Genomic DNA, 56900 nt, shown 5'->3' with positions numbered 1-56900 from the left:
CGAGGGCGACGAGCACCTCGCGGGTGGTACCGGTGGCGGTGAGGACCTGTCCGCTGGCCGGGTCGCCGAGCGCCTTCTTCAGCTCGGCGACCCGGATGCGGCCGTCGGCCACGACGACGTCGTCGGGCTGTACCTCGCCGGTGACGTCGAGGCCGAGGTCCTCCTGCCAGTCCTCGACCGCCTCCCTGGTGGCCCAGGTGAACTCGTCGTCCACGTCGAAGCCGGTGTAGCCGAGCTTGTCCAGGTTGCGTTCGAGCAGCTCGACGTCCTTGCCCTCGACGCCGTCCCGCAGGGTCCGGTAGAGGGGCATGGTGCCGTACAGGAGGGGGCGGCGGTCGGCGTCCGCGCTGTAGACGGCGTGGCCCCTGGTGATGGTGGAGCCTTCGGCGGGCAGCCAGGTGATCGTGCCCTGGGACTTGCCGGTGACCGCGACGGCCGACCCGTAGCCGAGGGTGCCGTCCACGGTCTTGGTCTCAGTGAGCGTCGTGCGGGTCACCTTGGCGGTGGCGGGGGGTGTCCGGCCGGCGACGGCCGTACCGGTGCCGTCGCCGCCGAAGCCGATGGCGGCGGCCGCGACGGCGGCGGCGAGCAGCGCGGCGCCGCCCGCCCAGGCCAGGACCCGGACCGGGCTGCGCCGTCGTGGGGGCAGGGCGCGGGGGGCGAGCCGGGTCTCCTCGACCTTCGTCACTTGGCCGCTCCCATCTTGGGGAACTTGTCGCGGCAGACCTCGAACGCCTTCTGGAACTTGGGGCTGTCGCGCTTGATGCCGCCCGCGGCGCCGTCACCGCCGAAGGTGCCGTCGGGGTTGGGGTCGGGCATGTTCACGCCGTTCTCCCGCATGCACTTGGCGAACTGGCGGAGCTGCTCGATGTCCTCGGGCTTGAGCTCCCCGCGGTCCTTGAACGGCGCGAGCTCGCGGCAGGCCTTGACGGCGTCCTGGACCTTGCCCTTGTCGGCCTGCTGGACGAGCGCGTTCAGGCCGCCGCCGCCGTTCGGGTCGGGATCCTCCACGGGCACGCCGTGCTCGCGCATGCACTTGGCCCACCGCCTGCCCTGCTCCTGCGGGTCGGTGGTGCCGGTGGGCGTGGCGCCGGCGGTGGGCTGGGCCGAGCCGGTGGCGATGGAGGCGACTCCGGTGCCGGCCGGCTCGCCGCCGCATCCGGCCGTCAGCGCGGCGGCCAGGAGCATGGTGGTGATGAGTGTCCGTGTCATGCCCCGAATGTGCCGAGCGCGGTTCAATGCGAGCTGGGAGCCGCCTCATAGCCAGGTAGAAGTACGCGGAAGGCGGCGCCCCGTCCCGGCCCGGTGTCCAGCTCGACCCGGCCGCCGTGGGCGCGGACGATGGCGGAGACGATGGCCAGGCCGAGCCCGGCCCCGCCGTCGGCCCTGGATCTGCCCTGGCTGACGCGGTAGAGGCGGTCGAACAGGCGCGGCACGTGCTCGGGCGGCACGCCGGGACCGGTGTCGGCCACCTCCAGGACGGCCGAGCTGCCCGACCTGCCCACCCTGACGGTGACGTCGGCGTCGGGCGGCGTGTGGCAGAGCGCGTTGCCGACGAGGTTCGCGGCCACCTGGCGCAGGCGGGCCTCGTCGCCCACGACGGAGACGGGCACGAGCCTGCCGCCGTATCCCGCCAGCCTGACCTGCCGGCCGGGCACGCGTACGCGGGCGTCGCGGATCGTGTCGGCGGCCACCTCCAGCAGGTCCACGGAGCCGCGGTCGAGCGGGCGCTCCTCGTCGAGCTGGGCGAGGGTGAGCAGGTCGTTGACGAGCACGCCCATCCTGGCGGCCTCGTCCTCGATCCTGCGCATGGCCTCGTCGGTGTCGCCGCCGCCCCTGCGGTGCAGCTCGGCGAAGCCGCGTACGGAAGTGAGCGGGGTGCGCAGTTCGTGGGAGGCGTCGGCGAGGAAGCGCCGCATGCGGGCCTCGGACTCGGTCCTGGCGGCGATCTCGGACTGGAGGCGGTCGAGCATGACGTTCATGGCCGTGGCCAGGCGGCCCGGCTCGGTGTGCGGGTCGTGGGCGTGGACGCGGCGGGCGAAGTCGCCGCGGGCGATGTGCCCGGCCGTGCTCTCCATCCTGGTCAGGGGCCGCAGCCCGAGGCGTACGACGGCGTCGGCGGCCAGGCCGAGCAGGAGCAGCACGAACGCGCTGACCGCGACGGCGATGGCGATGGCCGAGGTCTCGGTCTGCTCCACCTCGGCCAGTGACTGGGCGAACACCCACGTGCCGCCGTTGGGCAGCGCCGCGGCCCGGACCCGCCACGCGGGGCCGCTGGTGCCGGGCACGGTGTAGTTGACGCCGATCTCGATCTCGTCCTCGTCGATGACGGGGCCGGGCTGGGAGCCGTCCTTGGAGCTGCGGAACTGCAGCGTGCCGTCGGCGCCGAAGATCATGATCTGCTGGACCGCGGAGACGCGCTTGGCCAGGATCTCGCTGAGGTCGTTCGCCACGGTCGGCATCTTCGTGAGCGCCTGGAAGGTCTTCACGTTGGCGGTCTTGATGATCTGGTTGAGCTGCTTGTCCACGCGGCCCATCATGTTGTCGCGCAGCAGCGCGATGCCGACGAGGTTGGACAGCACGAGCCCGAGCGTGGCCAGCCCGAGCACGGCCATCACCAGGCGGGTGCGCAGGGTCCAGTTGGCGGGCCTCACCGCGGGATCCTCAGGGTGTAGCCGACGCCGCGCACAGTGTGGATGAGCTGCGGCTCGTACTTGTCGATCTTCTTGCGCAGGTAGTAGACGTACGACTCGACGATGCTGGAGTCGCCGTCGAAGTCGTAGCGCCAGACGCTGTCGAGGATCTGCGCCTTGCTCACCACCCGGCCGGCGTTGGCCAGCAGGTATTCGAGGAGGTTGAACTCGGTGGGCGACAGGTCCACCGGCACCCCGGCCCGGCGTACCTCGTGGGCCTGCGGGTCCAGCTCCAGGTCGGCGTAGCGCAGGACGTCGTCCTGGCGCTCGGTGCGGCTGCGGCGCAGGATGGCGCGGATGCGCAGGACGACCTCCTCCAGGCTGAACGGCTTGGCCACGTAGTCGTCGGCGCCCAGCGTGAGGCCCTGCACGCGGTCCTCGACGCGGTCTCGGGCGGTCAGGAACAGCACGGGGATGCGCTCGCCGAGCCGCCGGGCGACCTCGAACCCGTCGAAGTCCTCCAGCATCACGTCGAGCACCACGATGTCGGGCTTGAACTCCCTGGCGGCCGTCACCGCCTCCGCGCCCGTCTCCGCGGTCCTGACCTCGAAGGAAACCAGTCGCAGCGTCTGGGAGAGCAGGGCGCGGATGTTCGGCTCGTCGTCCACGACGAGCACCCTGGCCGGTCGGTCCATACCCAAAGGTCTACCCGAGCCAGTTCAATGCCAGCTCAAAGCGTCATTTCAGGTGGAACACCGGCCCGCGGGCGCGGAACGGCAGCCAGGCGCCCTGCGGGATGAGGAAGGCGTGCTCCCGGCGGATCCGCAGCACGTCGCACATGCCGTCGGTGATCAGCAGGATGGGGCCGTCGGGCGGGAAGTCGTCGGCGCGTTCGAGCAGGTGGACGCCCGGCTGGAGGATCGTGCCGCCGCGGCCGCGCACCCTGACCTTGCCGGCGATCTCCTCGACCGGGAGGTAGCCGGCGTCGTAGGCCATCGCGTCGCAGAAGACCACGCGGGCGCGGGGCACGTCGCGGGCGGAGGCGTAGGAGGCGATGGCGCCGAGGGCCTTGCCGAGCAGCCGCACGTCCATCGAGCCGGAGGTGTCCAGCACCACCCCGAACGTGGGCCTGCGCACGACCTCCTCCGGCCGCATCCAGCCGGGCCTCGGGATGCCGGGGCTGGAGGCCTGCCTGCGGGAGGCGCGGGCGTAGGAGCGCCGCTTCTCCTCGGGCTGGAAGTGCTCGTCGAACCAGCGCGCGAGCTGGGCGTCCCAGGGCAGCGGGGGCTGGTCGAGCGCGCGGATCTCCTGTTCGAGCCCGGCGGGCAGCAGCCCGCGCCCGCTCGACTGGTGGTAGGCCAGGCCGGTGCACAGGGCGTTGCGGTAGTAGTCGTCGAGGTCGACGTAGCCGCCGGCGCGGCGCGGCGGGCGGTCCAGCACGTCGCCGAGGCCGCGGCCGCGCAACGTCGCCAGCTTCCTGACCCGCCGCAGGTCGGAGGCGATGCGGTCGTAGACCGCCTCGGCGGACAGGCCGGCGAGCGACTGGTCGAACAGCAGCCCTTCGGGCATCTCGCCGACGCCCATCTCGACCAGCCAGCCGTTGATCACGTAGTCGCAGGCGACGTTCCACAGGTACGGGTCGCGCATGCCCACCCGCTCGCCGTGCCGCAGCGCGGCGTGCAGCATCTCGTGGGCCAGCACGAAGCGCCATTCGTGCTCGGAGTGCTGGGCGAGCGGGTTGACGTAGATCTCGCCGGCCACGGCGCTGACCGCGGCGATCGAGATGTCCCAGCCCCGGGCCAGCTCCGCGTCCGAAACGATCTTCATGCCCGCGGCCAGCGCCCCGAGCAGCGGGTACGACGACGCGAACCAGCGCAGCGCCACGTCCCACGGCCCCTTGACGTGCCCCTCGACGGGGGTGCGCGGCTCGCCCGCCCGGTCGAGCGCGGCGGTGGCCGCCTCGGCGATGCCGATCGCGAACGAGCGCTGGAAGTCGAGGATCTCGGCCAGCTTCGCGGAGCCGATGCGGAAGTCGGGCTCACCGACCGGCTTGAACCGTTCGGGCACGCTGAGCCGGCGCCACTGCTCGGACAGCGTCACCTCGTCGTTCTCCGGCAGCTCGGCGGGCAGCGGGGCGGGGCAGCGGCCGATCTTGAGCGTGCGCAGGAACCGCTCCACCGCCACGCAGCAGGCGGCGTGGTAGGCGGGGTGCGGGCGGTCACCGTCGATGTCCTTGGGCGCGCAGGCCCGCGGGTCGGCGTGGCCGAAGCCCAGGTGGAGCAGGAGGTGGGCGAAGACCCACGACCACTCCTCGGCGGGGGCACGGCGCCTGGTGTGGAAGCGGACGTAGCCGTCCTCGGTGACGATCGCCCACGTGTCGTTCGGCAGCTCGCCGTCGTCGGCCTCCTGGAGGGAGCTGGAGAACACCTCGAACAGCGGCAACCGGATGACCGCGTTCCAGCCGTTCATGGCCTCGGCCCGCCAGGGATCGACCTTGGCCTTCTTGCGGCTCATGACCGGCTCATGACCGGGCCGCCATCAGCCGCGGCACGTCCCTGCCCACCTCCACCAGGAACCAGGTGGGCAGGACGGGCGCGCCGTCGGCGCCGTTGGCGATGACGAGCTGGGCGCATTCGAGGGAGATCTCGGCCAGCTCGACCAGCAGCGTCTTGGCCCGGAAGCCCAGGTCACGACCCCGGCCGGAGGCGCCGCGCTTGTCGGCGGGCAGCTCCTTGACCAGGCGGGCGCGGAACGCCTCGGCCAGGAAGTAGAGCAGGTCGCGCTCCTCGGGCCGCCGCGGCCAGGGGGCCTCGCCCTTCAGCACGGCCTCCAGGTCGTACGCGTGCCGCACGGTCTTGACGTAGGCGCGGAAGGCGGAGGCGTGCGCGGTGGAGAGCGTGCCGAACGCGAGCATCGCGAGGGTCTCGTCGGCCACGTCGTCGCCGTAGGAGGTGAGCACGTCCGACAGCATGTGCCAGGCCCTGGGCGAGGAGAACGGCTCCTCGGTCTTCGGCGGCGGGCTCCACAGGTGGTCGGGCCGCTGCACCAGGTAGTCGATGATCCACGGGTGGATGCCGTTGCCGGCCGCCCACTTCAGCCAGTCGTCGGAGGAGGCGCGCAGGTGGACGTGGACCAGCCGGTTGATCAGCGCGGAGGCCATCGGCCGGGCCAGCGCGTTGTCGGTGGCCCGGTTGCCCGCGCCGATCACCACGGAGCCGGCGGGCAGCTCGTACGTGCCGATCCGGCGGTCGAGGATCAGCGAGTAGAACGCCTTCTGCACCTCGGGGGCGGAGGCGTTGAGCTCGTCGAGGAACAGGCAGTAGGGCTCGGTCCTGGCGATCGACTCGGGCGGGGCGAACCGGCTGCGCCCGTTGACCAGCTCGGGCACGCCGATCAGGTCTTCGGGGGCGAGCTGGGTGCCGAGCAGCGTCACGCATTCGAGCCCCAGCGAGGCGGCGAACTCGCGGACGAGCGAGCTCTTGCCGATGCCGGGCGCGCCCCACAGGAACACGGGCCGGACCACGGCGACGTGCAGCAGCAGCTCGGGGAGCTGTGCGGGGGTGACCGTGACCGTTGCCTGCATCCGTTCAAGAGTGCTTGATCGGGTGTCGGATCCGCATCAGGTTTAATGCTTTGCCCGCCCGGACGAGCGCGACCTACAGTGGCCCGCATGTCATGCATGTTCACGTGCCAGGTTTTCATCCGCATCCGCCGCAGCCGGGCTCTGGCCCGTCAGCGGACGCGATGACCTGAGGCTGAGCGTCCGCAGGCGCGCCCAGGGCCCTTCGAGACCGATCAATCTCGAGGACCCGGAAGGGCAGTGCTGTGGCGCAGAATTTCGCGCACGGAAACTATTCACACACCCAGAAGAAGGCCAGGAACAGCGGCGGCGGCCGGACGCCCGTGGATCGGGCGCGGCGTGAGCTGTCGCAGAATTTCCTGGTCGACCGGCATGCCGTCGCACTGGTGGTCAAGGCCGCCGCTCCCGAGGGGCTCGTGCTGGAGCCCGGCGCGGGAGAGGGCGCGCTCACCCTGGCGCTGGCCGAGGCCGGCGCGACGGTCGTCGGCTACGAGATCGACCCCCGGCTGGCCGGGCGGCTGGCCTCGCGCACGCGCGACGATCCCCGCATCGACGTCGTCAGGGGCGACTTCACGGCCGCGCGGGCGCCGCGCGAGCCGTTCGCGGTCGTGGGGAACATCCCCTACTCGGTCACGTCGAAGATCGTGGACTGGTGCCTGCGGGCGCCGGCCCTGACCTCGGCGACGCTGCTCACGCAGCGGGAGTACGCCCGCAAGCGCTCCGGCGACTACGGCCGGTGGAGCCTGGTCACGGTGGAGTCGTGGCCGTGGTTCGGCTGGCGGCTGGGCGACACGATCGGCCGGGAGAGCTTCCGTCCCGTGCCGTCCGTCGACTCGGCGATCCTGCGCCTGGAGCGCCGGCCGGCGCCGCTCGTGCCCGACCGCCGCTCCTACCAGGAGCTGGTCGAGCTGGGCTTCGGCGGGGTGGGCGGGTCGGTGCGGGCGTCGCTGAAGGCCCGTTACGACGGCGTGGACGCCGCGCTGGCGGCGGCGGGCGTGGCCCGCGACACCGTCGTGGGCCACGTGCACCCGGACCAGTGGGTCACGTTGTGGGGGCGCCTATGCCGGTGACTTGACCCTGGTCGGCGCCGACAGGCCGCCGGTGCGGGCCAGGGGCGGGGCCGTCGCGATGCGGCGGCCCCACGGCATGGCCAGCGCGAGGATCGGCAGCAGCACGATCGACGCCCGCGACCAGTACGAATGTTGCAACCACCACGTGTTGACGTCGAACTGCGTCATGTAGAGGTAGCCGTAGCCCGCCCAGAAGGAGGCGGCCAGGATGGCCGGCCAGGCGAACCGGGTGGGCCGGGCGACCAGGAACGGCATGAACCACAGCAGGTATTGGGCGCCGAGCCGGGGCGTCATGACCATGAAGACGAGCAGGATCGCCGTGGTCATGTCGATCGGGTCGGCGCGCCGCCAGTAGAGGATGACGGCGATGACGCTGACGTAGATGAGGTTGGTGCCGAACGAGGCCAGGTCGGGACGCAGGGCCCAGTCGCCGCCGGTGAACCACGGAGTCCAGCCGTATTCGCCGACGATGGGCCGGATGTCCTGGATGGTGTGGATGACCGCGGGGATCTGGTCGAGCGAGGTGCCCGCGAAGATCGGCAGCGTCACCAGGAAGAAGATCGGCACCAGCCCGGTGGTGAACAGCGCGGCCACCCGGGAGCGCAGGTTGGGCAGGAGCAGCAGCATGCCGGGGATCAGCCAGATCGGCCAGCTCTTCGCGCACAGCGCCAGGCCCATGAGCAGCCCCGTCAGCGCGCCGCGCCTGAGGTCGGCCGAGTCGCCGGGGCCGGGCAGCAGGGCCCGGTGCAGCATGCCGCCACGGCCGATCACGCGCGGGATGGAGGCGCGCACGCCGTAGGCCGCGACGCCCCTGCGGAATTTGCCCACCACGTCGGTGACCAGACCGGGCCGGTCGGGGTCGCCGGGGCCGCGCGCCACCACGAACGCGGCCACGCCGAACACCAGCGCGACGGGCTCCACCTGACCATGGACGCAGGCGATGAGCACGGCGAGCGGGTTGAGCGCGTACTGCAGGGCGCGCAGCGACGCCTTGGGGCCGCCGGCCAGCTTGGCCACCAGCGGGATGAGCACGATGTCGGCGACCACGGTCACCAGGCGCCCCGCGTATTCCCACGGGATGCCGAGCCACAGCAGGATGCCGTAGACGTAGGGGATGGTCGGCAGGAAGTGCCAGCCGCCCTCGCTGGCCAGCACGGGGTCCTCACCCCGCAGGATGGCCTCGCCCGCGGGCTTGAAGCTCTCGACGAAGTCGACGGGCTGCCACGTGTCGATCGCCGACGTGTACATGATCAGCACGCGTACGGCGACACCCACGAGGATGGCGACGATCAGAGGAGGTCGCCAATCGCGCCATTGAGCGACGAGAGCGAGCACGACACCGGCGACGAGGACGATCCCCGTGAGAACTGCGTAATCCATGGCGGCCTCTAGCCTGCCGCAACATCGAGGCGGCTGCCACCTGGGCTTCCAATTCTTATCCCCGACATGCCGACACGTATCCCGATACGACATCACCGTCTGTGTTGAACTTTTTCCATGGGGGGATCGCAGGTCAACCAGGCACTGGTCAGGCTCTACTTCGAGGTGAGAGATGGGTTGCGCGACCCGGTCGCGGCCTGGGCGAAACTCACAGGGAACTCACAGCAATATCGCCTCGCCCGGGGCGAGCGCCGGGTGCCGCTGGACGACGGGACGGCGGCGGAGCTGGCGGCGGCGGCCATCGTGCACACCGCCACCCAGCACGGGGCCGAGCGGGTGGCGGCGCTGGCCACCTCGCCGCTGGCGCGGGTGGTCGGCGGGCTCGGGGGCGCGGTGCTGACCGAGCATCCGTGCGCGCCCGAGCAGGTGCTGGGGCCCTGCTTCGCCGGTCCGGGGGCCGACGACTGGGCGCGGGCGGCGTACGTGCTGCTGTGGGGGGAGAACAACCGGCTCGTCCGCACGGCGGACACGCCCTGGGTGATCGCCGGGCGGTACAAGGGGCAGAAGGTGGTCGCGATCGGCACGCATCCGACGCGGCTGTCGGACGAGACGCTGGTGGTCCGGCCGGGCACGGACGGCGCGCTGGCCATGGCCATGGGGCACGTGCTGCTCAAGGAGTTCTTCCTGGACCGCACGCCGTTCGACGGGCATGCCATGGAGCGCACGGACCTGCCCTTCCTGGTGCGGCTGCGGCCGCGCGAGGCGGCGTACGTGCCCGGCGGGCTGGTGGACGGGGCGTGCGGGCGGCTCAGCGTGTACGGCGGGGAGTCGGTGGAGGTGCTCCTGCCGCGCTTCGACGACGGCACCGGGGTGCTGCGGCGCGGCGTGCCCGTGCTGCGCGACGGCGACGAGCTGCTGACGACCGTGTTCGACCTGCTGCTGGCCGTCTACGGGGTGGCGCGGCCCGGGCTGCCGGGGGTCTGGCCGTCGGGATACGAGGACCGGGGCGAGCCGTACACGCCCGCCTGGCAGGAGGCGTACACGGGGGTGGCCGCGTCGCGGGCGCTGAAGACGGCGCGGGAGCTGGGGGTGACCGCCGAGAAGACCGGCGGGCGGTGCGTGATCGTGCCGGGGCGGCTGGAGACCCCGCACGCCGACACCGCCTACCGGGCGATGCTGGCCCTGCTGGTGCTGACCGGGTGCGGCGGCGGGTGGGCGCAGGCGGGCGGGGCGGGGATCCCGCTGGTGCCGTACCTGTGCCTGCACGCCTGCGGCGAGGACCGTTCGGACGTGGGCGCGCTGAGCTGGGCCCTGGCGGACGGACTGTTCGCGCGCAGGTCGACGCGCTCGGTGCTGCTGGAGGCGGTGCGCGACGGCTGGCCGATGGCGCCGCCGCCGCGCGTGCTGGCCCTGCCGCGCCCGATCTACCCGCTGCCGCCCGACGTGGACCTGCTCATCGGGCCCGACGAGCACTGTGACCTGTCGCCGCCCGACCCCGACCTGGTGGCGGACGCCGTGAACCGGCTGGCCGGGGGCACCGGCCCGGCCGAGCCGGACGGCGCCCGCCAGGCCGGGCGGATGCGGCTGCTGGTGGACCACGCCTGGATGCACGAGTACGGCGAGGCGCTGCCCACCTACCGGCCGCCGGGACTGGGCCTGCCGGTCAAGCCCACCCAGCTCGTCCGGTTCAGCTGAGCCCGTTGAGGTAGGCCCGGTGGCTCCGGGAGAACTCGTGCCCGTTGTACCTGTCCCAGTTGATCGACCAGGTCATCAGGCCGCGCAGGTTCGGGTAGACCCCGCGCGGCCGGTACGTCCCGCAGTTGGTCCCCTTGGCCAGGCAGTCGAACGCCTTCTGCACCTCCGCGACGGTCGTGAACCCGTTGCCCGCGTTGGGCGAGGCGGGCAGCCCGATGGCCACCTGGTCCTGGCGCAGCGGCGGGAACACGTTCCCCGCGTTGCCCATGATCGGGAAGCCGGCCAGCAGCATGTCCGTCATGGCCACGTGGAAGTCGTGCCCGCCCATCGTGTGGTACTGGTCGTCGAGGCCCTTGATCGGCCCCGAGTTGTAGTCCTGCACGTGGAGCAGGGTCAGGTCGTCGCGCATGGCGTGGATGACGGGCAGGTAGGAGGCGCTCCTGCTGTCGGCCGCGCCGTTCGGCCCCGGGCCGTAGAACTGGTAGCCGAGCTGGACGAAGAACGTCTCGGGGGCCATGGTCAGCGTGAACCTGGCCCCGTAGCGGCTCTTGAGCGACTTGAGCGCCGAGATGAGGTTGACGACGACCGGGGTGGTGGGGGCGGCCAGGTTCGTGTCGCCGGGGTCGAGGTGGAGGGAGTGGCCCTCGAAGTCGATGTCGAGGCCGTCCAGGCCGTACCGGTCGATGATCGCGGCGACCGACTCGACGAACTTGTCGCGCGCCGCCGCGGTCGTGAGCTGCACCTGGCCGTTCTGGCCGCCGATCGAGATCAGCACCTTCTTGCCCTGTGCCTGCTTGGCGCGGATGGCGGCGACGAAGTCCGCCTCGGGCTCGACGTTGGGGCACTCGGCGGCCGGGCACTGGCGGAACCGGATGTCGCCCGAGGTGACCGAGGTGGGCTCGCCGAAGGCGAGGTTGATGACGTCCCACTCGTTGGGCACCTCGCTCATCCGGACATATCCAGAGCCGTTGGCGAACGACGCGTGCAGGTAGCCCACCAGCACCCGCTTCGGCAGCCCGCCTCCCCCGCCGCCGCTCGTCGTGGTGCCGCTCGCCTCGGGGCCGTAGGCCGAGCAGTTGCCCGCGGCGTCACAGGCGCGGACCCGGAAGCGGTACGTGGTGGCCGCCGTCAGGCCGGTGGCCTGGTGACTCGTGCCCGTGACGGCCACCGGGGCGCCGCCGTCACGCGAGACCTCGTAGCGGGTGACGCCGACGTCGTCGGTCGCGGCCGACCAGGTCAGGGCCAGCGAGGAGGAGGTGGCGCCGCCGGCGGACAGGTTGCCGGGCACGGTCGGGGCCTGGGTGTCGGGGGTGCCGCCGGGGCCGTCGAGCACCACGTCGTCGGCCAGGTAGGCGCCCTGGCCGTACCAGCCGTTGAGGTGGATCGTCACGGAGGTGGTGGCGGCGCCGGTGGTGAACGACGTCCTGAGCTGGGTCCATGACGCGCCCGGGGAGCCCCAGGTCTGCGGGTCGGTGCCGCCGGTGCCGGTCGCGCCGAGGAAGACGTAACCGCCCTGCACCCAGGCGGAGAGCTGGTAGGTCGTGCTCGGCCTGACCGTGACGACCTGCCGGCAGCGGGCGAGGTCGCTGCCCTGCGGGGTCGCCTGGAGCGCCCGCGTGCCCCCGTGCACCGGGGACGACACGGCCTGCGCCCCGGAGGGGCACGTCCAGCCGCTCAGGCCGGATTCGAAGCCGGAATTGGCCAGGAGGTTCGCGGCCGAGGCCGGGGTGGCATGCAGGGCGATCAGCGCGGCGGCGAGCAGGACCGCTCGGATTCTCATGGGGGGCGTTCCTCACTGCGGCCCGCCCTCCCGGAGGGCGGGCCGCTGGGCGGGTCAGAATCCGGCGGTGATGCGGGTGAACTCCCAGTCGGCCTGGGCGATGCCGCTGCAGTTCGAGGTCACGCCGCCGCCGGGGCAGGGGCGGTCACGGTTGACGGCCCAGTAGGCCAGCCTGGTCAGCCCCCTGGAGTTCGCCCAGTCGCGGATCTGGGTCCAGGTGGCCGGCGTGGTCAGCTCCTGCTGGTCGGACAGGCCGTTCATGCCCGAGATGCCCATGTGCGCGTACGCCTGGGCGTCTGTCCAGCCGTACGCGCTCTTCAGCGCGTTCTTCAGGCCCTCGGAGGCGTTGACGGTGTCCTGGTAGATGTTGGCGCTGCCGAAGTCGAACGGCATGATCGTGAAGTTGTCGATCGGCACGGCCAGCGCCCTCGCCTGGTTGATCAGCCGGATGCCGTGGCTGTTCGGGCCGGTCCTGGAGGTGCCGAAGGTGACGACGATCTTGACGTTCGGGTTGTTCTGCTTGACGATCTTGAGCCCGTTCAGGATGCGGTCCTGGACGGTGTAGTTCTCGAACTCGTCGGTGTTCTCGATGTCGAAGTCCACGACGGCCGGGCCGACGGCGTTGATGACCTGCTGCACCGCGCCCGCGAACGCCTGCGGCGTGGCGCAGTTGGGGCCGAGCTTGTTGCCGGACCAGCCGCCGAAGGAGATCTGGACGCTGCCGCCCTTCGACTTGATCGTGTTGATCGCCTGCTGGTCGGCGCCGCCGGTCAGCGGGCGGTTGCCGTCCCAGGCCGGGGTGCAGCCGCCGCTGGACAGGATGAACGCCATCGTGAACGACCGCACGCCGGTCGCGTCCATGACCGTGCCCGGGTTCGGCGGGTTGCCCCAGCCCATGTAGAGGTAGGGGGCGCCGGGCATCTTGGTGGGGTTGCCGCAGCCGGTCGTGGTGGCGGTGGCGTCCCGGCCGGCCGACTCGCCCGCCGAGTTGTACGCCCGCACCGTGTACGTGTGCGTCGTGCACGCGCCGAGCCCCGAGATGGTGGCGCTGGTGCCGGTCACCTGGGCCCGCTGCGTCGCGCCCTCGTACACGCGGTAGCCGGTCACCGTGCCGCTGGAGGCGCCCCAGCTCAGCGCGATGCTGGAGTTCGTGACCGAGGTGGTCACCGCGCCCGGCTGGCCGGGCGCGCCGGTACCGCCCGAGGTGGTGGCGGTGACGGAGTTGCTGACGCCGGACAGGTTCCCGGCGGCGTCGCGGGCCCGGACCGTGTAGGTGTAGCTGGTGCTCGCGGCGCGGCCGGTGTCGGTGTAGGTCGTGCCGGTCACGGTGGTCACCAGGGTGCCGCCGCGGTAGACGTTGTAGCCGGTGACGCCCACGTTGTCGGTGGAGGCGTTCCAGGCCAGGGAGACGCTGCTGGAGGTGACGCCGGTCGAGCGGAGATTGCCGGGCACGGACGGCGCCGCGGTGTCGGTGCCGCCGCCCGAGCCGGCCTTCCAGAGCGCGGGCACGTTGGGCGGCTCCCAGCCGGGCTGGGAGGTGTGCGCCTGCAGGCACACGTAGTCGACGCCGTTGTAGGTGACGACCGCGCCGGTGGCGTACGCGGTCCACGGGGCCCAGGCGGCGGCCAGTTGCTGCACCGCTCCGTACGCCGCGGGCGCGCCGGTCGCGAGCCCGGCGCCGGTCAGCGCGAGGACCAGGCCGGTCGCCAAGGCGGTGAGTCTGCTGCGAAGTCTCATGGCATTCCCTGGAGGTGGGGCTTGACGGTCTTGGAGAACGACCAGTTGTTGCTCGCGTCCCAGTTGATGGACCAGGTCATCGCGCCCCTGATGTCCGGGTAGGCGCGCGGTGGCACGAAGGTCCCGCAGCCGGTGCGCTTGGCCAGGCAGTCGAGTGCCTGGTTGACGAGGGAGGGGGCGACGATGCCGCCGCCGGCGGCGCCCGGTCCGGCCGGCAGGCCCAGGGCCACCTGGTCGGAACGCAGGCCGTTCTCCAGCTGGATGCAGGCCAGCGCGGTCATGAAGTTGACCGAGCCCTGCGCGTACGCCTGGGCCTGGTCGCAGCCGAGCATGGAGCCGGAGTTGTAGAACTGCGTGTGGACGACCGTGAGGATGTCCTTGATGGACAGGGCGAGCTTGAAATACTCCATCCCGGTCGACTGCATGTCGATGGTCTGCGGGGCCATGGTGATGATCAGCCCGGAGCCGGCCTTGGCCCGCAGCGACCGCAGCGCCTGGGCCATGTAGGTGGCGTTGAGGCCGTTCTCCAGGTCGATGTCCACGCCGTCGAAGCCGTAGCTCTGCATCAGCGCGTACACCGAGTCGGCGAACCTCGTCGCCGCGGCGGCGCTCGCGACCTGCACCCGGCCGGCCTCGCCGCCGACGGACAGGATCACCTTCTTGCCGCGCTGGTGCAGGGCCTGCACGTCGGCCCTGAACTGGGCGTCGGTGTAGCCGCCCACGGCCGTGGCCAGGCCCGGGTCGACCGCGAAGACGACCTCGCCCGCGGTGGCCGTGGCCTCGCCGAACGCGATCGCGACCAGGTCGTACTCGTTCGGCACCGCCGACAGCTTGAGCTCCACGGCGGGGTTGACGAAGTTGTGCCAGTAGCCGGTGAGGAAGTGCCGGGGCAGCGTCCCTCCCCCGCCGGTGCACCCGGAGGTGGTGGCGGTGACGTCCTGGCCCGGGGACTCGCCCTGGGCGTTGTACGCCTTGACGGTGTAGGTGTGCGTCTCGCAGGTGCCGAGCCCGGAGATCGTGGCCGTGGTGGCCGTGACCGCGGCCTTGACAGCACTGCCTTCGTAGACGCGGTAGCCGGTCACCGTGCCGCTGGAGGCGCCCCAGCTCAGCGCGATGCTCGAGTTGGTGACGGACGCGGTCGCGGTGCCGGGCCGCCCGGGGACGCCGGGGTTCGTGCCGCCCCCGCAGGAGGCGCCGTTCAGGGTGCAGCCGGTGATTCCTGGGAAGTTGCCGGGGCTGCCGTTGAAGCCGAAGCTCGCGCTGGCGCCGGGTGCCAGCGGGGAGGCCCAGCTCGGCGGGGTGAACGTGTAGTGCTGCCCGTTCCGCGCCATGACGGCGTCCCAGGCGGAGGGGATGGTGAAGCCGGTGGGGACGTCGAACTGGACGTTCCAGCCGGACATGGCGGTGGTGGTGCCGTTGGTGACGGTGACCTTGCCCTCGAAGCCGGAGCCCCAGTCGGCGACCTTGACGAAGGTCGCGGTGGCGGTGGCGGCGTGGGCGGGCAGGGCCTGGAGGCTGAGTACGACGGTCGCGAGCGCCAGGAGGATCGCGCGTAATCTCACGGGTTCGTCCTTCGGGGGGTGTTGCGTGCCGTACGGCTTGCACCGGGGGGTGAGAGCGCAAGCCGTACGGCACGGCCCGCGGAGGTGAAACACGGGCCTTGGGGGGTGTCGGCGCGGGTTAACCTTGCAGAGGCTGTCAGGCTTTGTCCGATTGAAGATTACTTTTAGGAAAGTTTCCTAAGAGTTGTCGCGATCGTAGCTTTGACACCGGATGCTTACAAGACCCAAAACACGACTCCGCCGCACAGGATCGGAATCCCGTGCGGCGGAGCGGCGGCGCCGGTCTACGGTTGCTGGGTGATCCGGACGTCGTCCACGCCCGCCTCCACCAGGGAGGCCCCCGAGGCGTCGGCCGTGTCGACGAGGATGCGGACGGTCTGGCCCGCGAACGCGTTCAGGCTCGCCGTGGCCGTGGCCCAGGCGCCGTTGCGGTTCGAGGCCGCGCCGGCCTGGTTGAGCACCGTGGTGGTCGTGCTGCCGACCACGCGGACGCGGAAGTAGTCGGCGCTGGAGGCGTTCGAGCCGTGCGCCAGATACCAGGAGAAGGACAGGTTCAGCGCGCCCGTCGTGGGGAGCGTGATCGGTGGCGACTGGATCGAGGTGACGCCGCCGTCGACGTCGTACGCGCCCGCCGACGAGCCCGCCAGCCGGCCCGTGACCAGGTCGTTCGTGCCGCTGACCGCGGTGCCGAGCTGCTTGGCGCCGCTGGAGGTGGTGGCCTCGGGGTCACCGCGCTCCCACTGGCCGAGGGTGGCGGTGTCGGTGCCGCCCGGGTTGACCGTCCAGCCCGTGGCCGTCTCGAACGTGTCGGAGTAGACGGTCACCGGCGGGTTGCCGGTCCCGCAGTACTGGGCCTCCTTGCCGATGATGCGGTAGACGCAGTCCGAGTACTCGAGGAAGCGCAGCACCGCCTCCCTGTTGCGGGTGGTCTGCGGGCCGATCTGCTCGTCCGGCGGGTAGAAGCCGGGGCTGGAGCCGGTCGGGTACATCTCGAACGTGAAGCTGAAGATCTTGTAGACGCCCCACATCCAGTCGTCGATGGTCCCGTCGGTGATGTAGAGGTCGCTGGCCTGCTCGGGGGTGTAGCCGTTGGTCGAGGCCATGTTCTGGCCGAGGGTGGCGTGCGCGTCGCGGTCGTCCTGGGTCAGGCCGGGCGCGGTGTCGTTGAAGGTGTAGCCGTAGGGCCACAGGATCAGCTCGCTGTAGGTGTGCCAGTCGATGTGCGACCTGATCTGCTGGACCCCGCCGACCACGCGGCTGCGTACCCAGTTGGCGGCCGCCCTGACCTCGGGGGCCGACTCCGCGCTCGCGCCGCGGTAGGTCTCGCTGGACGTCGTGCCGGAGGAGCCGCCGCAGCAGCCCCAGTTGTAGGCCCAGTTGCGGTTCATGTCGGTGCCGACGGCCGAGGAGCCGGAGTTCGGCTGGCGGTTCTTGCGCCAGGAGCGGTAGGAGCCGGTGGCGATGTCGTATTCGCCGCCGTCCGGGTTCATGTCCGGCATGATCCAGATCTCTCTGGTGTTCACCAGATTGGTGATCCGGGAGTCGGTGCCGTAGTTGTCGGCGAGCAGGTGCATGATGTACAGCGCCATCTCGACTGTGAGGTGCTCGCGGGCGTGCTGGTGCGCGGTGAACAGGACCTCGGGCTCGTTCTCGTCCGTGCCCACGTTGTCGCTGATCTTGATCAGGCGTAACTGCCTGCCCTCGTACGACGTGCCGTACGTCGTCTGGCTGACGATGTTCGGCCGGGCCGCGACCAGGGCGTTGATGTTGGCGGTCATCTCGGCGTAGTTGTGATATCCCGAGTCCGCCGGCGGGAAGTCAAACGCGTCGACGGACGGGGGTGTCGGGCGCGGCACCTCCGACACCCGGTAGCCGAGCCGCTTGATCGCGGACACCTCGGCCTCCGTGGCCGTAACCAGGACCGAGTCCGTGGCCACCTCCTCGATGGCGGCTCCGGTCGCCGCCACCGCACTGCGCTGCTGCGCGTCCGCCGGGCCCGCCACGCGATACTGCTTGTTCGGTGGCGGTTCCGCGAAGGCGCCCGCCCCGGTCATGCCGGTCAGGCTGATCAGGCTGAGGGCTGCCAGCAGGATGACAAAACGGCGTTTCACGTCGTCCTCCCCAGGCGCTCGGGCTCGGGTTGTCAACCGGCGCCTGAACGAAGAGTGATGACGTTGGTTGCCCTAGGAAAGGCCCAAATTTCCGGACATGGTGACAAGGGCTTCCCGGAGGGGTTTCCGGATCAGGTCGGGCACTTCGGCACCCTCGGCCGCGTAACCGACGGGGAACAGGATGTAGGGCCGCTCGTTGGGCGGGCGCCGGCAGATCTCGCTCAGGAAGGCCATCGGGTTCGGCGTGTGGGTGAGCGTGCACAGGCCCATCACGTGCAGCGCCGTGATGAACAGGCCGCAGGCGATGCCGACGCTCTCGTTGACGTAGTAGTGCCGGACCTTCCCGCCGCCGGGGGTCGGGCCGTACTTCTCGGCGAAGCACACCACCAGCCACGGCGCCACCTCCAGGTAGCCCTTGTCCGAGGTGGTCCCGATCGGCTCCAGCGCCGAGCGCCACTCGGGCGGCAGCCGGCCGCCCTCGTAGTTCTGCCGCTCCTCCGCCTCGGCCGCCTCGCGCACGCGCCGCTTCGTCTGCGGGTCGCCGATCGCCACGAACTTCCACGGCTGCTGGTGCGCCCCCGACGGCGCGGTGTTGGCGGCGCGCACGGCCAGCTCGACGCACCGGTACGGCACCGGCTCGGGGCTGAACGCCCGCACGCTGCGCCGCCGGTCCACCAGCCGGTGGAACTCCTCGCCGCGCCTGACCATCTCCTCTGGCTCGTAGCGCTCCGGCGTGTAGCGAACGTGGGGATACTGGTGCTCCATAAGATCCGAAGTCTCGGCACGGGTGGCGAATCTGACAACAGCTTCCTTCGCGTGCTGCCTATTCGACAGTCGAAGCGGACTTCTGGAGACGGATATGCCAGCACGCCGGCGTGGCCTCGACGATCTCGACCTCCGCGTCCTCCGCCTGGTCGCCGAGCGCCCGCGCAGCGGCCTGCTGGAGTTCGCCCGGTTGCTGGGGGTGGCGCGCGGGACCGTACAGGCCCGGCTGGACCGCATGACCGCTGACGGCGTGATCACCGGCTTCGGCCCGGACCTGTCCCCCGCCGCCCTCGGCCACCCCGTGCAGGCGTTCACCACGCTGGAGGTCGAGCAGGCGGCCCGCGAGCACATCTCCAGGACCCTGGAGTCCATCCCCGAGCTGCTGGAGGCGTACATCGTGACGGGGCCCGGCGACGTGTGGTGCCGGATCGCGGGGCGCGACCACGAGCACATCCAGCAGGTCATCGACGCCATGCTGACGATCCCGGGGGTGCGGCGCAGCACGACCGTCATCACGCTGTCGACCGTGGTGCCGCACCGGGTGCTCCCGCTGGCCGCCAGGGAAGCGACCGGCGGCCGGTCAGACCTGGACCAGCGTGATGATCCCCGCAGCCACCAGGGCCGCCGCCCACATGCGGTCCACGTTGAACCAGGCGCGCCGGAGCACCGTCAGCCCGGCCACCTTGTAGACGATCACAGCGATCCCCCCGGCCACCACGAACATGGCCAGCGTGTGGAGGGCCGCCACGCCCAGGCCGCCGGAGGCGGCGTGGCCCGCGTGACCCTCGGCCCGCAGACCGGTGAAGACCGGCAGCAGCATCAGCCCGGCCCCGTGCGCCGACGACATCAGGAACGACCAGCCGGCCAGCTGCCACAACGACAGCCGCATCCCCACCCACCGGAAGTGCCGGCGCGACAGCAGCCGCCACAAACCGAAGCCCACCAGCACCAGCCCGCCGCCGACCGACAGCACCGTGCCGGTGACCAGGGAGCCGGTCGCGGCGACCACGAGCGCCACCAGGGCCACCGAGGCGAGGTGGCCCAGGGCGATCATGGGGATCGACTGCAGGAGCCGGTCCAGGCTGCGCTCCTGCAGGCCGCGGGCCACGGCGAAGAGCCAGCCCATGGCGGGGTTGAGGCCGTGGAAGGCGCCGAGCAGGAGCACCGCGGCGAGGGTCACGGGTAGCAGTAGGAGTCGGAGGAGGCGTCACCGCCCTGCAGGCGCACCTGGTGGGGGCGCAGGCCGCGGAAGTCGTCCCCGTGCGGGAAGAAGCGGGGGTCGAAGGTGAACGACTCCGTGTCGATCCTGGCCATCCAGGCGCCCACCCCGTCCGGGTAGAACTGGTCGTCCCAGGCGCCGTACAGGGAGTTGGTCAGGTAGACGCGGCGGCCGTCGCGGCTGACCTCGACCATCTGCGGCCCGCCGCGCAGCGGGAGCCCGGGCTGGGCCGGGTGCGTGGCCTGGCGCGCGATGCCGCCCGCCCGCAGGGAGCCCAGCTCCACCGGCTTGTACGGGTCCGACACGTCGTACTGCTTGAGCTCCCCGGTCCCCCAGCACGACACGTACAGGCGCTGGTCGTCCACCGACAGCGCGATGTCGGTCACCAGCGGCGGCACCGCGCCGAACGGCCGCAGGAGCGGCGGCAGGCGGTCGGCGTCGGCCGGTTCGGCGGGGATGGAGATGACCTTGCGCGCCTGCCACCGGCCGTCCTCGTGGAACCAGAGCCAGACGGACGCCGACAGGTCCTCGACGCTGATGGCCACGCCGACGAAGCCGTACAGGCGGGTCGGGTCGTGGGCGGGGCGCAGCTCCAGCGGCATCTGGTGCTCGTCGCCCAGGTCCACCTCCTGCAGGTGCGCCCGCTTGCGCAGGTCCCAGAAGTGCAGCTTGTGGCCGTATTTGCGGCCGAGCAGCAGCTCCCCGACGATCCCGTCCTCGATCATCGACGGTGTGCCCCACTCCGAGGAGATCAGCACGTCCTGGTTGATGTGCCACCAGAAGTCGTAGGCCAGGTACTGCGGCCCGCGGTCCAGCTCCCACTGCCCGACCACGTCGAAGGAGGTGTGGTCGAGCACCGCGATGCCGCCCGGCCCGTCCTGGCCGTCGGCGCCCCCGAGGGCGGAGACGTACAGCCCCTCGGGGCCGCAGTGGACGGTGTGCGGGCGCGAGTAGCCGGCGCGCCGGGCCAGCGTCTCCGGTTCGATGACCTTGACCAGCTCGGGGCTGATCCGGTCCTTGGTGTCGTAGATGTGGATGCGCGAGGAGCGCAGCCCCGGCACGACGAGGTAGCGGCGCTCGACGTGCGGGTGGGGCGCGTTCGGGCACAGGGCGCTGCTGCAGGCGTTCCAGCCGAAGTGGTGCAGCTCGTCACCGGTGTTGGGCAGGTCGGTCCAGCCCGCGACCGTGCCGTAGCCGGGCGAGGACTGGTCGGTGTCGATGACGGCCAGCGCGTCCGGCCGGGCGGCGGCCCGGTCGAACGCGGCGACGTAGGCGAGTTTCTCTTCCGGAGCGGCGGCGGCGTCCCTCGGGGAGGGGTAGAACGTGGGGTCGGGAGTCCAGAGAGTCATCTCTCCAGATATAGACCGATTCCCTACACGGTCAATAGGTAATGATCTCCTGGATGCGGCCGATCAGCTCCTCCGCGTCGGTCTCGAACGGCTGCCAGAACACGTGGTCGGCGCCGAGCGCCCGCGCCTGTGCCAGGTCCTCGGCCACCTGCTCGGGCGAGCCGGTCAGGGGCATGCGCTCGTCCAGGGGCCGGTCCGTGATCGGGCCGTTCACCTGGAGCACGAGCGGGCCGGGGCCCTTGCCGTACGCCTCGACGGTCTGCCTGAGCTGGTCCCAGGCGAACACCACCACGGACAGCCCCAGCCCGAGCGCGACCGCCCGCTCGATCGCCGCCGGCGCCGCCACGCCCGCCAGCAGGGTCAGCCCCGACGGCTTGGGGCCGATCTCCGCCTCGGGTATCGAGTAGAAGCGGCCGGAGAAGCTCACCGGGTCGGGGCCCCAGCATGCCCGCATGGCCTGGAGGTGCTCCTCGAAGCCGGCCCCGCGCCGCTTGGCGGGCACGCCGGCCGCCTCGAACTCCTGCGCCATCCAGCCCTGCCCCAGCCCGATCATGGCCCGGCCGCCGCTGAGCCGGTCGAGGGTGGCCAGCCGCTTGGCGAGCACGACCGGGTTGTGGAACAGGGCGTCGACGACGCTCGTACCGAGGCGGATGGTGCTGGTCCTGCCCGCGACGTACGCCAGCGTCTCGAGCGGGTCGTAGACGGAGCCGCTGTGGTCGGGCAGCGGCACGGGCTGGTCCAGCCCCAGCATCCACGGCTGGGCGGGCCGCAGCAGCCGTTCGTAGGTCCATACCGCCCCGAGCCCCGCGCGCTCGGCGTCCTGCGCCATCCGCACGATCTGTTCCGGGTCGGCGTGCCGTCCCGACGTCGGGAGGCCGATTCCGAAGTCCATGTCCAGCTCCTTCCTGTCTTCGTATCCGACCCTGAGTGGGCCGGAAAGTCATCGGTTTACAGGCGGCCTCTTTCGTGATGCATTCGGGAAATGACCGTGCACGGCACTTGCGATCCCCGGTTCTCCCAGGTGGCGGAGGAGTTCGAGGCCAATCTCGCCCAGCGTGGGGAGGTGGGGGCGTCGGTGTGCGTGATCGTCGGCGGTGAGGTGGCCGTCGACCTGTGGGGCGGGCAGGCAGCGCCCGGCGTTCCCTGGGCGGACGACACGATCGGGCACGTCTGGTCGTGCACCAAGGGCGCGACCTCGCTCTGCGCCCACATGCTGGCCGCGCGCGGCGACCTCGACCTGGACGCGCCGGTCATCCGCTACTGGCCCGAGTACGGCGCCTGCGGCAAGGGCGGCACGCTGGTGCGGCACCTGCTGGCACACCAGGCCGGGCTGCCCGCGCTGCGCGAGCCGCTGCCGCCGGGCGCGTTCTACGACTGGAAGCTGATGGCCGGGCGGCTGGCCGAGCAGGAGCCGTTCTGGGAGCCGGGGAGCAGGCACGGCTACCACGCGCTGACGTTCGGCTTCCTGGTCGGGGAGGTCGTGCGGCGGGTGAGCGGGCGCTCGCTCGGCACGTTCTTCCGCGAGGAGGTGGCCGAGCCGCTCGGGCTGGCCTTCTGGATCGGGCTGCTACCGGAGGAACGAGAAAGCAGAGTCGCGCCGACGATTCCGGCGGATCCGCCGGAGGCGCCGCCGTCGTTCTACCTCAAGGCGTTCAGCGATCCCTCCTCGATGTCCGCGCTGGTGCTGGCCCACGAGGGCGGGTACATGGCGCTCGGCGAGTCGGACAGCCGGGCCGCGCACGCCGCCGAGATCGGGGCCGTCGGGGCGATCACGAACGCGCGGGGGCTGGCGGGCATGTACCGGCCGCTGTCGCTGGGCGGCGGCGACCTGGTGAGCCGGGAGCACCTGGCCCTCATGGCGCAGACCGCCTCGGCGGGGACCGACGCGGTGCTGCTCGCGCCGACGCACTTCGCGCTGGGCTTCGTGAAGTCGGTGGACAACCGGCATCTCCCGCAGCCCGACAGCGAGGGCGCGCTCATGTCGGACACCGCGTTCGGGCACGTGGGGATGGGCGGGTCGGTCGGGTTCTGCGATCCGGCGGCGCGGCTGGCGTTCGGCTACACCATGAACAAGCAGTTCGCCGGGCTCGGCATCAACCCGCGGGGCCAGGCCCTGGTGGACGCGACATATCGGGCACTCGGCTACCGGCAGGCCTACGGGGGGATCTGGTACGCCCCCGGGGATTAATCACGCGATACCGTGATATGTCACCTGTCCTCACCCAGGAGCGAGCGGCATGTTCTTCGGTATCAAGGATTTCTGGGCCTACGTCGTCGGCGCCTTCCTGATCATTCTCCTGCCCGGCCCGAACTCCCTGTACGTCCTCACCTTCGCCGCCCGGAACGGCGTCCGCCGGGGCTACCGGGCCGCCGCGGGCGTCTTCGCCGGCGACACCGTGCTGATGTTCCTCGCCGCCGCCGGCGCCGCCTCCCTCCTGCGCTCCAACCCGCTGCTGTTCACGATCGTCAAGTACGCGGGCGCCGGCTACCTGGCGTGGATCGGCTTCCAGATGATCCGCGGCGCCTGGAAGGCCTGGCGCTCCGACGAGACGGCGGCACCGGCCGAGGCGCCCGTACCCGGGGCGGAGGGCCGCCCGTTCCGCAAGGCCCTGACGATCAGCCTGCTGAACCCGAAGGCGATCCTCTTCTTCGTCTCGTTCTTCGTCCAGTTCGTGGACCCCGGCTACGCCACCCCCGCGTTGTCGTTCGTCATCCTGGGCTCGGTCATCCAGCTCTTCAGCTTCCTCTACCTGACCGCGCTGATCTTCGGGGGCTCTTTCCTGGCCGGGCAGTTCCGCCGCCGCCGCAGGCTCAGCGCCGGCCTGACCTCCGGCGTCGGTGCCGTTTTCCTGGGGTTTGGCGCGAAACTTGCCACCGCGTCACTCGGATGAAAGCCGCATTCAAGGCAGCACTGTTTTCGTGGAGACAGATGGAACGAGTCAAAAGAGGCAGTCGCACCACCCCGCCTCGGGTACGGTAGGCCACCGGCGTGCTTCCCGGGACAACGGTGATGACGCTCTGGTGACACCGAGCGGTCCATCCGGAAAGCCTGGTCCCCCGAAGCCCGGGTAGACGCTGATCGTCGGCCTATCTGCGGAGCAGCCTTGAACCATTCTCCGGTTACCCTCCCACGCCTCACCGCGCTCGCCCGGCAGGCGACTCCCCGGCTGCTCGAGGGCGTCGTGGCCCCACTGGCCGTGTTCTACCTGGCCATGGTCATCCTCGGCTTCAAATGGGCGCTGGCCCTGACCGTCGCCTGGGTCTACCTAGGAGTCGCCTGGCGGCTGGTCAAGCGGGTCAAGGTGCCCGCCACCATGTGGCTGGCCGCGTTCGCGATCACCATCCGGGCGATCGTGGCGTTCTGGACCGGCACGTGGATGTGGTTCTTCATCCAGCCGGAGATGGGCACGATCTGCATCAGCATCGCCTTCCTCGCCTCCGTCCGGCTGAACAGGCCGCTCGTGCAGAAGCTCACGCTCGACTACATCCATCTGCCGTCGGCGGTGCTCAAGCACGAGCGGGTGCGCCGGTTCTTCGCCAGGATCACGCTGTTGTGGGCGTTCGTGCTGCTGATGAACTCGACGCTGAGCATCTTCCTGGCGGTCTACGAGTCGCTGGCCGGCTCGCTGGGCGCGTTCATGGTGCTGCGCACCTCAGCGGTGGCCGTGATAAGCGGCACGGCGATCACGTTCTCGATCATCGCCTTCAAGCGGCTCCTGCACCGGCTGCACGTCTCCCACGCCTGACCGCTCGGCCAGCAGGAACGCCCCGCACATCCCCATCACGAGCCCGGCCAGCAGACCGAACAGCTCCACGAAGTCGGCCGCGCCGCCCGTCCCCGCGCTGAGCGGCCCGCCCGCGGACCTGACGATCATGGCGTAGAGGCCCCACGCGAACAGCGAGCCCGAGCCCAGCCAGGCCAGGACCAGCGGGCGCCAGAACGGCCCCCGGCCCCATCGCCCGACGATCGCGACGAGCGCGGCGGCACCGCCGATCGCCAGCAGGCCCTTGAACCCGTTCTGCACCGCGGCGGCGACCGGCCCGTCGAACACCCACCACAGCCTGACCCCGCCGATCACCGCGGCCACCGGCAGCGCGCCCCAGGCGACGACCGCCTGCAGGGACCTCGTCGGGCTGGGGAAGGCGTGGCAGACACCCGTGGTGAAGACGGCCGGCCAGCGGTCGCGGGCGTAGAGGGCGAAGGCCGTCATCAGACCGGCGCCCTGCCCCACGAACCCGCCGTAGACCATCAGGTAGACCCACGGCTCGATGGGGCCGCCGGCGAAGACGGCCGTCCCGGCGGCCGCCACGACGATCGGCGCGCTGACCGCCACCACCGACAGCAGGCCCGTGCCCACCCACAGCGGCAGCAGCACCAGCCAGGCGGGCAGCCGCGCGCCCCAGCTCATGGTGAAGGCCGTCGCCAGCACCAGGCCCACCGCGTCCATGCCGAAGGTCATCGCGTTGAGCCCGGCCATCGCGGGATCGCTCATCAGGTCCGGATCGCTCACGCCGATCGGGCTGCCGGCCAGCCAGAGGACCTTCAGCGTGAGGTAGGGCAGCATGGCGGCGACCGCCACGACGGCGGCGGTGCGGCGGCCGATGCCCGGTGTGTGTTCAGCCATGTCCCGAGCGTCGCTCGTCCGGCGGCGGGTTCCCTCCCGACCGGTGGGGATCCTCCTCCCCCTCGCGGGGGAGGGTCACGGTCAGCTCGAAGCCGTCGCCCACCGGACCCGCCGCGAGCGTGCCACCGGCCAGGCGTACGCGCTCGCGCAGGCCCGCCAGCCCCAGCCCGCCGGACCGCCCCGTGGGCCGGGAGCGGGCCGGCCCGTTGCGTACGCGGACGCGCAGCGGCGAGACCGACACCTCGACGGCGGCCCCCGGCGCGTGCTTGGCGGCGTTCGTGAGGCCCTCCTGCACCACGGCGCGGGCCAGGCCGGGCACCGGCCCCGGCGACAGGTCCAGCGTGATCGACATGCCCGAGTCCGTCGCCCGCCGGACCAGCTCGGACACGTCCTCCCCCACGGGGGACAGCGGCGCCGCGTCGGCGTCCTCGCGCAGCAGCCCGATGATCTGCCGCAGCCGCTCCGTGGCGTCCGCCGCCGCGATCCGCAGCTCCCCCGCCGCCTTGACCTGTGCCGGGGCCAGCCCGGGGGCCAGTTCCAGACCGGCGGCCCGGACCGCGATCAGGGCCAGGTCGTGGCCGAGCGAGTCGTGCATGTCCCGCGCGATCCTGGCCCGCTCGCGCAGCCTGGCCTGCGCCTCGGCCGACAGCCTGGTCTGCCGCCGCTGCTGCAGCAGCTTGCGGCGCAGCACGCCGCACAGGTAGGGCACGAGATAGGTGCCGACGAGCGCGGTGACCATGGACACCCACAGAGCCAGGTCACCGCCCATCCTCAGCACCACGGTCACCCCGACCAGCGAGATCAGGCAGAAGGCCAGCAGGGCCGGCCACGCGCGGGCCATGCGCCGCCCGGTCAGGTACGCGTACCAGATGATGAACGGAGACGTCGCCAGCAGCGGGAAGATCTTCACGTTCCGCCGGGGCAGCAGCCAGCTCAGGTCCACGGTCGCGAACCCCTCGCTGAACTGCCACGGCCCCAGCGGCAGCAGCAGCACCAGCGCGGCCAGCGGCCAGGGCCGGCCGACGAGCACGGCCACCGCGGCGAGCCCCACCCTGGGCGCCGTCACCATGCCGAACCCGGCCGGATCCTGGAACGGGTCGGGCCCCATGGCGGCGACGAAGATGCCGAGCACGACCCAGAGCAGCAGGTCGTAGACCACCTGGCGGCGGCTTTCCCGGCGGAGAGGGCGCAGACGCTTCACCGCACCGACGTTATCCGCCGCGCTCGCGGGCGGGTGCCGTCCGAAGTCAGGCGTATCCCCTGACGAAAGTCAGGGTGGAGTACGAGCCACCCGTCACGGTAGGGCTAACCCCACCCCGAAAGCGCCTACCTCCACTCCTGTGTCCGCCTGCGGAAACCGGTTTGATCGATGGTGTCACCCGGAGGTGGCGGGCAGGCCCCCGACGAAAGTAGGGGGTAGCGCGTGCCGATCGTCCGATGTGCCGTGACCTGCGGAGTTTCTACCTTCATGGGGTACCGGCCCTGACCCCTGTAAGGGAAAGGGCCGCGTTCGACCCGGGGCATCCCCGATGTGCCCGGCCGTCCCGCACCGAGACGCTGTGTGGGTGCCCTGACGATCGGAGTTCTCTCTTATGTCGCACGCCATCCTCGACCTGGTCCAGCAGGCCATGTCGTCACCGTGGCTGTACGCCGCGATCTTCGCCCTCGCGCTGCTCGACGGGTTCTTCCCCGTCGTGCCCGCCGAGACGTCCGTCATCACGGCGGGGGTCTTCGCCGCGTCCGGTGAGACGAACCTGGCGCTGGTGATCGTGGTCGCGGCGCTCGGCGCGTTCGCCGGGGACCACATCTCCTACCTGATCGGCAAGAAGTCGGGCGGGAGGCTGCGGGAGAAGAAGGCGTTCGTCTGGGCGCGGCAGGCCCTGGCCGAGCGGGGCGGGCTCGTCCTGGTCGTGGCCAGGTACATCCCCGGCGGGCGGACCGCGACCACGCTCACCATGGGCGCGGTCCGGTATCCGCGGCGCTCGTTCACCTTCTTCGACGCGATCGCGGCCGGCTCGTGGGCGGTGTACTCCGGGCTGATCGGCTTCTTCGGCGGGATGGCGTTCGAGAACGACCCGATCAAGGGACTGCTGCTCGGCCTGGGCATCGCGCTGTCCATCACCGCCGCCGTGGAGGTCGTGCGATGGCTGCGGAAGCGGCGCGCCATCCAGGCTTCCTCAGAACGTCTTCCGGCGGACACGTCCGTTTGACCCTGCCTGGCAACTATCCGTCTGAAAGGAGTGCGCATGACTGTGCTGGCCGCGGTGATCGCCCTGGTCGGTTCGCTGTTCTTCGCGCTCGGGGCCGCCCTGCAACAGTTCGAGGCGGTCGGCACCGCCAAGCCGGGGCTGCTCGCGCTGCTGCGGAGGCCGCGCTGGCTGCTCGGCGGCGTGTCCATCCTGGCGGGTGGTGGCCTGCACATCGTCGCGCTCGGACTCGGCCCGCTGACCATCGTCCAACCCATGGGCGTGGCGAGCCTGCTGTTCGCGCTGCCCCTGGCCGCCACGCTGCACGGCCGCAGGCCGGAGCGCAAGGAGCTGGCGGCGGCGGGGGTGGTGGCGGCCGGGCTGATCGGCCTGGTGCTGCTGGTCCCCGAGTCCGACGGTCCCACCTACCTCAGCCCCGACGGCGTGCTCACGCTGCTGGGGGTGTCCGGGGTGGCGGCGGTGCTGCTGTGGGCCGGCTCGAAGGCCGCCTCGCCCGCCTGGCGGGCGGCCCTGCTGGCGACCAGCTCCGGCGTGCTGTACGGCGCCACCGCCACTCTCATGCGGGTGCTGGTCGACGGCGCCTGGAACTGGTGGTACCTGCTGGCGCTGCCGATCCCGGCCCTGCTGGCGCTGATGATGCTCCAGCGGGCCTACGCCGTCGGGCACTTCGGCGTCTCCTTCGCCTCGCTGCAGATCGCCGACCCGCTCACCGCGGTGGCGTTCGGCGCGCTGCTGCTGGGCGAGCCGCTGCCGACCGGGATCCTGCCGGTCATGGCGGCCCTGCTGACCGCGGCGGGCACCGTGGCCCTGGCGCGGACCAGCCCGCTGGAGGCCCATTGATGTTCCCCTTCCTGTCCCTTCCTTCCGGCTCTCCCCAAGCCGCTGCGAAATCGGAGTTCACCGAAATGGCCATGCCCCTCCACACCGTCCCCGACGTCGCCTCCCTCTCACCCGCCCCCGAACGTCCCCGCCGGATCCTGATCTCGTCCGACACCTATCCCCCCGACGTGAACGGCGCCGCCTATTTCACCCACCGCCTGGCCACGGGCCTGGCCGCGCGCGGCAACGAGGTGCACGTGGTCTGCCAGTCGGACCAGGGCCCGGCCAGCGCCGACGTGGTGGACGGCGTCGTCGTGCACCGGCTGCGCTCGGCGCCGCTGGTGGTCCACCCGACCATGCGGGTCACGGTGCCGACGCGGCTCGACCGGCTGGTCGCCTCCATCAAGCCCGACGTGCTGCACACCCAGGGCCACTTCGTGGTCGGCCGGGCCGCCATCGCCGCCGCCCGCCGGGCCGGCGTGCCGATCGTGGCGACCAACCACTTCATGCCCGACAACCTCTTCCAGTTCGCCCACATCCCCGACCGCCTGCGGACGAAGGCGGGACAGCTCGCCTGGCGCGACTTCAGCCGGATCTTCAGCCGGGCCGACCACATCACCACGCCCACCCCGCTGGCCGCCAAGCTGCTGGCCGACCAGGGGTTCGCGCGCGAGGTCGAGCCGGTGTCCTGCGGGATCGACCTGACCAGGTTCCACCCGCACGCCGAGCCCAAGGCGTGGGCGCGCAAGATGTTCGACCTGCCCGACCGGCCCACGGCCCTGTTCGTCGGCCGCCTCGACGAGGAGAAGCGCCTGGACGAGCTGATCCGCGCGCTGCCGCTCGTCCTCAACGAGACCGACGCGCAGGTGGCGCTGGTCGGCAAGGGCAACCAGCGGGGCGAGCTGGAGCGGCTGGCCAAGCGCATCGGCGTGAGCGAGCGGGTGTTCCTCCTCGGCTTCGTCCCCGACGAGAACATGCCGCAGGCGTTCGCCGCCGCCGACGTGTTCGCCATGCCCGGCGTCGCCGAGCTGCAGAGCATCGCCACGCTGGAGGCCATGGCCTCGGGGCTGCCCGTGGTGGCCGCCGATGCGATGGCGCTGCCGCACCTGGTGGACGAGAACGGCTACCTGTACGAACCGGGCGACGTGGTCGGCCTGGCCCGGCACCTGACGACCATCCTCACCGACGAGGACCTGCGGGTCAGGCTCGGCAAGGCCAGCAGGGAGCTGGCGCTCACCCACGACGACCAGTCGTCGCTCGCCCGGTTCGAGCGGATCTACGATGAGGTGGCTCAATGACGCCAGGCCAGAGTGTCTGGGGCACCGTGATCGGCACGGCGGTGTCCGCGGGCGCGCTCGCGTACGCGCAGGTCGCGCTGCCCACGCAGGTTCTGCTCAGCGACTACGCGCTGGTCTCCGGCGGGCTGATGCCCGTGCTGGTCGGGATGCTGGCACTCGCGGGGGCGTGCCTGAGTCTCGCCTACGGCCTGGCGGCCACCGACCCGGCGCGCACCGCGCCCACCAGGGTGCTGCTGATCGCCGGAGCGGCCGGGCTGATGATGAGCGCGATCTTCCCCACCGACCCCGGCACCTCGCAGGTGGGCTCGCTGTCCGGCGAGATCCACCGCTGGTCGGCGGCGGTCGTCTTCACCTCGCTGCCGGTCGCCGGCTGGGTGCTGGCCCGGGGCCGCGCGGCGGCGCCCCGGTGGAACGCGGTGCGCGCCATGAGCGTGGCCTCCGCGGTGACGCTGGCGATCTACCTGGCGGCCCATCCGGCCACCATCACCTCGACACTGATCAACGGCGGCGCCTACTACGGGCTGCTGGAGCGCGCCGTGGTGCTGGCCGAGATGGTTTTGCTCACGGCCATGGCACTGGCCATCGCCGCGGGCCGGAGCGGCGTACGCACCGAGGTGGCCCCGGCGGAGCCGGCCGAGGCGGAACGGCGGCCGGAGCACCCCGGGCAGCAGGAGCGGCTCGCCGCCTGACGACTTACCGCCGGAACACTTCGACCGCCGCCGAAAGGACCTCGTCCTAGCGTGAACCCATGCTCATCACACGTCATGCCGAAGCAGTGGCGGTCCTCGCCGACCCCAGGTACGTGCCGCCTCCCGTACGCCAGGACGGCGCGCAGGGGACGCTGGCCTGGCTGCGCGCCCGGGTGTCGCGGTTCAGCACCGGCGAGACGCACGCCGGGCGGCGCCGCGAGCTGGTCGAGCTGCTGGACCAGGTCGACCCCGGCGCACTGCGCGCGGAGGCCGAAACCATGACCAGGCGACGCGGCGGAGACTGGCGCGGAGTCCCCACGGCGGTGCTCGGCGCCGCGCTCGGGGTCGAGGACACCCGCGCCGTGCCCGCCGCCGCGGCCGGCTACCTGTCGGGCGAGGAGAGCCCGCGGGCCGACGCCGCCGTCGCCGAGCTGCTGGAGCGGACCGGCCTCCCCACGATCACGCTGTTGCTGCAGGCGCACGCCGCCACGGAGGGCCTCGTCGAGAACGCCCTGGAGCGGGCCCGCCCCGGCGACGACATCGACGCGCTGCTGCACGAGACGCTCAGAGGGAACCCGCCGCTCAAGGCCACCCGCAGGCTGGATCAGCTCACCGGCGACGAGGTGACGATCGACCTGGTGGCCGTCAACCGGGACGGCGACGTGTTCGCCGAGCCGGAGCGGTTCGACCCGGCGCGCGGCCGGACGCCGCACCTGACCTTCGGCCACGGCGTACGCCCCTGTCCCGCGCCCGCCCACGCGCTCGCGCTGGCCGCCGGGGTGCTGGAGGGCCTGCTCACGTGAACTTCCACGATCTGCACCGCCCCGGCGACCCGCTGGTGCTGCCCAACGCGTGGGACTACGGCTCGGCCGCGTTCCTGGCCGCGCACGGGTTCCCGGCGATCGGCACGACCAGCCTCGGCGTGGCCGCCGTGCACGGCAGGCCGGACGCGGCCGGCGCCACCAGGGCCGAGACGATCGAGCTGGCCGAGGCCATCAGCGGCCTGGGCGTGCTGGTGACCGTGGACGTCGAGGGCGGGTTCAGCGACGACCCGGCCGAGGTGTCCGACCTGGTCGCGGGCCTGGCCGCGCTCGGGGTCGCGGGCGTCAACCTGGAGGACGGCCGCCCGGACGGCACGCTGCGCCCGATCGGGCTGCACCAGCGGATCATCGAGGCCGCCAGGGGACACGGGGTGTTCGTCAACGCGCGTACGGACACGTGCTGGCTGCGGACCGGCGACACGCGCGAGCGGGTGCGCGCCTACGGCCACGCCGACGGGATCTTCGTGCCCGGGCTGAGCGACCCGGACGAGATCGCGGAGGTGGCCGCGAGCACGCCGCTGCCGCTCAACGTGCTCTACCAGCCGGGCGGCCCCTCGCTGGCACGGCTCGCCGAGGCCGGCGTGGCCCGGGTGAGCACCGGGTCGCTGCTCTACCGGGCCTCGCTGCGGGCGGCGCTCGCGACGGTGCTGGCGGTCCGGGACGAGCCCGCACCACGGATGCCGACATATGCCGAGATCGCCGATAGCTTGCCGCGATAATCGAGGCATGCGCTTCCAGATCCTCGGGCCCACCACCGCGCTGGGCGAGGACGGCGAGCCGGTCACGCTCGGCGGCCCGCGGGTGCGTGCCCTGCTCACGCTGCTCGCCCTGCACGCCGGCCGCATCGTCGGCGCGGAGCAGCTCGTGGACGGCATGTACGGCCCCAGGCCCCCCGAGGGCGTGGCCAACGCGCTGCAGTCACAGGTGTCCCGGCTGCGCCGGGCGCTGGGCCGGGACCTGGTGGAGTTCCATCCGGCCGGATACCGGCTGGTCGCCGATCCCCGGGACGTGGACGCGCGCAGGTTCGAGCTCCTGGCCCGGGAGGGCCGGCAGGCGCTGGCCGGCGGCGAACCGGGGCGGGCGGCGACGCTGCTGCGCGAGGCGCTGGAGCTGTGGCGGGGCGCGCCGCTGGCCGACGCCCCGCACGCCGAGGCCGCCGCGGCGGCCCTGGAGGAGCTGCGCCTGACCGCCACGGAGGACCGCGTGCAGGCCGACCTCGACCTGGGCCGGCACCGCGATCTGGTGGCCGAGCTGCGCGGGCTCATCGCCGCCCACCCGCTGCGCGAGCGGCTGCGCGCCCAGCTCATGCGCGCCCTGTACGGCAGCGGCCGCCAGGCCGAGGCGCTGGCCGTCTACGACGAGGCCAGGAAGCTGCTGGACGAGGAGCTGGGCGTCGAGCCGGGAGCCGAGCTGGCCGCCGCGCACCTGGCCGTGCTCAGGGCCGACCCGGCGCTCGGGGCCCCGCCACCCCCGGCGTCCGGGCAACGCTCCCGGCAGGGGCTGCGGGCCCAGCTCACCAGCTTCGTGGGCCGGACCGAGGAGCTCGCCCGGCTGGGCGACCGGCTCCGGGACAACAGGCTCGTCACGCTGATCGGGCCGGGCGGGGCGGGCAAGACGCGGCTGGCGATCGAGGCGTCCGCCCGGGCGCCGGGCGACGTGTGCTTCGTGCCGCTCGCGCCCGTCTCCGACGCGGAGGGCGTGCCGCACGCCGTGCTGGCCGCGCTCGACATCCGCGACGCCTTCCTGCACGCCCCCGACCGGCCCACCCTGGACCCCGTGACCAGGCTGGTCACCGCGCTGGCCGGGCGTGAGCTGCTGCTGGTCCTGGACAACTGCGAGCATCTCGTCGCGGCCACCGCCGAGCTGACCGACCACCTGCTGGCCACGTGCCCGGGGCTGCGCGTGCTGGTGACCGGGCGGGAGGCGCTGGGCATCACGGGCGAGTCCATCCTGCCCGTGGCGCCGCTGCGGCTGCCGCCGCCGGAGACGGTCAACCCGCTGGACTACCCGGCGGTGCGGCTGTTCGCCGACCGTGCCGCCGCCGTCCGGCCGGGTTTCGCCGTGGACGCGGGGAACGGCGCGCAGGTCGTACGCATCTGCCGGGCGCTCGACGGGCTGCCGCTGGCGATCGAGCTGGCGGCGGCGCGGCTGCGGACGCTGCCGGTGTCCGACGTCGCGGCCCGGCTCGACGACCGGTTCCGGCTGCTGACCCGAGGCAGCCGTACGGCGTTGCCGCGGCACCAGACGCTGCGCGCGGTCGTCGCGTGGAGCTGGGACCTGCTGGACGAGGACGAGCAGCGGATGGCCCGGCGGCTGACCGCGTTCGCGGGCGGCGCACGGGCCGAGGCGGCCGAGCGGGTGTGCGGGCTGCCGGAGGAGCTGCTGTTCTCGCTGGCGGAGAAGTCGCTGGTGGAGTTCGTGGACGGCCGGTTCCGGATGCTGGAGACGATCCGGGCGTTCTGCGCGGAGCGGCTGATGGAGTCGGGCGAAGGGGACACGCTCCGCGACGCGCACGCCGCGTACTACCTCGACCTGCTGCTCACGGCCGACCCGAAGCTGCGCACCGCCGACCAGCTGGAGTGGCTGGCCCGGCTGGACGAGGAGAGCGGCGAGCTCGACGCGGCCGTGCGCTGGGCGACCGAGACGGAGCGGTTCGAGCTGGGGCTGCGGCTGCTGGCGCACAGCGCCTGCTACTGGTGGATGCGCGGCCACCGCGTCACCAGCGCGAACTTGGCCACCGGGCTGCTGGCCGCGCTCGGCGACACCCGCTTTCCGGCGCTCGACGAGGAGTACGTCATGTGCGTGCTCGTCTCGGCGTGGACCGGAGGGCTGGACGAGCTCCTGCGCGCGCGGCTGGACGAGGTGCGGCACCTGCTGCCGATCGATTACCTGCCGGCGCGGGTGGAGTTCCTCATGATGCTGCTGTCGATGTTCACCGGGCCGCCCGCGGACTTCGAGATGACGTACGAGCTGCTCAAGCACAAGCGGGTGCGAGATCTGCCGCCCTGGCAGAAGGCGCTGGCCTTCGGCGGGCAGGCGTTCGTCCTGCAGGTCATCGGCCGGCTCGACGAGGCGGTGGCCCAGTTCGAGTCGAGCCTGGCGGCGTTCAAGGCCATCGGGGAGCGGTGGGGCATGGTGCTGATCCTGTCCGGGCTCGGCTCCCTGCGCCAGATGCAGGGCGACTACCGGGCCGCGCACGCGCTGACCAACGAGGCGCTCGCGCTGGCCCGCGAGCTCGGGGCGAACACGGAGATCGCCGAGGGCCTGTGCCGCAGGGGCGACGCGCTGATCCACCTGGACGACACGGAGGGCGCGCGGGCCGACTACGAGCGCGCGGCCGAGCTGGCGCGCAGGAACGGCTCGACGGAGAACCTGGCCTGGGCCTACCTCGGCCTGGGCGAGGTGGCGCTGGCCCGCGGCGACCTGGACGAGGCGCACGAGCTCCTCACGCTGGCCCGCGAGACGTGCCCCGTCGGCTGGTACAGCACCGAGGAGACCCGCGCCCGCATCACGGCCGCGCTGGCGGAGGTCAGCCGGGCCGTCAGCGAACGGTAGGCCCGCCGTCAGCCGCCCTCCCGAGAGTGGGCGGCATGAAGAACAAATGGTCCTGCCTGGCCATCGCCTGCCTGGCCACGCTCCTGCTCTCGCTCGACCTCACGGTGTTGCACCTCGCCCTGCCCAGCCTGGTGGCCGATCTCGGCGCGACCTCCACGCAGCTGCTGTGGATCGGCGACATGTACGGCTTCGCGCTGGCCGGCCTGCTGGTCACCATGGGCAACCTGGGCGACCGCATCGGCCGCAAGCGCCTGCTGCTGATCGGCGCGGCCGCGTTCGGCGCCGCCTCGGTGGTCACCGCGTACGCGCCGAGCGCCGAGCTGCTGATCGCGGCCAGGGCCCTGCTGGGCGTCGCCGCCGCCACGATCATGCCCTCGACCCTGTCGATCGTCCGCAACGTGTTCACCGAACCCGGCGAGCGGACCGCCGCCATCGGCATCTGGAGCGGGATGAGCGCGGCCGGCTTCGCCATCGGCCCGGTCGTCGGCGGCCTGCTGCTCGACCACTTCTGGTGGGGCTCGGTCTTCCTGATCAACGTGCCGATCATGGTGCTGGTGATCGTCGGCGGCATCGCGGTGCTGCCCGAGTCGAGAAACCCGCACGCGGGCCGGATCGACCTGGTCAGCGTGGCCCTGTCCGTCGCCGGCATCGTGACCACCATCTACGCGATCAAGGAGGCCGCGCACAAGGGGCTGGAGCACGCCGACGTGCTGGGGGCGGGCGCGGCCGGGATCGCGCTGCTGGCGTTGTTCGTGTGGCGGCAGACGCGGCTGGCCGAGCCGCTGATCGACGTGCGGCTCTTCGGGCGCAGGGCGTTCAGCGCGTCCATCCTGACGAACCTGCTGGCGATCTTCGCCATGTCGGCGATGATGCTGATGTTCGCCTGGTACCTGCAGCTCGTGCTCGGCTGGTCGCCGCTGCAGGCGGGGCTGGCCCAGCTGCCCGGCGGCCTGAGCGGCGCGGTGGGCGGGGTCCTGGCCGCGAAGCTCATCCAGCACATCGGCAGGAACGGCGTGGTCGCGCTGGGCATGGCCATGAACGCCGGTGGGTTCCTCTACTACGCCACGCTCGGCGCCGAGCTGAACTACCTGATGCTGCTGCCCGTGATGGTGATCCAGGGCATGGGCGTCGGGTTCGCCTTCACCGTCAACAACGACAACGTGCTGGCCACCGCGCCGAGGCAGCGGGCGGGGGCCGCCGCGGCGGTGTCGGAGACGGCGTTCGAGCTGGGTGGGGCGCTCGGCATCGCGATCCTGGGCACGGTGCTGACCAGCGCCTACCGGGCCAACCTGGAGCTGCCCGCCGCGGTGCCGGGTGAGGCCGCGCGGGAGTCGCTCGCCGGGGCGCTGAGCACGGCCGCGGCGCTGCCCGCCGAGCAGGGCGGGCAGCTCGTCCGGGCGGCGCAGGACGCCTTCCTCGCGGGCATGCACCTGACCTCGGTGGTCACGGCGGGCCTGCTGGCCGTGGTGACCGTGCTCGCGCTGGTGGGGCTGCGTGGCGTGCCGAAGGAGATCCCGGAGGAGGTCCTGACCGCGGCGCGCTCCTGAGCCTCGGGCGACGGGGCTCAGGCGATCGGATGATCGGGCTACCGGGCGACAGGCGCTCAGGCGATGGGGTTCGTCGGGCAGGGGCGGGTGGTCGTCGGGGAGAGGCCGTCGAGCCGGGCGCCGATGAGGCGGGCGATGCCCTCGATGGTCTGGATCCCCGTCCCCTCGCCCGGCTGCCGGTCCGTCTGCACCGCCAGCAGCAGGTCCCGCCCCGGCCCCTCGACCCGGCCGTAGCTGGTCACGGCCCACGTGTTGTGGATGAACGGCCGCGGCGTCCACCCGTTCTTGAGCGCCACCCGGTCCCCCGGCCGGGCGGCCGCGCTGACGCCCCACGCCTGGTCCTTCTGCACCCGCCCCATCAGCCCGAGCACCATCCCCCGATCGGCCGCGGTCAGCCCCTTGCCCCCGTTGACCAGCACCTTCAGCAGCCGGATCCGGTCGGCGGGGCTGGTGTTGGTGCCGCCCCAGAACTTGCTCGGCCCCGGCGTGGTCTCCTTCAGCCCGATCCTGCGGTAGAAGGAGCTCATGGCCCCGCCACCCCCGACGCGCGACCACAGCGCGTCCGCGGCGCTGTTGTCGCTCTCCCTGATCATGCGGGCCGCCAGGTCCCGCTCGCCCTCGCCGAGGCGGCCGTCCCGCTGGAGCAGCAGCGCGGCGAGGATGTCCACCTTGGCCCCGCTCGCGGTGATCATGTCGTGCTCGTGCTCACCGTGGCCCAGCCTGGCCCCCGTCACCAGGTCCAGCGCGCCGTAGACGACGCGGCCCGGGCGGCGGCTCACGTACCGGGCGATGTCGCGTTCGAGCCGGGCGCGGGCCACGCTCCCGGCGCGGTTGTCCGGGAACTTCAGCAGGCACCGCGCCACCTTGACCGGCGCCCGCACCGCGACGGGCACGACCGGCGCCCGCTCGGCCCCGCACGCCGTCGCCAGTGCCAGCCCTGCCCAGAGCATCCACTTCGCACGCACCCGCAAACCCCCGAGATGTCGTCGGGGGTCGTACGGATCATGCCCGGACCGGCGGCCGGGCCCATCGCACCAGGCGCTTTCCTGGTCAGACCTTCAGCACGACCTTGCCGACCGCGCTCAGAGGTGCTCGGCCAGGAAGTCGGCGGTCGCGTCCACGGCCTGCGTGACGTACGGCTCGCGGTCGTAGAGGTCGATGTGCTGCTTGGCGTCCACCCAGACGATCTTCTTCGGCTGGTCGAGCCGCTTGAACACCTCCTCGGCCCCCTCGGGCGTGCAGAAGCGGTCCACGACCCCGTGCACGATCAGCGCCGGCTTCGGAGACAGGAAGTCGCTGCCCATCATGTTGTCCATCGTGAGCAGCTCCAGCACGCTTGCCCTGGTCACCTCGTTGGACCAGAGCGGCGAGAGGCCGCGCTCGGTGCCGTAGTAGGCGTACGGCTCGTCGCCCGGCATCGCGGCCTCGCCCCGCTCCGCGACGGCGGGCAGGTATTCGACCGGCCCGCCGAGGTCCCGCCGCTCCTGCACCTCCGCGAAGGACCGCAGCGCGGCCTGGTAGTCCATGCCGGACCGCATCGCGTAGGGGTTGTTGTACGCCCCCGCGATGCCCGCGAACACCCGCACCCTGGGCTCGAAGGCAGCAAATTTCAGTGCGTATCCCCCGCCGAGGCAGATCCCGACGGCCCCGATCCGCTCCGGGTCCACCTCGGATCGCGACCGCAGGAACGACACCGCCGCCCGCAGGTCGTGCAGCTTGCCCTGCGGATCCTCGTGGCGGCGCGGCTGGCCGTCCGACTCGCCCCAGTTGCGATGGTCGAAGGCCAGCGTGGCGTATCCCCGCTCCGCGAGCCGGGCCGCGTACAGGCCCGTGACCTGGTCACGCACCCCGGTGAACGGCCCCGTGAACACCAGCCCCGGCCACGGCCCCGCGCCGGCCGGCACCCGGAGGTCCCCGGCCAGCGTGAGGCCGTCCGCGACGAACTCAACTCTCATAGGCACAAGTGTGCGCTATGAGTCGAACCCGAGCCCCATCCGATCGAGCGCCCGCAGCCACAGGTTGCGCTTGCCCTGGTGCTGGTCGGCCTGCGCGATCGACCAGCGGGTGAACTGGATCACCCCCGACCGCACCGGCTCCGGCGGGAACGGGATCGGCTTCTCCTTCACCATCCGCAGCTCGGTCCGCTCGGTGGGCTCGCCCGACAGCAGGTCCAGCATGACGTTCGCGCCGAACCGGGTGGCCCCGACGCCCATGCCGGTGAAGCCGGCGGCGTAGGCCAGCCGGCCGCCGTGCGCCTGCCCGTAGAAGGCGCTGAACCGGCTGCAGGTGTCGATCACGCCGCCCCACCTGTGGGTGAAGCGCACCTCGGCGAGCTGCGGGAAGGTGTCGTAGAAGTGCCGCGCGAGCTTGACGAACGTCTCGTCGCGCTGGTCGTACTCCGGCTTGACCAGGCCCCCGTTGTAGTAGACGGCGTCGTAGCCGCCCCACAGGATCCGGTTGTCGCCGGTCAGCCGGTAGTAGTGGAACTGGTTGCCCGAGTCGCCCACTCCCTGCCGGTTGCGCCAGCCCACCGATGCGAGCTGGTCCTCGGTCAGCGGCTCGGTCATCAGCGCGTAGTCGTACACCGGGACCACGAAGTGCTTGAGCCGCCGCAGCAGCGGCGGGAACACCCCGGTGCCCAGCGCCACCTGGCGCGCGCCCACCGCGCCGTGCGGCGTGCGCAGGCTGATCGTCGTGCCGTCGTCGTGCATCGAGCGGACCGGGCTGCGCTCGTGGACGCGCACCCCGAGGCGCAGGCACGCCTCGCGCAGGCCCCATGCCAGCCGCGCCGGGTCGAGCATGGCGCACCCGCTGCGCTCCCAGAGCCCGCCCAGGTAGGTCGGCGAGTTCACCTCGGCCCGCACCTGCTCCTGATCCAGCGGCAGGTAGTCGAGCCCCAGGTCGGAGATCAGGTCGAGGTGCTCGCTCAGGCCCTCGACCTGCCACGGCTCGGTGGCCACGTGCAGCTCGCCGGTGCGCTCGAACGAGCAGTCCACGCCGTAGCGCTCCAGCGTCGCCTCGATCTCGTCGAGGTTCTCGACGCCCATGCGTTCCAGCCGGTCGATCTCCTCCGGCCACCGCTCCAGCCCGTTGGCCAGGCCGTGGGTGAGGGTCGCCATGCAGAACCCGCCGTTGCGGCCGGTGGCCGCCCAGCCGATCCTGCGGCCTTCGAGCAGGACCACGTCGAGCGAGGGGTCGCGCTCCTTGGCCATCAGGGCCGTCCACAGCCCCGAGAAGCCCCCGCCGACGACGACCAGGTCGGCGGTGGTGTTTCCGAAGAGCCGCGGTCGCGGCTCGGGTCTGGCCGGGCTGTCCAGCCAGTACGGCTTGCGCTCCGCGTCAGCCAGCGCCTTCAGCGGATCCACAAATCCCACTTCCCTTACGAAAGTCTGAGTTTTGAAATTGCGGGACCAAATAGGTGATCACGCGCGGGTTCCCCCCGCCGGAATCCGATCTCGCCTCCCTGTTCTTGACTGGTTCTCGGGCAGGTGGAAAACCCCTCCGCGACCTGCGGAGGGGAAGCCGGATGAATGCTCTCAGGTACGGCGGCGCGCCGCGACCGCGTTGGCGATCGCGATGAGCACCCCGACGCCGAAGATCAGCGTACCCATGACGTTGACCTGCGGCGGGATGCCGGTCTTCACCGCGCCGACGATCCACAGCGGGAAGGTGACGGTCGAGCCGTTGACGAAGCTCGTCACCACGTAGTCGTCGACGGACAGGGCGAACGACAACATCGCCCCCGCCATCACGCCCGGCATGATCGACGGCAGCGTCACCTGGCGGAACGTGCCCCAGGCCGACGCCCCCAGGTCCTTGGCGGCCTCCTCCAGCGACGGGTCCAGGGTGACGACCCGCGCCCGCACCGTGACCACCACGAAGGACAGGGAGAACAGCACGTGGGAGATGATGATCGTGTTCGCGTCGCGCGGCACGTTGCCCGAGACGAACAACGACAGCAGCGACGCGCCCATGACCAGCTCGGGCGTGGAGATGGCGGCGAAGACCAGGAAGTTCGTCACGCCCTTGCCGCGGAAGCGGTGCCGGCCGAGCGCCAGGCCCAGCATCGTCCCGATCACGACCGTGATGATCGTGCTGACCAGGGCGATGACCAGCGAGTTGCGCAGCGCCACGGTCAGGTCGGAGATGTCGAACAGCTCGGTGTACCAGCGCAGCGTGAAGCCCTGCCAGGTGGTGTTGGACTTGCTCTGCTTGTCGTTGAAGCCGAACAGGATCATCACGGCGATCGGCGACGACAGCCAGACGATGATCACCCAGGTGTAGATGTGCAGCAGGCGGTCCCCGAGCCTCGTCCCTCTCATCGGGCCGCCGCCTCGAGCACGTTCTCCGTCCCGAGCACCCTGGCGTAGATGAAGATCCCCACCAGCAGCACCGCCATCAGCGTGAACGACAGCGCCGAGGCGGTCGGGTAGTGGAGGTTGGTCAGGTATTCGGTCTGGATGATGTTGCCGATCATCGTGTTACCCGTCCCGCCCAGGATCGCGGCGTTGATCGGGTCGGCCGTGGCGGGCACGAACGTCATCAGCACCCCGGCGAAGACCCCGGGCAGCGACAGCGGCAGCACCACCCGGCGGAAGGCCGCCGCCCGGGTCGCGTACAGGTCCTGGGCCGCCTCGACCACCCGCGGGTCCACCCGCTCCAGCGACACGTAGATCGGCAGGATCATGAATGGCAGGAAGTTGTACGTCAGGCCGCCGACCACGGCCACCGTCGTGGCCAGCACGTGGAAGTCGGCCGGCAGCACCCCCCAGTCCTTCAGCGTGCCGAACAGGATGCCGTTGTCCGCCAGCAGGAAGTTCCACGAGATCGTCCGCAGCACGAACGACACGAAGAACGGCAGCAGGAGCAGGAACAGGTACATGGACTTGCGCCGGCCGCCCTTGAAGGCGATCCAGTACGCCACCGGGTACCCGATCAGCAGCATGGCCACGGTCGCGAGCCCGCCGTAGAGCAGCGAGCGCGCGAGCTGGGTGCTGTAGCGGCCGATCGCGTCGCTGTAGTTGGAGAAGCTGAACGTCATGGCGAAGCCGTCGATCGCGTTGCCGGTCTGCAGCGACACCGACGCCATCGCCACCATGGGCACGACCAGGAAGATCGCCAGCCACATCCAGCCCGGCAACGCGAACAGGTAGGGGGTGAGCCGCCTCATCGCTTATGCCTGGGTGATGGACTGGAAGATCGGGTTGAACACCTGCTCCTGCTGGGTGGTGAGCTGGGTGTAGCTGCGCAGCTTGGCGTAGTCGGCCTCGGTGGGGAACATGAGCGGGCTGTCGACCATGTCCTCCAGGGCCTTCTTGTCATCGCCCTTGGCCGTCTTGGCCTTCTCCCGCAGCAGGTCCTGCACGGCCGGGACCGGCGTCACGTACTGGATGTACTCGTCCAGCTCGGCGGCCACGGCCGGCTGGTAGAGGTAGTCCATCAGCATGAGGGCGTCCACCGGGTTGGCCGCGCCCTTGGGGATGAGCATGTTGTCGGTCCAGATCGTGCCGCCCTCGGCGGGCACCACGAACTTCACGGGCTCGCCGGCGAGCTGCCGCTGGAACACGTCGCCGGACCAGGCCATGGTCAGCCAGACGTCACCCTTGGACACGGCATCAATATACGACTGATCGTAATATTTCCGGACAAGTCCGGCATCACGCTGCGCCTTGAGCTTCTCCCCGGCCTTCTTCCAGTCCGCCTCGGTCGACTTCTCGGGGTCGATGCCCAGCGCGAACATCCCGAAGTTGCCGATCTCCTGCGCGTCGGCCATCATGCCGACCCGCCCCTTGTACTTGGGATCGAACAGCGACTCGATGCTGGTGATGTCGTCCTTGACGTAGTCGGTGTTGTACGCGATCCCGGTCACCCCGGACGTGTACGGGATCGTGTACTTGTTCCCCGGGTCGTAGGACCGCTCCTTGTACTTCTGCCCGGCGTTGGCCTGGAAGTTCGGCAGCTTGGAGTGGTCCAGCGTCACCGCGTAGCCGAGCTCGATCATGTGCTGGAGCTGGATGCCGTTGGTCATGACGACGATGTCGTAGCCCAGCGGCTGCCCGGCGCGCAGCACGGGGTCGGCCTTGCCGAAGAACTCCGCGTTCTCCTGGATGACCTCTTTGTACTCGTAGGAGATGCCGGTGTCCTTCTTGAACTTCTCCAGCGGCCCCTTGTCCTCCGGCATGTACTCGGGCCAGTTGGCGAAGACGACCTTGCCGTTCTGCTTCTGCTTGGCCCAGAAGTCGGCGACGGCGTCGGCCTTCGGCGGCGCGGCCTTCTGCCCCTGCACGCCACAGGCGGCCAGAGCGAGGCCGGCGGCGGAGAAACCGGCGAGCCTGAAGACGTCACGGCGGGTACGGGGCTGGGTCATTCCACGCATGAAGGGGTTCATGAGGTGCTATCAACTTCCAATCACATACGAGTGCTGCGCCTGCCAGGACAGCCACACGGAGTCGCCCCGCTCCGCCGTCGCCGTGGCGTCGTGCGCGTTCTGCTGGAACACCGTGATCTCCGCCCCGTCCGGGAGGCTCACGGCGTAACTGTTGTAGGTGCCCAGGTAGACGACCTCACCCACGGTGCCGCGCACCGCGCTCAGCTCCCGGCCGGGCTCCTCGGTGCCGATGGTGATCTTCTCGGGCCGCACGGTGACCGTCACGTCGCCGTCGCGCCCCGGCACCAGCACCCGGCCGCCGCCGACCTTCAGCTCGCCGCCGGTCGCGGCACCGGCGAGCAGGTTAGAGGTGCCGATGAAGCCGGCCACGAACGGCGTGGCGGGCCGCTCGTAGATCTCCCGCGGACCGGCGAGCTGCTCGACCAGGCCGTCGTTCATGACGGCGATCCGGTCGCTCATGGTCAGCGCCTCGTTCTGGTCGTGCGTGACGTACACGAACGTGATGCCGACCTCGCGCTGGATGCGCTTCAGCTCGATCTGCATGGCCTGGCGCAGCTTGAGGTCGAGCGCGCCCAGCGGCTCGTCCAGCAGCAGCGCCCGCGGGCGGTTGACCAGCGCCCTGGCCAGCGCCACGCGCTGCTGCTGGCCGCCGGACATCTCGCGCGGCATGCGCTTCTCCCGGCCGCCGAGATCGACGATCTCCAGCATCTCGCCGACCCGCCGCCTGATCTCCTCCTGCGGCGTCCTGCGCTGCTTGAGGCCGAAGGCCACGTTGTCCCAGACGCTCATGTGCGGAAAGAGCGCGTAGGACTGGAAGACCATGTTGACGTCGCGCTTGTTCGGCGGGACGTTCGTCACGTCCTGGCCGTGCAGCTTCACCAGCCCCTTCGAGGGCGCCTCGAAGCCCGCGATCATTCTCATGGTCGTGGTCTTGCCGCAGCCGGACGGGCCGAGGAGGGAGAAGAACTCCCCCTCGGCGATGTCCAGCGTCACTCCCTTGACCGCCTGGACGACCTCGCCATGCGAGTGATACTCCTTGACGACGTCTTCAAGCTCAATCGCACTCAGCCCGGTCATATCCAGGATTTTTCCTTGCTAGTCGCCGATGTAGTGCATGACGTGCTTGACCCTGGTGTAGTCGTGCAGACCGAACACCGAGAGGTCCTTGCCGTACCCGGAGTGCTTGAAGCCGCCGTGCGGCATCTCCGAGACGAACGGGATGTGCGTGTTGACCCACACCACGCCGAAGTCGAGCCGGTTCGACATGCGCATGGCCCGGCCGTGGTCGGAGGTCCAGACCGAGCCGCTCAGGCCGTACTTCACGTCGTTGGCCTTGGCCAGCGCGTCGGCCTCGTCGGAGAACGTCTGGACGGTGATCACGGGCCCGAAGACCTCGTTCTGCACCATCTCGTCGTCCTGCCTGAGCCCGTCCACGATGGTCGGGGCGAAGAAGTAGCCCTGGTCGCCGACGCGGTGACCGCCGGTGAGGACCTTCGCGTGCGCGGGGACCCGGTCGATGAAGCCCTGGACCTTGGCGAGCTGGTTCTCGTTGTTGAGCGGGCCGTAGAGGGCCTCCTCGTTGTCCAGGTCGCCGGTGACCGTGCCGGCGGCGGCCTCGGTGAGGGCGGCCACGAACTCGTCGTGCACGCTCTCGTGCACCAGCACCCGGCACGCGGCCGTACAGTCCTGGCCGGCGTTGTACAGGCCCGCGGTGGCGATGTCGGCGGCGGCCTTGCCCAGGTCCTTGACGTCGTCGAAGACCACGACCGGCGCCTTGCCGCCGAGCTCCAGGTGCACCCGCTTGAGGTCGTCGGCGGCGCTCTTGGCGACCGACATGCCCGCGCCGACCGAGCCGGTGATGGCCACCATCGCGGCCGTCGGGTGGCTCACGACCAGGGCGCCGGTCTCGCGGTCGCCGGTGACCACGTTGAAGACGCCCGCGGGCAGCACCTCACCGAGGATCTCGGCCAGCTTGAGCGTCGAGACGGGGGTGGTGTCGGACGGCTTGAGCACGATCGTGTTGCCGGCCGCCAGCGCGGGGGCGATCTTCCAGACCGCCATCATCATCGGGTAGTTCCACGGCGTGACCTGGCCGATGACGCCGATCGGCTCGTGCCTGATCACGCTGGTGTGCTCGGCGAGGAACTCGCCGGCCGTCGGCCCCTCCAGCGTGCGCGCCGCGCCCGCGAAGAAGCGGAAGTGGTCGGCGGCGACCGGCGTCTCGTCCTCGGCCATGCGGGCGCGGGGCTTGCCGGTGTTGCGGCACTCGGCCTCGTTGATCTCGTCGGCCCGCGCCTCGATCGCGTCGGCGACCTTGAGCAGCAGGTTGGCCCGCTCACCAGGGGTGGTACTGCCCCACGACTCGAACGCGGCGGCCGCGGCGGCGAAAGCGGCGTCGACGTCCTCGGCACCCGACACCGGGGCCTGGACATAGGCCGCGCCCGTGCAGGGATCGATGATGTCGGAGAATCGGCCGCTCTTGGCGTCCACGAACTCACCGTTGATGAAGTTCTGCAGACGGGTGGTCGTCAAGGTGATGACCTCCTCGTGAGGTGGGCTGAGATGCCGCGACTCTGACAGAGCAATGGCATCCGGACAAGGGATTTCGTGGTGAAGATATCAAATTGCTACGAATTCGCTTGACAGACCGCGAAGAACTGACAACATGTCGCACCAGGACGGCAACCCACCGGGAACGCCCCCGTAACGCCGGACCGGTAGGAGGAAACCTCTCGATGACGACGCCGCCGCGCGTACGCCGAAATCACGCCAACTCCGGCCCCGTGGTGCTCGACGACCTGTCGAAGCAGATCATCGAACAGCTCCAGACTGACGGGCGCATGCCGTACGCGGCGATCGGGAAGGCGGTCGGTCTCTCGGAGGCGGCGGTGCGCCAGCGGGTCCAGCGGCTGCAGGACGCCGGCGTGATGCAGATCGTCGCCGTCACCGACCCTCTCACGCTGGGCTTCCCCCGGCAGGCCATGATCGGCGTCAACTGCGAGGGCGACCTGGAGTCGGTGGCCGACGAGCTGGCGGCCATCGAGGAGATCGACTACGTGGTGCTCACGGCGGGCTCCTTCGACGTGATCGTGGAGGTGGTCTGCGAGGGCGACGGTCACCTGCTGGAGATCCTCAGCAAGATCCGCGCCATCCCGGCCGTGCGGGCGACCGAGTCGTTCGTGTACCTGAAGCTGCGCAAGCAGACGTACTCCTGGGGCACCCGCTAGCCCACCCTCGCGACCGCGCGCACGGGCGCGCCGTCGGCGCCGGGGAGCCGCAGCGGCAGCAGGAACACCTCGATCGGCCTCCCCCGCACCTCCAGCAGCCGGTCCAGCCCGGTCAGGTTCTCCGCGATCACGGCGTGCGCGCCGCACAGCACCCGGTGCGCCGGGAAGTCCTCGGCGGGCGTCGGGTCCACGCTCAGCGCGTCGATCCCGACCGTACGGACGCCCCGCTCGACCAGCAGCCCGGCCGCCTCCTCGCTGAGGTACGGGTGCGCCGGATAGTCCGCGCTCCCCCAGTACGCCGACCACCCGGTGGCGACCAGCACGATCGTCCCCGCCCTGACCTCCTCGACCCCCTCGAAGGCCGCCGCCCCGATGGCCGAGCGCGGCGCCAGGCCCCGCGCGTCCACCACCACGGCGGGCCCGCAGAAGCGCTCCAGCGGCAGCTCGTCCAGCGCGGGCAGCGTGTCGTCGATGTGGACGGGCGCGTCCACGTGGGTGCCCGACTGGGAGCCCAGGTGCAGGGCCAGCACGTTGACGCCGTCGCGGGCCACGGTGAGCGCCGGGCCGACCGAGACCTCCGGATCGCCCGGGTAGACGGGCATCCCGGTCTCGATCGGCACCGACAGGTCGACGAGCTCGCTCACGCGACCGGCTCCGCCGCCCGGCCCGCCGCGGAGTCCACGATCGGCAGGATCGGGGTGTCGGCCGAACGCACCAGGCGCGGCCCGTCGGGACCGTAGACCTCGCGCGGCTCGGGGAAGACGGCCAGCAGCGCCAGGTAGAGCAACCCGGCCACGGCCAGCCCGACCGGCAGCGAGATGTCCACCTCGCTGGCCAGGTGGCCGAGCGGCCCGACGAACTGGCCGGGCAGGTTGACGAACATCAGCGCCAGCCCGGCGGAGACCAGCCAGGCGCTCAGCCCGCGCCAGTTCCAGCCGTGGGCGAACCAGTAGCGGCCGCCGCGCTGGCGCCGGTTGAACACCTGGAGCGCCTCGGGGTCGTACCAGCCGCGCCGGGTGACGTAGCCGAGCATCATGATCACCATCCAGGGTGCCGTACACGTGATGATCAGTGTGGCGAACGTGGAGATGCTCTGCGTGAGGTTCGCGGCGAACCGGCCGACGAAGATGAACACGATCGACAGCGTGCCGATGAAGACCGTGGCCTGCACCCGGGAGAAACGGGGGAAGACGCTGGAGAAGTCGAGGCCGGTGCCGTACAGGGAGGTCGTGCCGGTGGACATCCCGCCGATCAGGGCGATGAGGCAGACGGGCACGAAATACCAGCCGGGGGAGACGGCCAGCAGGCCGCCGACGTAGTTGGGGGCGGCCGGGTCCACGTACTCGGCGGCCTTGGCGGCGATGATCGAGGCGGTGGCCAGGCCGAAGAAGAACGGCAGGATGGTGGCGATCTGCGACAGGAACGCGGCCGCCATCACCCGCCGGCGCGGGGTGTTCGCCGGGATGTAGCGGGACCAGTCGCCCAGGAAGGCGCCGAAGGAGACCGGGTTCGACAGCACGATCAGGGCCGCGCCGATGAACGAGGGCCAGAACGGGGCGCCGGGCGGGAGCGCACCTGGATAGGACGGGTCGAAGTCGCCGGCGAAGGCGAAGACGCCCAGGACGAACAGCAGCGACGCGGCCGCCACCGCGATCTTGTTGACGAACAGCATGAAGCGGAAGCCGTACACGCAGACCACGAGCACGAGGACGGCGAAGATCGCGTACGCGGCGCCGTACGAGAGGTCGGTGTCCGGCAGCCCCACGAGCCGGTGCGCGCCGCCCACCAGCGCGTCGCCCGACGACCACACCGAGATCGAGAAGAACGCGATCGCGGTCAGCAGCGACAGGAACGAGCCCACCACCCGGCCGTGCACGCCCAGGTGGGCCGAGGAGGAGACGGCGTTGTTGGTGCCGTTCAGCGGCCCGAACAGCGACAGCGGCGCCAGGATCAGCGCGCCCACCACCAGCCCGAGCACGGTGGCGGCCAGTCCCTGCCAGAACGACAGGCCGAACAGGATGGGGAAGGCCCCCAGCACGCAGGTGGCGAACGTGTTCGCGCCCCCGAAGGCGACCCGGAACAGGTCGACCGGGCGGGCGGTGCGGTCGGAGTCGGGGATGCGCTCGACGCCGTACGTCTCGATCTCGGTGATGGAGCCGCTGCTCATGTCTTCTCCTGGATCGCCAGCAGGCTGACGAGGTCGTAGGCCACGTGGGAGGCGGCGATCGAGGTGATCTCCGCGTGGTCGTAGGCCGGGGCCACCTCGACCACGTCGGCCCCGATCAGGTTGGCGCCGGCCAGGCCGCGCAGGATCTCCAGCAGCTCCCGGCTGGTGAGCCCGCCGGCCTCCGGCGTGCCCGTGCCGGGGGCGTGGGCGGGGTCGAGCACGTCGATGTCCACCGAGACGTAGAGAGGCCGGTCGCCGACCCGCTGCCGCAGCAGGTCGATCACCTCGTCCAGCCCGCGCCGCAGCACGTCGGCCGCGGTCACGATGCCGAACCCGAGCCGCCGGTCCTCCTCCAGGTCCTTCTTGCCGTAGAGGGAGCCCCGGATGCCGACGTGGCTGAGCGCCTCGGTGTCGAGGATCCCCTCCTCGACGGCCCGCCGGAACGGGGTGCCGTGCGTGTACTCGGCCCCGAAGTAGGTGTCCCACGTGTCGAGGTGCGCGTCGAAGTGCACCAGCGCCACGGGACCGTGCTTCCTGGCCGCCGACCGCAGCAGCGGCAGCGCGATCGTGTGGTCGCCGCCGATGGTGACCAGCCGGGCGTCCAGCTCGTCGGCCGCGCCCTCGATGGTCTCGATGGCGGCGCCGATGTCGTACGGGTTGACCGCGATGTCACCGGCGTCGGCCACCTGCACCCGCTCGAACGGGGAGACGTCCAGCCCCGGATGGTACGGCCGGAGCAGCCGGGACGCCTCCCGGACCGCGGCCGGACCGAACCTGGCGCCCGGCCGGTAGGAGACGCCGGTGTCGAAGGGCACGCCCACCACGGCCACGTCGGCCCGCCCGACCTGGTCGAGGCGAGGCAGCCGGGCGAACGTGGCGGGCCCGGCGAAGCGGGGGACCTTGGAGGAGTCGACGGGGCCTGTGTTCATGCGGACAGTGTTCGTCATGGCTCTGACCTGCGACAATTGTGGTCGCCACAAAGTATTACGGTGTGTGTTGTGGCTGACCACAAGCTGACGGTCGAAGACCTCATCCGCTCCCCCGCCCTGCAGCTCCGCGTCCTGGCGGGTGAGTCCGGCCTGCCCCGCTCGGTCTCGTGGGCCCATGTGAGCGAGCTGGACGACCCCACCCCCTGGCTGCTGGGCGCCGAGGTCATCATGACCACGGGCATCGGCGTCCCCCGGACGGCGGCCCGGCAGCGCGCCTACCTGGAGCGCCTGGACGACGCCGGCGTCTCGGCCCTCGCCCTGTCGGCCCAGCTCCACGTCCCGCCGCTGCACCCGGCCTTCTTCGAGACCGCCGAGGAGCGCGGCATGCCGGTGCTGGAGGTGCCGCTGGCGGTCCCGTTCATCGCGATCGCCCAGGAGGTGGCCGCGGCGCTCCAGGAGGACGCCAGCCACCGCCTGGGCGCCCAGCTCCAGGTCTTCGGCGCGCTGCGCTGGCTGGCCGCGGAAGACCTCGACACGGCCACGCTCTTCAAACGCCTGGAACGCCTGTCCGGCTACGACGTCTTCCTGTCCACCCGGCACGGCCGTCCCCTGCTGCCCGGCGTGCCCGTCCCGCCTCTCGACGTCCTTCCCGGCCAGCCCGACGCGCCGCCGACGATCCCCGGCGGCTTCGTCGTCCCGGTGTCCGCTCCCGGGGGCCCGGCGGGCTACCTGGTGGCCTTCGAGCGCGAGGGCGCCCGCCCGGCGGGCCTGGCCGTCGTCCAGCACATCGCCACGGTCGCGGCGCTGCAGGTGGCCATGGCCCGGCACGAACGTGAGACGCTGCGCAGGGAGGGCGCGGAGACGCTGGCCGAGCTGCTCCAGGACCTCCTCGACCCGCCGGCCGCCCGCCGCCGCCTGGCCCGGCTCGGCCTGCCCATGGACGCCGACACCGTCCTGCTGGTGGTTCGCGGTGTCCCCGACGACGCCCTCCGCCGCGCCCTCGACCCCCTGCCCCACCTGATGCTGCGCCGTGGCGACGACCACTACGTCCTGGGCCCGCCCGCCCTCGGCCCCGCCGTCGCCGCCGCCCCGGGCGCGGCCGCGGGCCTGAGCCGCCCGTTCCCGCCCGGGGAGTCCTTGCAGGTGGCGCAGAGGGAGGCGGTGTGGGCGGTGACCCACGCCGCCGAATCGGGCAAGGCCCTGGTCCACTACGGCGAGGACACGACGGGCCGCTGGCTGCCGGACGACCCGGCGACCCTCTCGGCCCTGGTGGACCACGTGCTGGGCGGGGTGCTGAGCTACGACGAGGCGCACGACTCGAAGCTGCTCATGTCGGTTCGGGTGTGGATGGAACGCAACCGTCACGTGGAGGACGCCGCATCCGCCCTCCACGTCCACCCCAACACCCTGGCCTACCGCCTACGCCGCTTCGCGGCCCTCACGGGTCGCGACCTGTCGTCGAGCGCGGCGTTCGCCGAGGTCTGGCTCGCCATCCGAGCCGCCCGCCAGCTCGGCCTCCTCGGACCTTAGCGGGCCGTCCCGGCGACCAACCTCAATCGCTCACTGCTGACGGAACTGGATGGTCGCGATCTCCCACGCTTCCAGCGGCAACCGCACCACACCATCCCTGACCTGGACGGGCTCCCCCGGACGCCCGCGCAGGTCGGCCTGCCGGGCCTCGACCAGGTCGCCGGAAATGACCGCCTCGGTGGGCTCGGGGGTGAGGGCCACCACCCGGAGCTCCTTCCAGCCGTCCCGGTCCCGCAGTGAGGTCATCACCACGCCCTCGCCCGTCACCGACAGCCCGGCCGCGGGTGAGGGCAGCGGGAGGAAGCGCTCGCCCTGCCCCGGCACCACGAGCAGGTCGTGCCGGAAGGACTCCGCCTGCGGCACCACCTCCTCCCAGGAGCCCTGGTACGGCATCAGCGCCAGGTTCACCGACCGCACCCCGCGCGACTGCGCCGCCGGAGTGGGCAGCTGGGGGCCGGCCGGTTCGGGGCGGAGGGCGTTGCGGTTGCGGGAGAGGTAGCCGACCGAGCGCAGCAGCGTGAGGGCCAGCTCCCCGTCCTCGACCTCGTACTCCGTCACGTGCTCCAGCAGCGCCGCCACGCCTCCGGCGGCCACCCAGGAGGAGGCCGGGAAGGTGGGCAGCGGGGTCTCGCCGCAGCCGCCCTCCGAGGTGAGGCCACGGGTGACGACCGCGAACTGGCCCTCGGCGTACGAGTGCGTGGCCGCCGACGGGAGCGGGACGTGCAGGCGTACCCGGTGGTCGTCGCAGCGGTTGTCGAACTCGACGCGCAGGCGGACGAACGGCTCGCCCGCGCGCAGCTCGACCTGGGTGGTGACGGTGATGTCCTCCATCTGGGAGCTGCGCGTCATGGCGGGCACCTCCGGAGCGCCGTCCACACCCTCGCCCGAGACGGGCCACCGGTAGGTACGCCGCACCTCCACGATCGACACCAGCGGCCCCGAGCAGAGCAGCTCCACCTCGACCCGCTCCGGCTCCGACACCAGGAGGTCGGCCAGCGGGGGCGCGTAGTTGTAGGTGTCGCCCACGTCACCGCGGTCGACGATGCGGCCCGCGCCGGTGACCGTGGTGCCGTCCTGGCCGACCAGCGTCAGCGTGCCCTCCGGCTCGATGGTGACCCGCAGCAGGCCGTTGTCCAGCACCTCGTGGTCGCCGCGCACCGGCAGGGCCGCCGAGTCGGAGCGGAGCCAGCAGGACGGGTGGTGCTCGCCGAGCATGGGGTGGACCCGCTCGGTGCGGGCGGGGCCGTAGACCCGGTCGTGGGGGACGGGGCGGATGCTCGTGTGGCCGAGCGGCGGGGCCTCCACCAGGGCCGCGACCGTGCGGCGGGGCTCGGCGACGATGCGGACGCGGGTCACGCCGTCGAGGGCGCCCCGCAGGTCGTCCACGTCGAAGACGACCGAGGTCTCGCGGGCCACGGTGAAGACCAGCGTGTCGCCCTCGACCGTCCAGTCGGTGATGTGCTGGCCGTACAGCTCGGTGCCGTGGATGAAGGTCAGCGCCGTGGCGGGGTCCATCTCCTCGTCGAGCAGCAGCGTGGCCGCGTACTCGAGGGGTTGCGTGGGCACCGGCCGGCCCCACGGGTCCACCAGCGGGTCCATCCCGGCGACGTCCACGATCACGACCCCGCCCCGCGCGTCCGGCGTCGGGTTGACGATGAGCACCCCGTCGGACGGTACGGTCCGCGCCAGGCGGGCGGTCACCATGTCGCGCACGGCCTGCCCGAGCTGCTCGGCCTCCGCGATGCGGGCGGCCACCTGCTGGGCGGTTTCGTCCACGCCGCACCCGGTCACCGAGTCGTGGCCGCTGGCGTCCACCAGCCGCCACCACGCCATGTCGAGGAAGCGGCCCGGCCACTTGTCGCCCCAGAGGGCGGCCAGCGGCTCGGCGTAGCGCTCGACCATCCGCTCGGCGCGGCCCATGGCCTGCTTGACGTGGGCGCGGACGGAGATGACGCCGGGCAGGATGTTGGCCCGGGCATGGGAGCGGAGCTCTCCGTGCACCTCGGGCAGGCCATCCACTTCACCCGAATAGGCGCCGATATATCCGGACAAGGTGTCCATGCGGGCGCCGATCGCCGTCACCATCTCCGGCAGCCCGCGCACGGGCGCCGAGTGGTCGGTCCCGTACATCGCCAGCAGCGACCCCTCGGGACCGTGCCACTCCCGCATGGTCTTGACGAACGCCGCCGCCCGCTCCTCCAGCCCCTGCGCGTCGTAGAACAGGTGGGCCCCGTTGCCGTAGCCGCCCGCCGGGAGGTACTGGGTGCGCAGCGCCGTGCCGTCGGGGGCGACCCAGGCGAACGCGTCGGTGGTGACCGAGGACGGCACCCCGCGGTACACGCAGGCGTGCAGCAGACCGGCCTTGCGCAGGATCTGCGGCATCTGGGCCGTGTGGCCGAACATGTCCGGCAGGTAGCCGACCGGCATGGCGCCACCGAGCTTGTCCGCCCGGTCCATGCCCAGCTCCAGGTTGCGGATGATGTTCTCGCCGGAGCACAGGAACTCGTCGAGCAGGATCTGCCACGGCCCCACCGCCAGCCGCCCCGACTCCACCAGAGCCGCCACGCGGTCGCGGTTCTCCGGGCGCACCTCCAGGTAGTCGTCCACGCAGGCGAGCTGCCCGTCCAGGGTGAAGTGGTAGGCCGGCTCACGTTCCATGGTGTCGAGCACCTCGTCCAGCAGCGCCACCAGGCGCAGCCGGAAACGCTGGAACGGTTCGTACCACTCCCTGTCCCAGTGCGTGTGCGGTACGACGACGATCTCCTTGCTCACGCTGCCTCCCCTCCAATGGGCAGATCATGCTGTACGGCGTAACGGGCCGCGATCCGCTGCGCCGTGACGATGTCCTCCAGCCCGCCGACCACGTCGGTCAGCGGCGGCTTGCCATCGTTCACGTAAGCATGGAAGGCCACGAGTTGTACCTCGAATGCCTCAGTCACGTCCCGCCAGTGCGTCCGGCTCTCGCCGTCGGAAACCACGGTGAGCCTGGTCGGGGCATTCATCAGATAAGGCGAGGGGAAGACCAGCTGGAGCGAGCCCCGGTCATGGTGGACGGCCACGGTCTCGCGGTAGGCGGGATAGTCCTCCAGATAGTGCCAGCGGATGGAGAACCGGCCCCGCATCGGCAGCGGCCCGGAGATCTCGATGGAGCCGGGCGGGGGCCCCCACGTCTCAACGTGCGAAATTTCCGTAGGCGAGCCAGTAAAGCGCCTCAAGAGCGACAAATCGTGGCATATCGAGCCCAACGCCACCCCGTACAGGTTCCGCACCGCCTCGGGCGCCGACTCCCCCAGCGCCCGCGACACCAGATCGGTCTCCGCGGCGCGCAGCGAGGCGAGCAGCCCGGCGTCCACGTCGCGGGCCTGCGCCAAATTCGCGAACGCGAGCTGCGACTCCCCGCTCGGATGCAGCACCGTCACCTCGACCGCCCTGATCACCTCGGGACCGCCCAGCCCGGCCAGCAGCTCCTCGGCCCGGCGCACGGCGGGGTCGTACTGCTTCATGTAGCCGACCATGAGCCGGCCCTCGGGCAGCGCCGCCACCTCGGCCCTGGTCAGCGCGAGCGGCTTCTCGCACAACACGGCGTACCCGCCGGCCAGCGCCTGTCGCACGGTCTCGCCGTGGGAGCCGGAGGCCAGCACGACGACGGCCTCGAAGCCGCCGTCGGCCAGCATCTCCGCCACATCGGTGAAGCGCCGGGAGGCGCCCAGCCGGTCCCCGACCACGTCGGCGAGCGTGCGCGACAGGTCGCAGACCGCCACCACCTCGAACAGGTCGCGCCGCCTCGACAGCAGCGGCACGTAGACCGCCTGGGTGACGGCCCCGCAACCCACAAGAGCGATTCTCAAAGTCCCAAGTCCTTCAGCTTCCGGCGATTGGCCGCTTGATCGGCGATGTTCTGGGCGACCGTGCGCCGCCCGGGCAGGGTGTCCTGCTCGATGACGATCCAGCCGGCGTAGCCGATCTCGTCCAGCGTCCGCACCACGCCGGGCAGGTCCAGCTCGCCCTCCCCGAGCCGGGCGAACCCGCCGCGACCCATGAGCTCGCGCAGGTCCACGCCGTCCGACAGGGCCTGGGCCAGGATCTTCGTGTCGCCGTCCTTGATGTGCACGTGCCCGACCCGGTCCGCCCACGCGCGCAGGCAGGCGACCGGGTCTCCCCCGGCCAGCAGCAGGTGCCCGGTGTCCAGGCAGAGGGGCACGTCGGTCAGCTCCAGCAGGCGCTCGACGTCCTCGGGGGTCTCGACGTACGTGCCGAGGTGGTGGTGGAAGGCGGGCTCGAACCCGCGCTCGCGGCACCGGTCGGTGGCCTCCTGGACGCGGGCGGCGTACGCGGGCCAGTCGGAGGCGGCCAGCCCTGGAGCGCTCCCTCCCGGGCGGGCGAACCGCTCCGGGGAGCCCGAGCAGGCCAGCGTGGGCCGCGGCGCCAGGTCACCGGCGGGGGCGGCGGCGAACACGTCGAGCGCGGCCTCCAGCGCGGGCAGCCCGCGAGCGTACGCCTCGGCGTCGCCGTAGCGCAGGTCCACCCAGCCGCCCGCGAGCAGCAGTCCGGCCCCGGCCAGCCGGTCGGCCAGCTCGGAGCCGGTGCCCAGGTAGCCGATCGGGCCGGAGTCGATGCCCTCGTAACCGGCCTCGGACAGCGCGCGGACCATCTCGTCGGGGGTCAGCGGCGGCGGCGCGTCACTCAGCTCGAACACGCCGAAGCTCACAGGGGCGTTGGCGACTTTCCTCACGCGCATAGGGCGATCACCTCGTTCTCGTAGGTTTCCAACCGGTGCGGCCCGTCGATCGCCGGCAGCAGCACCCGTTCGCCGCGGACCACCCGCCGGGTGCCGTCGGGGCGGACCAGCACCAGGCCGTCGGCGTCCAGCGCGAGCAGCTCATCGCCCAGCCTGACCAGCAACGGCCCGTCGGGGCCCGTGGAGACGGCGGTGCGGCCGGCCCGCACGCCGTCCAGCACGGCACCGGTCTCCTCGGCCAGCACCCAGGTCGTGGGCGCGCCGGGCAGACCGTCGGAGCCGGGGCGGTGGAAGTCGCTGCCGCCGATCGCGATCACGTCGTCGCGCCAGGCGTCGGCCCAGGCCAGCGGCGCGCCCCAGCGGCGGTCCCACCAGCCGGAGCTCCACACCTCGGCGACCCGGGGCCGGCGGCTGATCGGCAGCAGCCAGGCGCAGTCGCCGCCGAGCGGGTGGTTGATCGAGATCAGCCCGCCCTCGCGCTCGGCGTGCTCCACCCAGGAGTCGGCCGGCTGCCGGAAGTCCACCCAGCCGACGTCGCCGAACACGTTCGCGTGGCCCCGGTCGGTGGTGACCTCCTGGCCGGGGATGAGCGTGACGTCGCGGTCGATCTTGCCCAGCCAGGGGTGGTGGCTGACGGTGTTGTGGTCGGTGACGGCCAGGAAGTCGAGCCCGCGCCCGTGGGCGAGCTCGGCCAGCTCGGCGATGGTCAGGCTGCCGTCGCTGTGCAGGGTGTGGGCGTGGAAGTCACCGGCGTACCAGCGCAGGCCGTCGACGTCGGGAATGTCCCGGCGGGGCGGGCGCTCGCCGTGCGGCGGCTCCCCGGCGACGGGCTCGGGCACGCTCTCGAACGAGATGTCGAGGGTGTAGTCCAGGCCCTGCGACGGGATCCGGTGCAGGCGCAGCCACACGTGCCAGGTCCCGGCCTCCGGCTCGCCCGGCAGGTAGCCGGGGGTGGCCCAGTCGCGGGTGATCGTGTACTCGTCGCGCGCGCCTCCCGACCAGCCGCGGAAGCCGTCGGGGGAGCCGCACCCGAGGTCGATCACCCCTTGGGACCTGTCGTAGGAGAGCTTCACGGTGACGGCGGCCGCCCCGGGCGGCACCTCGAACGGCACCTCCCGCAGGATCCGCTCCAGCCGGTCGTCCAGCGACCAGTGCCCTCTCACACCAGCTCTCCGTTCCGGTAGACGAGTGCCCGGTCGCGCCGGGGCAGCGCATAACCGTCATCCCCCACGGCGGGTTCACTGCCCTCAGGCACGACGGCCTGCACGGTCGTGTCGTTGACGTCGAGGGTCACGAGATGGGACGCGCCCAGGTTCTCCACGATCGCCACCTTCCCGCCGAACGCCCCCTCCGCGGCCTCGGCGGAGTAGGTCATGTACTCGGGCCGAACGCCGTACACGATCTTCTCCCCGTCGGACAGCAGCCCCTCCGCGGAGGCCGGGACCGCGACCTTGCACCCGGCCACCTCCAGCGTGTCAC

At 71.6% G+C, this 56900-nt stretch carries 48 protein-coding genes and 1 pseudogene (2 of these 49 only partly in view); 16 read left to right on the top strand and 33 right to left on the bottom strand.

Annotated elements, in window-relative coordinates:
- The 6 genes in view from ACBJ59_RS38750 to ACBJ59_RS38725 are tightly spaced (at most 43 nt apart) and all read right to left on the bottom strand, a layout consistent with a single transcriptional unit that may run on beyond the window.
- On the bottom strand, window positions 1–688 hold the 5' portion of the coding sequence (locus ACBJ59_RS38750) for a peptidoglycan-binding protein (protein ID WP_375115118.1). Its footprint begins 404 nt before the window's first position; the window shows 688 of its 1092 coding nt (coding positions 1–688); its start codon is at window positions 686–688; its stop codon lies beyond the left edge, outside the window.
- Window positions 685–1212, bottom strand: a complete 528-nt coding sequence (locus ACBJ59_RS38745; RefSeq protein ID WP_375115117.1) for a hypothetical protein — start codon at window positions 1210–1212, stop codon at window positions 685–687. The genes ACBJ59_RS38750 and ACBJ59_RS38745 overlap by 4 nt, the downstream gene beginning before the upstream one ends.
- Before the next feature lie 23 nt (window positions 1213–1235).
- A complete protein-coding gene (locus ACBJ59_RS38740; RefSeq protein WP_375115116.1) occupies window positions 1236–2654 on the bottom strand; it encodes an ATP-binding protein in 1419 nt (472 codons plus the stop codon).
- Window positions 2651–3328 carry a response regulator transcription factor gene (locus tag ACBJ59_RS38735; RefSeq protein WP_364127102.1) on the bottom strand — a complete coding sequence of 226 codons (678 nt, stop codon included), beginning with the start codon at window positions 3326–3328 and terminating at the stop codon, window positions 2651–2653. The genes ACBJ59_RS38740 and ACBJ59_RS38735 overlap by 4 nt, the downstream gene beginning before the upstream one ends.
- Before the next feature lie 43 nt (window positions 3329–3371).
- Window positions 3372–5147, bottom strand: a complete 1776-nt coding sequence (locus ACBJ59_RS38730; protein WP_375115115.1) for a hypothetical protein — start codon at window positions 5145–5147, stop codon at window positions 3372–3374.
- 7 nt (window positions 5148–5154) lie between these two features.
- Window positions 5155–6216: an AAA family ATPase gene (locus tag ACBJ59_RS38725; protein ID WP_375115114.1), complete on the bottom strand. Its 1062-nt coding sequence runs from the start codon at window positions 6214–6216 to the stop codon at window positions 5155–5157.
- Between the two features lie 320 nt (window positions 6217–6536).
- On the opposite strand from ACBJ59_RS38725, the gene erm reads away from it, so the two are divergent.
- Entirely contained in the window at window positions 6537–7283 is a 747-nt protein-coding gene (erm, locus tag ACBJ59_RS38720; protein WP_375115128.1) for an ErmE/ErmH/ErmO/ErmR family 23S rRNA (adenine(2058)-N(6))-methyltransferase, read from the top strand.
- Here the strand turns inward: erm and ACBJ59_RS38715 are convergent.
- A complete protein-coding gene (locus ACBJ59_RS38715) occupies window positions 7272–8663 on the bottom strand; it encodes a hypothetical protein (protein WP_375115113.1) in 1392 nt (463 codons plus the stop codon). The genes erm and ACBJ59_RS38715 overlap by 12 nt on opposite strands.
- Before the next feature lie 117 nt (window positions 8664–8780).
- Between ACBJ59_RS38715 and ACBJ59_RS38710 the strand changes: the two genes are divergently transcribed.
- On the top strand, window positions 8781–10358 hold the full coding sequence (locus tag ACBJ59_RS38710) for a molybdopterin-dependent oxidoreductase (protein WP_375115112.1): 1578 nt from the start codon (window positions 8781–8783) through the stop codon (window positions 10356–10358).
- Here ACBJ59_RS38710 and ACBJ59_RS38705 read toward each other — a convergent pair.
- The 5 genes from ACBJ59_RS38705 to ACBJ59_RS38685 all read right to left on the bottom strand — a co-directional run bounded on the left by ACBJ59_RS38705 (window position 10351) and on the right by ACBJ59_RS38685 (window position 18313).
- Window positions 10351–12138, bottom strand: a complete 1788-nt coding sequence (locus ACBJ59_RS38705) for a chitinase (RefSeq protein ID WP_375115111.1) — start codon at window positions 12136–12138, stop codon at window positions 10351–10353. The genes ACBJ59_RS38710 and ACBJ59_RS38705 overlap by 8 nt on opposite strands.
- Before the next feature lie 54 nt (window positions 12139–12192).
- Window positions 12193–13875, bottom strand: a complete 1683-nt coding sequence (locus tag ACBJ59_RS38700) for a carbohydrate-binding protein (RefSeq protein ID WP_375115110.1) — start codon at window positions 13873–13875, stop codon at window positions 12193–12195.
- Window positions 13872–15437 carry a chitinase gene (locus ACBJ59_RS38695; RefSeq protein WP_375115109.1) on the bottom strand — a complete coding sequence of 522 codons (1566 nt, stop codon included), beginning with the start codon at window positions 15435–15437 and terminating at the stop codon, window positions 13872–13874. Before ACBJ59_RS38695 ends, ACBJ59_RS38700 begins: the two co-directional genes overlap by 4 nt.
- Before the next feature lie 284 nt (window positions 15438–15721).
- A complete protein-coding gene (locus ACBJ59_RS38690) occupies window positions 15722–17548 on the bottom strand; it encodes a M14 family zinc carboxypeptidase (RefSeq protein WP_375115108.1) in 1827 nt (608 codons plus the stop codon).
- A 72-nt stretch (window positions 17549–17620) separates the two neighbouring features.
- Complete coding sequence (locus tag ACBJ59_RS38685) at window positions 17621–18313, bottom strand: nitroreductase family protein (protein ID WP_375115107.1); 693 nt, start codon at window positions 18311–18313, stop codon at window positions 17621–17623.
- Window positions 18314–18407: 94 nt separating this feature from the next.
- Between ACBJ59_RS38685 and ACBJ59_RS38680 the strand changes: the two are divergent.
- Window positions 18408–18779 (top strand): annotated as a pseudogene (locus ACBJ59_RS38680) (Lrp/AsnC family transcriptional regulator); the annotation flags it as partial.
- Between the two features lie 114 nt (window positions 18780–18893).
- Here the strand turns inward: ACBJ59_RS38680 and ACBJ59_RS38675 are convergent.
- Genes ACBJ59_RS38675 through ACBJ59_RS38665 form a run of 3 tightly spaced genes read right to left on the bottom strand, consistent with a single transcriptional unit; the run spans window position 18894 to window position 21773 of the window.
- On the bottom strand, window positions 18894–19493 hold the full coding sequence (locus ACBJ59_RS38675) for a hypothetical protein (protein WP_375115106.1): 600 nt from the start codon (window positions 19491–19493) through the stop codon (window positions 18894–18896).
- Window positions 19490–20881, bottom strand: a complete 1392-nt coding sequence (locus ACBJ59_RS38670) for a selenium-binding protein SBP56-related protein (protein WP_375115105.1) — start codon at window positions 20879–20881, stop codon at window positions 19490–19492. The genes ACBJ59_RS38675 and ACBJ59_RS38670 overlap by 4 nt, the downstream gene beginning before the upstream one ends.
- A 31-nt stretch (window positions 20882–20912) precedes the next feature.
- Entirely contained in the window at window positions 20913–21773 is an 861-nt protein-coding gene (locus ACBJ59_RS38665; protein WP_375115104.1) for a TIGR03619 family F420-dependent LLM class oxidoreductase, read from the bottom strand.
- A gap of 90 nt (window positions 21774–21863) precedes the next feature.
- Between ACBJ59_RS38665 and ACBJ59_RS38660 the strand changes: the two genes are divergently transcribed.
- The 3 genes from ACBJ59_RS38660 to ACBJ59_RS38650 all read left to right on the top strand — a co-directional run bounded on the left by ACBJ59_RS38660 (window position 21864) and on the right by ACBJ59_RS38650 (window position 24627).
- Complete coding sequence (locus ACBJ59_RS38660; protein ID WP_375115103.1) at window positions 21864–23069, top strand: serine hydrolase domain-containing protein; 1206 nt, start codon at window positions 21864–21866, stop codon at window positions 23067–23069.
- 49 nt (window positions 23070–23118) lie between these two features.
- Window positions 23119–23772: a leucine efflux protein LeuE gene (gene leuE, locus ACBJ59_RS38655; RefSeq protein WP_375115102.1), complete on the top strand. Its 654-nt coding sequence runs from the start codon at window positions 23119–23121 to the stop codon at window positions 23770–23772.
- A 213-nt stretch (window positions 23773–23985) separates the two neighbouring features.
- Window positions 23986–24627, top strand: coding sequence for a VC0807 family protein (locus ACBJ59_RS38650; protein ID WP_375115101.1), 642 nt, complete (start codon window positions 23986–23988; stop codon window positions 24625–24627).
- Here the strand turns inward: ACBJ59_RS38650 and ACBJ59_RS38645 are convergent.
- Complete coding sequence (locus ACBJ59_RS38645; protein WP_375115100.1) at window positions 24535–25506, bottom strand: hypothetical protein; 972 nt, start codon at window positions 25504–25506, stop codon at window positions 24535–24537. The genes ACBJ59_RS38650 and ACBJ59_RS38645 overlap by 93 nt on opposite strands.
- A complete protein-coding gene (locus ACBJ59_RS38640; RefSeq protein WP_375115099.1) occupies window positions 25499–26707 on the bottom strand; it encodes a sensor histidine kinase in 1209 nt (402 codons plus the stop codon). The genes ACBJ59_RS38645 and ACBJ59_RS38640 overlap by 8 nt, the downstream gene beginning before the upstream one ends.
- A gap of 391 nt (window positions 26708–27098) precedes the next feature.
- On the opposite strand from ACBJ59_RS38640, the gene ACBJ59_RS38635 reads away from it, so the two are divergent.
- The 8 genes from ACBJ59_RS38635 (at window position 27099) to ACBJ59_RS38600 (ending at window position 36442) form a co-directional block, all read left to right on the top strand.
- Window positions 27099–27716 carry a DedA family protein gene (locus ACBJ59_RS38635; RefSeq protein ID WP_375115098.1) on the top strand — a complete coding sequence of 206 codons (618 nt, stop codon included), beginning with the start codon at window positions 27099–27101 and terminating at the stop codon, window positions 27714–27716.
- A gap of 36 nt (window positions 27717–27752) precedes the next feature.
- On the top strand, window positions 27753–28553 hold the full coding sequence (locus tag ACBJ59_RS38630; RefSeq protein WP_375115097.1) for a DMT family transporter: 801 nt from the start codon (window positions 27753–27755) through the stop codon (window positions 28551–28553).
- A gap of 71 nt (window positions 28554–28624) precedes the next feature.
- On the top strand, window positions 28625–29830 hold the full coding sequence (locus ACBJ59_RS38625) for a glycosyltransferase (RefSeq protein ID WP_375115127.1): 1206 nt from the start codon (window positions 28625–28627) through the stop codon (window positions 29828–29830).
- The gene (locus ACBJ59_RS38620) at window positions 29827–30519 is read left to right on the top strand and encodes a DUF998 domain-containing protein (protein ID WP_375115096.1); all 693 of its coding nucleotides are present in this window, start codon (window positions 29827–29829) and stop codon (window positions 30517–30519) included. Before ACBJ59_RS38625 ends, ACBJ59_RS38620 begins: the two co-directional genes overlap by 4 nt.
- A gap of 59 nt (window positions 30520–30578) precedes the next feature.
- On the top strand, window positions 30579–31322 hold the full coding sequence (locus tag ACBJ59_RS38615) for a cytochrome P450 (RefSeq protein ID WP_375115095.1): 744 nt from the start codon (window positions 30579–30581) through the stop codon (window positions 31320–31322).
- On the top strand, window positions 31319–32059 hold the full coding sequence (locus ACBJ59_RS38610) for an isocitrate lyase/phosphoenolpyruvate mutase family protein (protein ID WP_364127046.1): 741 nt from the start codon (window positions 31319–31321) through the stop codon (window positions 32057–32059). Before ACBJ59_RS38615 ends, ACBJ59_RS38610 begins: the two co-directional genes overlap by 4 nt.
- A 7-nt stretch (window positions 32060–32066) precedes the next feature.
- Window positions 32067–34895 carry a BTAD domain-containing putative transcriptional regulator gene (locus tag ACBJ59_RS38605; RefSeq protein WP_375115094.1) on the top strand — a complete coding sequence of 943 codons (2829 nt, stop codon included), beginning with the start codon at window positions 32067–32069 and terminating at the stop codon, window positions 34893–34895.
- Between the two features lie 35 nt (window positions 34896–34930).
- The gene (locus tag ACBJ59_RS38600) at window positions 34931–36442 is read left to right on the top strand and encodes a DHA2 family efflux MFS transporter permease subunit (RefSeq protein ID WP_375115093.1); all 1512 of its coding nucleotides are present in this window, start codon (window positions 34931–34933) and stop codon (window positions 36440–36442) included.
- A 56-nt stretch (window positions 36443–36498) separates the two neighbouring features.
- Here ACBJ59_RS38600 and ACBJ59_RS38595 read toward each other — a convergent pair whose 3' ends face one another.
- The 8 genes from ACBJ59_RS38595 to ACBJ59_RS38560 form a co-directional block, all read right to left on the bottom strand.
- Window positions 36499–37407 carry a serine hydrolase gene (locus ACBJ59_RS38595; protein ID WP_375115092.1) on the bottom strand — a complete coding sequence of 303 codons (909 nt, stop codon included), beginning with the start codon at window positions 37405–37407 and terminating at the stop codon, window positions 36499–36501.
- Window positions 37408–37524: 117 nt separating this feature from the next.
- Entirely contained in the window at window positions 37525–38397 is an 873-nt protein-coding gene (locus ACBJ59_RS38590; RefSeq protein WP_375115091.1) for an alpha/beta hydrolase, read from the bottom strand.
- A 15-nt stretch (window positions 38398–38412) separates the two neighbouring features.
- The gene (locus tag ACBJ59_RS38585) at window positions 38413–39807 is read right to left on the bottom strand and encodes an NAD(P)/FAD-dependent oxidoreductase (protein ID WP_375115126.1); all 1395 of its coding nucleotides are present in this window, start codon (window positions 39805–39807) and stop codon (window positions 38413–38415) included.
- Window positions 39808–39978: 171 nt separating this feature from the next.
- A complete protein-coding gene (locus tag ACBJ59_RS38580) occupies window positions 39979–40764 on the bottom strand; it encodes an ABC transporter permease (RefSeq protein ID WP_375115090.1) in 786 nt (261 codons plus the stop codon).
- Window positions 40761–41612 carry an ABC transporter permease gene (locus tag ACBJ59_RS38575; RefSeq protein ID WP_375115089.1) on the bottom strand — a complete coding sequence of 284 codons (852 nt, stop codon included), beginning with the start codon at window positions 41610–41612 and terminating at the stop codon, window positions 40761–40763. The genes ACBJ59_RS38580 and ACBJ59_RS38575 overlap by 4 nt, the downstream gene beginning before the upstream one ends.
- A 3-nt stretch (window positions 41613–41615) precedes the next feature.
- On the bottom strand, window positions 41616–42818 hold the full coding sequence (locus ACBJ59_RS38570) for a spermidine/putrescine ABC transporter substrate-binding protein (RefSeq protein ID WP_375115088.1): 1203 nt from the start codon (window positions 42816–42818) through the stop codon (window positions 41616–41618).
- Window positions 42819–42839: 21 nt separating this feature from the next.
- The gene (locus ACBJ59_RS38565; protein WP_375115087.1) at window positions 42840–43907 is read right to left on the bottom strand and encodes an ABC transporter ATP-binding protein; all 1068 of its coding nucleotides are present in this window, start codon (window positions 43905–43907) and stop codon (window positions 42840–42842) included.
- Between the two features lie 18 nt (window positions 43908–43925).
- Window positions 43926–45368: a gamma-aminobutyraldehyde dehydrogenase gene (locus tag ACBJ59_RS38560; protein WP_364127130.1), complete on the bottom strand. Its 1443-nt coding sequence runs from the start codon at window positions 45366–45368 to the stop codon at window positions 43926–43928.
- Window positions 45369–45565: 197 nt separating this feature from the next.
- Between ACBJ59_RS38560 and ACBJ59_RS38555 the strand changes: the two genes are divergently transcribed.
- The gene (locus ACBJ59_RS38555) at window positions 45566–46057 is read left to right on the top strand and encodes an Lrp/AsnC family transcriptional regulator (protein ID WP_375115086.1); all 492 of its coding nucleotides are present in this window, start codon (window positions 45566–45568) and stop codon (window positions 46055–46057) included.
- Here the strand turns inward: ACBJ59_RS38555 and ACBJ59_RS38550 are convergent.
- From ACBJ59_RS38550 to speB, 3 genes are read right to left on the bottom strand one after another with little or no spacing between them, the layout of a single operon-like run.
- Window positions 46054–46701 carry a cyclase family protein gene (locus tag ACBJ59_RS38550; protein ID WP_375115085.1) on the bottom strand — a complete coding sequence of 216 codons (648 nt, stop codon included), beginning with the start codon at window positions 46699–46701 and terminating at the stop codon, window positions 46054–46056. The two genes, ACBJ59_RS38555 and ACBJ59_RS38550, sit on opposite strands and share 4 nt — an antisense overlap.
- A complete protein-coding gene (locus tag ACBJ59_RS38545; protein WP_375115084.1) occupies window positions 46698–48224 on the bottom strand; it encodes a purine-cytosine permease family protein in 1527 nt (508 codons plus the stop codon). The genes ACBJ59_RS38550 and ACBJ59_RS38545 overlap by 4 nt, the downstream gene beginning before the upstream one ends.
- On the bottom strand, window positions 48221–49153 hold the full coding sequence (speB, locus tag ACBJ59_RS38540; protein ID WP_375115083.1) for an agmatinase: 933 nt from the start codon (window positions 49151–49153) through the stop codon (window positions 48221–48223). The genes ACBJ59_RS38545 and speB overlap by 4 nt, the downstream gene beginning before the upstream one ends.
- 69 nt (window positions 49154–49222) lie before the next feature.
- Here speB and ACBJ59_RS38535 point away from each other — a divergent pair, with 69 nt between their 5' ends.
- Window positions 49223–50683, top strand: a complete 1461-nt coding sequence (locus tag ACBJ59_RS38535; RefSeq protein WP_375115082.1) for a PucR family transcriptional regulator — start codon at window positions 49223–49225, stop codon at window positions 50681–50683.
- A gap of 30 nt (window positions 50684–50713) precedes the next feature.
- Here ACBJ59_RS38535 and ACBJ59_RS38530 read toward each other — a convergent pair whose 3' ends face one another.
- The 5 genes in view from ACBJ59_RS38530 to ACBJ59_RS38510 are tightly spaced (each overlapping or abutting the next) and all read right to left on the bottom strand, a layout consistent with a single transcriptional unit that may run on beyond the window.
- Window positions 50714–53455, bottom strand: coding sequence for a glycoside hydrolase family 38 C-terminal domain-containing protein (locus ACBJ59_RS38530; RefSeq protein ID WP_375115081.1), 2742 nt, complete (start codon window positions 53453–53455; stop codon window positions 50714–50716).
- Window positions 53452–54531 (bottom strand): Gfo/Idh/MocA family protein, encoded by a 1080-nt coding sequence (locus ACBJ59_RS38525; protein WP_375115080.1) that lies wholly within the window; start codon window positions 54529–54531, stop codon window positions 53452–53454. The genes ACBJ59_RS38530 and ACBJ59_RS38525 overlap by 4 nt, the downstream gene beginning before the upstream one ends.
- Window positions 54528–55421, bottom strand: a complete 894-nt coding sequence (locus tag ACBJ59_RS38520; RefSeq protein WP_375115079.1) for a TIM barrel protein — start codon at window positions 55419–55421, stop codon at window positions 54528–54530. The genes ACBJ59_RS38525 and ACBJ59_RS38520 overlap by 4 nt, the downstream gene beginning before the upstream one ends.
- The gene (locus ACBJ59_RS38515) at window positions 55412–56584 is read right to left on the bottom strand and encodes a CehA/McbA family metallohydrolase (RefSeq protein WP_375115078.1); all 1173 of its coding nucleotides are present in this window, start codon (window positions 56582–56584) and stop codon (window positions 55412–55414) included. The genes ACBJ59_RS38520 and ACBJ59_RS38515 overlap by 10 nt, the downstream gene beginning before the upstream one ends.
- Window positions 56581–56900, bottom strand: partial view of an ABC transporter ATP-binding protein gene (locus ACBJ59_RS38510; protein ID WP_375115077.1) — the 3' end only. The gene runs 745 nt beyond the window's last position; the window shows 320 of its 1065 coding nt (coding positions 746–1065); the start codon falls outside the window, past its right edge; its stop codon occupies window positions 56581–56583. The genes ACBJ59_RS38515 and ACBJ59_RS38510 overlap by 4 nt, the downstream gene beginning before the upstream one ends.

This window comes from Nonomuraea sp. MTCD27 (assembly GCF_041950495.1).
Classification (GTDB): Bacteria; Actinomycetota; Actinomycetes; order Streptosporangiales; family Streptosporangiaceae; genus Nonomuraea.
Note: the sequence above shows the minus strand (reverse complement) of the source record. Positions and strands in the feature narration are given on the sequence as shown.

Coding starts and splice junctions, on each gene's coding strand:
- ACBJ59_RS38745 (WP_375115117.1), bottom strand. CDS start 1,212: ATGACACGGACACTCATCACCACCATGCTCCTGGCCGCCGCGCTGACG.
- ACBJ59_RS38735 (WP_364127102.1), bottom strand. CDS start 3,328: ATGGACCGACCGGCCAGGGTGCTCGTCGTGGACGACGAGCCGAACATC.
- ACBJ59_RS38730 (WP_375115115.1), bottom strand. CDS start 5,147: ATGAGCCGCAAGAAGGCCAAGGTCGATCCCTGGCGGGCCGAGGCCATG.
- ACBJ59_RS38725 (WP_375115114.1), bottom strand. CDS start 6,216: ATGCAGGCAACGGTCACGGTCACCCCCGCACAGCTCCCCGAGCTGCTG.
- ACBJ59_RS38715 (WP_375115113.1), bottom strand. CDS start 8,663: ATGGATTACGCAGTTCTCACGGGGATCGTCCTCGTCGCCGGTGTCGTG.
- ACBJ59_RS38710 (WP_375115112.1), top strand. CDS start 8,781: ATGGGGGGATCGCAGGTCAACCAGGCACTGGTCAGGCTCTACTTCGAG.
- ACBJ59_RS38705 (WP_375115111.1), bottom strand. CDS start 12,138: ATGAGAATCCGAGCGGTCCTGCTCGCCGCCGCGCTGATCGCCCTGCAT.
- ACBJ59_RS38700 (WP_375115110.1), bottom strand. CDS start 13,875: ATGAGACTTCGCAGCAGACTCACCGCCTTGGCGACCGGCCTGGTCCTC.
- ACBJ59_RS38685 (WP_375115107.1), bottom strand. CDS start 18,313: ATGGAGCACCAGTATCCCCACGTTCGCTACACGCCGGAGCGCTACGAG.
- ACBJ59_RS38670 (WP_375115105.1), bottom strand. CDS start 20,881: ATGACTCTCTGGACTCCCGACCCCACGTTCTACCCCTCCCCGAGGGAC.
- ACBJ59_RS38665 (WP_375115104.1), bottom strand. CDS start 21,773: ATGGACTTCGGAATCGGCCTCCCGACGTCGGGACGGCACGCCGACCCG.
- ACBJ59_RS38660 (WP_375115103.1), top strand. CDS start 21,864: ATGACCGTGCACGGCACTTGCGATCCCCGGTTCTCCCAGGTGGCGGAG.
- leuE (WP_375115102.1), top strand. CDS start 23,119: ATGTTCTTCGGTATCAAGGATTTCTGGGCCTACGTCGTCGGCGCCTTC.
- ACBJ59_RS38645 (WP_375115100.1), bottom strand. CDS start 25,506: ATGGCTGAACACACACCGGGCATCGGCCGCCGCACCGCCGCCGTCGTG.
- ACBJ59_RS38635 (WP_375115098.1), top strand. CDS start 27,099: ATGTCGCACGCCATCCTCGACCTGGTCCAGCAGGCCATGTCGTCACCG.
- ACBJ59_RS38630 (WP_375115097.1), top strand. CDS start 27,753: ATGACTGTGCTGGCCGCGGTGATCGCCCTGGTCGGTTCGCTGTTCTTC.
- ACBJ59_RS38625 (WP_375115127.1), top strand. CDS start 28,625: ATGCCCCTCCACACCGTCCCCGACGTCGCCTCCCTCTCACCCGCCCCC.
- ACBJ59_RS38620 (WP_375115096.1), top strand. CDS start 29,827: ATGACGCCAGGCCAGAGTGTCTGGGGCACCGTGATCGGCACGGCGGTG.
- ACBJ59_RS38615 (WP_375115095.1), top strand. CDS start 30,579: ATGCTCATCACACGTCATGCCGAAGCAGTGGCGGTCCTCGCCGACCCC.
- ACBJ59_RS38605 (WP_375115094.1), top strand. CDS start 32,067: ATGCGCTTCCAGATCCTCGGGCCCACCACCGCGCTGGGCGAGGACGGC.
- ACBJ59_RS38600 (WP_375115093.1), top strand. CDS start 34,931: ATGAAGAACAAATGGTCCTGCCTGGCCATCGCCTGCCTGGCCACGCTC.
- ACBJ59_RS38590 (WP_375115091.1), bottom strand. CDS start 38,397: ATGAGAGTTGAGTTCGTCGCGGACGGCCTCACGCTGGCCGGGGACCTC.
- ACBJ59_RS38580 (WP_375115090.1), bottom strand. CDS start 40,764: ATGAGAGGGACGAGGCTCGGGGACCGCCTGCTGCACATCTACACCTGG.
- ACBJ59_RS38575 (WP_375115089.1), bottom strand. CDS start 41,612: ATGAGGCGGCTCACCCCCTACCTGTTCGCGTTGCCGGGCTGGATGTGG.
- ACBJ59_RS38570 (WP_375115088.1), bottom strand. CDS start 42,818: ATGCGTGGAATGACCCAGCCCCGTACCCGCCGTGACGTCTTCAGGCTC.
- ACBJ59_RS38565 (WP_375115087.1), bottom strand. CDS start 43,907: ATGACCGGGCTGAGTGCGATTGAGCTTGAAGACGTCGTCAAGGAGTAT.
- ACBJ59_RS38555 (WP_375115086.1), top strand. CDS start 45,566: ATGACGACGCCGCCGCGCGTACGCCGAAATCACGCCAACTCCGGCCCC.
- ACBJ59_RS38545 (WP_375115084.1), bottom strand. CDS start 48,224: ATGAGCAGCGGCTCCATCACCGAGATCGAGACGTACGGCGTCGAGCGC.
- speB (WP_375115083.1), bottom strand. CDS start 49,153: ATGAACACAGGCCCCGTCGACTCCTCCAAGGTCCCCCGCTTCGCCGGG.
- ACBJ59_RS38520 (WP_375115079.1), bottom strand. CDS start 55,421: ATGCGCGTGAGGAAAGTCGCCAACGCCCCTGTGAGCTTCGGCGTGTTC.